The 57,671-nt window shown below is 55.9% G+C and carries 51 protein-coding genes (2 of these 51 only partly in view); 29 read left to right on the forward strand and 22 right to left on the reverse strand.

Annotated features, from left to right (window positions below):
* From RIC29_11580 to RIC29_11590, 3 genes are all read left to right on the forward strand, one after another.
* Window positions 1–1,201: the 3' portion of an NAD(P)-binding protein gene (locus RIC29_11580; protein ID MEQ8735556.1), read on the forward strand. It extends 752 nt beyond the left edge of the window; the window shows 1,201 of its 1,953 coding nt (coding positions 753–1,953); the start codon falls outside the window, past its left edge; its stop codon occupies window positions 1,199–1,201.
* Between the two features lie 114 nt (window positions 1,202–1,315).
* On the forward strand, window positions 1,316–2,263 hold the full coding sequence (locus RIC29_11585; GenBank protein ID MEQ8735557.1) for a formylglycine-generating enzyme family protein: 948 nt from the start codon (window positions 1,316–1,318) through the stop codon (window positions 2,261–2,263).
* A gap of 1 nt (window position 2,264) precedes the next feature.
* Window positions 2,265–3,191, forward strand: coding sequence for a formylglycine-generating enzyme family protein (locus RIC29_11590; protein ID MEQ8735558.1), 927 nt, complete (start codon window positions 2,265–2,267; stop codon window positions 3,189–3,191).
* 85 nt (window positions 3,192–3,276) lie between these two features.
* Here the strand turns inward: RIC29_11590 and RIC29_11595 are convergent, their stop codons facing one another.
* Window positions 3,277–4,113: an alpha/beta fold hydrolase gene (locus RIC29_11595; protein ID MEQ8735559.1), complete on the reverse strand. Its 837-nt coding sequence runs from the start codon at window positions 4,111–4,113 to the stop codon at window positions 3,277–3,279.
* A gap of 249 nt (window positions 4,114–4,362) precedes the next feature.
* Between RIC29_11595 and RIC29_11600 the strand changes: the two genes are divergently transcribed.
* On the forward strand, window positions 4,363–5,154 hold the full coding sequence (locus RIC29_11600; protein ID MEQ8735560.1) for a helix-turn-helix domain-containing protein: 792 nt from the start codon (window positions 4,363–4,365) through the stop codon (window positions 5,152–5,154).
* Between the two features lie 2 nt (window positions 5,155–5,156).
* Here RIC29_11600 and RIC29_11605 read toward each other — a convergent pair whose 3' ends face one another.
* The gene (locus tag RIC29_11605; GenBank protein MEQ8735561.1) at window positions 5,157–6,392 is read right to left on the reverse strand and encodes an MFS transporter; all 1,236 of its coding nucleotides are present in this window, start codon (window positions 6,390–6,392) and stop codon (window positions 5,157–5,159) included.
* A gap of 179 nt (window positions 6,393–6,571) precedes the next feature.
* Here RIC29_11605 and RIC29_11610 point away from each other — a divergent pair, with 179 nt between their 5' ends.
* The 4 genes from RIC29_11610 to RIC29_11625 are packed head-to-tail and all read left to right on the forward strand — an operon-like array spanning window position 6,572 to window position 12,169.
* Window positions 6,572–8,038: an FAD-dependent oxidoreductase gene (locus RIC29_11610; protein MEQ8735562.1), complete on the forward strand. Its 1,467-nt coding sequence runs from the start codon at window positions 6,572–6,574 to the stop codon at window positions 8,036–8,038.
* Between the two features lie 38 nt (window positions 8,039–8,076).
* Window positions 8,077–9,552: an NAD(P)/FAD-dependent oxidoreductase gene (locus RIC29_11615; protein MEQ8735563.1), complete on the forward strand. Its 1,476-nt coding sequence runs from the start codon at window positions 8,077–8,079 to the stop codon at window positions 9,550–9,552.
* 21 nt (window positions 9,553–9,573) lie between these two features.
* Complete coding sequence (locus RIC29_11620) at window positions 9,574–10,860, forward strand: serine hydrolase domain-containing protein (protein ID MEQ8735564.1); 1,287 nt, start codon at window positions 9,574–9,576, stop codon at window positions 10,858–10,860.
* A gap of 4 nt (window positions 10,861–10,864) precedes the next feature.
* Complete coding sequence (locus RIC29_11625) at window positions 10,865–12,169, forward strand: serine hydrolase domain-containing protein (protein ID MEQ8735565.1); 1,305 nt, start codon at window positions 10,865–10,867, stop codon at window positions 12,167–12,169.
* Here the strand turns inward: RIC29_11625 and RIC29_11630 are convergent.
* Together RIC29_11630 and RIC29_11635 are read right to left on the reverse strand one after the other, a co-directional pair.
* Complete coding sequence (locus tag RIC29_11630) at window positions 12,166–13,677, reverse strand: ABC transporter substrate-binding protein (protein ID MEQ8735566.1); 1,512 nt, start codon at window positions 13,675–13,677, stop codon at window positions 12,166–12,168. The two genes, RIC29_11625 and RIC29_11630, sit on opposite strands and share 4 nt — an antisense overlap.
* A complete protein-coding gene (locus RIC29_11635; protein ID MEQ8735567.1) occupies window positions 13,674–15,227 on the reverse strand; it encodes an ABC transporter substrate-binding protein in 1,554 nt (517 codons plus the stop codon). Before RIC29_11635 ends, RIC29_11630 begins: the two co-directional genes overlap by 4 nt.
* A 115-nt stretch (window positions 15,228–15,342) precedes the next feature.
* On the opposite strand from RIC29_11635, the gene RIC29_11640 reads away from it, so the two are divergent.
* Entirely contained in the window at window positions 15,343–16,914 is a 1,572-nt protein-coding gene (locus RIC29_11640) for a peptide ABC transporter substrate-binding protein (protein MEQ8735568.1), read from the forward strand.
* Window positions 16,915–16,917: 3 nt separating this feature from the next.
* Here RIC29_11640 and RIC29_11645 read toward each other — a convergent pair whose 3' ends face one another.
* From RIC29_11645 to RIC29_11685, 9 genes are all read right to left on the reverse strand, one after another.
* Window positions 16,918–18,702, reverse strand: a complete 1,785-nt coding sequence (locus RIC29_11645) for a gamma-glutamyltransferase family protein (GenBank protein ID MEQ8735569.1) — start codon at window positions 18,700–18,702, stop codon at window positions 16,918–16,920.
* A gap of 35 nt (window positions 18,703–18,737) precedes the next feature.
* Window positions 18,738–19,592, reverse strand: a complete 855-nt coding sequence (locus RIC29_11650) for an MBL fold metallo-hydrolase (protein ID MEQ8735570.1) — start codon at window positions 19,590–19,592, stop codon at window positions 18,738–18,740.
* The gene (locus tag RIC29_11655) at window positions 19,579–20,604 is read right to left on the reverse strand and encodes an alpha/beta hydrolase (GenBank protein ID MEQ8735571.1); all 1,026 of its coding nucleotides are present in this window, start codon (window positions 20,602–20,604) and stop codon (window positions 19,579–19,581) included. Before RIC29_11655 ends, RIC29_11650 begins: the two co-directional genes overlap by 14 nt.
* Complete coding sequence (locus tag RIC29_11660) at window positions 20,576–21,373, reverse strand: DUF1499 domain-containing protein (GenBank protein ID MEQ8735572.1); 798 nt, start codon at window positions 21,371–21,373, stop codon at window positions 20,576–20,578. The genes RIC29_11655 and RIC29_11660 overlap by 29 nt, the downstream gene beginning before the upstream one ends.
* A 131-nt stretch (window positions 21,374–21,504) precedes the next feature.
* Window positions 21,505–22,299, reverse strand: a complete 795-nt coding sequence (locus RIC29_11665) for a xanthine dehydrogenase family protein subunit M (protein MEQ8735573.1) — start codon at window positions 22,297–22,299, stop codon at window positions 21,505–21,507.
* On the reverse strand, window positions 22,299–22,787 hold the full coding sequence (locus RIC29_11670) for a (2Fe-2S)-binding protein (protein MEQ8735574.1): 489 nt from the start codon (window positions 22,785–22,787) through the stop codon (window positions 22,299–22,301). Before RIC29_11670 ends, RIC29_11665 begins: the two co-directional genes overlap by 1 nt.
* Window positions 22,788–22,827: 40 nt before the next feature.
* Entirely contained in the window at window positions 22,828–23,502 is a 675-nt protein-coding gene (locus RIC29_11675; GenBank protein ID MEQ8735575.1) for a carbon monoxide dehydrogenase subunit G, read from the reverse strand.
* A 179-nt stretch (window positions 23,503–23,681) separates the two neighbouring features.
* Window positions 23,682–25,454, reverse strand: coding sequence for a sodium:solute symporter family protein (locus RIC29_11680; GenBank protein ID MEQ8735576.1), 1,773 nt, complete (start codon window positions 25,452–25,454; stop codon window positions 23,682–23,684).
* Window positions 25,451–25,876 carry a DUF4212 domain-containing protein gene (locus tag RIC29_11685; protein MEQ8735577.1) on the reverse strand — a complete coding sequence of 142 codons (426 nt, stop codon included), beginning with the start codon at window positions 25,874–25,876 and terminating at the stop codon, window positions 25,451–25,453. Before RIC29_11685 ends, RIC29_11680 begins: the two co-directional genes overlap by 4 nt.
* A 145-nt stretch (window positions 25,877–26,021) precedes the next feature.
* Here RIC29_11685 and RIC29_11690 point away from each other — a divergent pair, with 145 nt between their 5' ends.
* Window positions 26,022–27,044 carry a hypothetical protein gene (locus RIC29_11690; GenBank protein MEQ8735578.1) on the forward strand — a complete coding sequence of 341 codons (1,023 nt, stop codon included), beginning with the start codon at window positions 26,022–26,024 and terminating at the stop codon, window positions 27,042–27,044.
* A gap of 23 nt (window positions 27,045–27,067) precedes the next feature.
* Here the strand turns inward: RIC29_11690 and RIC29_11695 are convergent, their stop codons facing one another.
* Window positions 27,068–28,339, reverse strand: coding sequence for a DNA polymerase IV (locus tag RIC29_11695; GenBank protein MEQ8735579.1), 1,272 nt, complete (start codon window positions 28,337–28,339; stop codon window positions 27,068–27,070).
* Window positions 28,340–28,518: 179 nt separating this feature from the next.
* Between RIC29_11695 and RIC29_11700 the strand changes: the two genes are divergently transcribed.
* Both RIC29_11700 and RIC29_11705 read left to right on the forward strand, forming a co-directional pair.
* Window positions 28,519–30,321 carry an ABC transporter transmembrane domain-containing protein gene (locus tag RIC29_11700; protein MEQ8735580.1) on the forward strand — a complete coding sequence of 601 codons (1,803 nt, stop codon included), beginning with the start codon at window positions 28,519–28,521 and terminating at the stop codon, window positions 30,319–30,321.
* Between the two features lie 154 nt (window positions 30,322–30,475).
* Window positions 30,476–33,199: a PAS domain S-box protein gene (locus RIC29_11705; protein MEQ8735581.1), complete on the forward strand. Its 2,724-nt coding sequence runs from the start codon at window positions 30,476–30,478 to the stop codon at window positions 33,197–33,199.
* A 4-nt stretch (window positions 33,200–33,203) separates the two neighbouring features.
* Here the strand turns inward: RIC29_11705 and arfB are convergent, their stop codons facing one another.
* Window positions 33,204–33,626, reverse strand: a complete 423-nt coding sequence (gene arfB / locus RIC29_11710; protein MEQ8735582.1) for an alternative ribosome rescue aminoacyl-tRNA hydrolase ArfB — start codon at window positions 33,624–33,626, stop codon at window positions 33,204–33,206.
* A gap of 101 nt (window positions 33,627–33,727) precedes the next feature.
* On the opposite strand from arfB, the gene RIC29_11715 reads away from it, so the two are divergent.
* Window positions 33,728–34,168 (forward strand): SufE family protein, encoded by a 441-nt coding sequence (locus tag RIC29_11715; protein MEQ8735583.1) that lies wholly within the window; start codon window positions 33,728–33,730, stop codon window positions 34,166–34,168.
* Window positions 34,169–34,191: 23 nt separating this feature from the next.
* On the opposite strand, the gene RIC29_11720 is transcribed toward RIC29_11715, so the two are convergent.
* The 3 genes from RIC29_11720 to RIC29_11730 all read right to left on the reverse strand — a co-directional run bounded on the left by RIC29_11720 (window position 34,192) and on the right by RIC29_11730 (window position 37,214).
* Window positions 34,192–34,941, reverse strand: a complete 750-nt coding sequence (locus RIC29_11720) for a tetratricopeptide repeat protein (GenBank protein ID MEQ8735584.1) — start codon at window positions 34,939–34,941, stop codon at window positions 34,192–34,194.
* Between the two features lie 14 nt (window positions 34,942–34,955).
* A complete protein-coding gene (locus RIC29_11725; protein ID MEQ8735585.1) occupies window positions 34,956–35,363 on the reverse strand; it encodes a tetratricopeptide repeat protein in 408 nt (135 codons plus the stop codon).
* A gap of 195 nt (window positions 35,364–35,558) precedes the next feature.
* Window positions 35,559–37,214, reverse strand: coding sequence for an EAL domain-containing protein (locus tag RIC29_11730; protein ID MEQ8735586.1), 1,656 nt, complete (start codon window positions 37,212–37,214; stop codon window positions 35,559–35,561).
* Between the two features lie 236 nt (window positions 37,215–37,450).
* Here RIC29_11730 and RIC29_11735 point away from each other — a divergent pair, with 236 nt between their 5' ends.
* Together RIC29_11735 and RIC29_11740 are read left to right on the forward strand one after the other, a co-directional pair.
* On the forward strand, window positions 37,451–38,323 hold the full coding sequence (locus tag RIC29_11735) for a DUF4437 domain-containing protein (protein MEQ8735587.1): 873 nt from the start codon (window positions 37,451–37,453) through the stop codon (window positions 38,321–38,323).
* Window positions 38,324–38,484: 161 nt separating this feature from the next.
* Window positions 38,485–39,078: a VOC family protein gene (locus tag RIC29_11740; protein ID MEQ8735588.1), complete on the forward strand. Its 594-nt coding sequence runs from the start codon at window positions 38,485–38,487 to the stop codon at window positions 39,076–39,078.
* Between the two features lie 56 nt (window positions 39,079–39,134).
* Here RIC29_11740 and RIC29_11745 read toward each other — a convergent pair whose 3' ends face one another.
* The gene (locus tag RIC29_11745) at window positions 39,135–39,926 is read right to left on the reverse strand and encodes a hypothetical protein (GenBank protein MEQ8735589.1); all 792 of its coding nucleotides are present in this window, start codon (window positions 39,924–39,926) and stop codon (window positions 39,135–39,137) included.
* 76 nt (window positions 39,927–40,002) lie between these two features.
* Entirely contained in the window at window positions 40,003–41,778 is a 1,776-nt protein-coding gene (gene ggt, locus RIC29_11750; GenBank protein ID MEQ8735590.1) for a gamma-glutamyltransferase, read from the reverse strand.
* A gap of 191 nt (window positions 41,779–41,969) precedes the next feature.
* Here ggt and RIC29_11755 point away from each other — a divergent pair, with 191 nt between their 5' ends.
* From RIC29_11755 to RIC29_11805, 11 genes are all read left to right on the forward strand, one after another.
* Window positions 41,970–42,848, forward strand: coding sequence for an amidohydrolase family protein (locus tag RIC29_11755; GenBank protein ID MEQ8735591.1), 879 nt, complete (start codon window positions 41,970–41,972; stop codon window positions 42,846–42,848).
* The gene (locus RIC29_11760) at window positions 42,845–44,389 is read left to right on the forward strand and encodes a class I adenylate-forming enzyme family protein (protein ID MEQ8735592.1); all 1,545 of its coding nucleotides are present in this window, start codon (window positions 42,845–42,847) and stop codon (window positions 44,387–44,389) included. Before RIC29_11755 ends, RIC29_11760 begins: the two co-directional genes overlap by 4 nt.
* Window positions 44,390–44,393: 4 nt before the next feature.
* A complete protein-coding gene (locus RIC29_11765; GenBank protein MEQ8735593.1) occupies window positions 44,394–44,789 on the forward strand; it encodes an iron-sulfur cluster assembly protein in 396 nt (131 codons plus the stop codon).
* The gene (locus tag RIC29_11770; GenBank protein MEQ8735594.1) at window positions 44,786–45,976 is read left to right on the forward strand and encodes an amidohydrolase family protein; all 1,191 of its coding nucleotides are present in this window, start codon (window positions 44,786–44,788) and stop codon (window positions 45,974–45,976) included. Before RIC29_11765 ends, RIC29_11770 begins: the two co-directional genes overlap by 4 nt.
* Window positions 45,977–46,012: 36 nt before the next feature.
* The gene (locus RIC29_11775) at window positions 46,013–47,710 is read left to right on the forward strand and encodes an FAD-binding oxidoreductase (protein ID MEQ8735595.1); all 1,698 of its coding nucleotides are present in this window, start codon (window positions 46,013–46,015) and stop codon (window positions 47,708–47,710) included.
* Window positions 47,711–47,944: 234 nt separating this feature from the next.
* Window positions 47,945–48,583: a hypothetical protein gene (locus tag RIC29_11780; protein ID MEQ8735596.1), complete on the forward strand. Its 639-nt coding sequence runs from the start codon at window positions 47,945–47,947 to the stop codon at window positions 48,581–48,583.
* 104 nt (window positions 48,584–48,687) lie between these two features.
* The gene (locus RIC29_11785) at window positions 48,688–49,953 is read left to right on the forward strand and encodes an FAD-dependent monooxygenase (GenBank protein MEQ8735597.1); all 1,266 of its coding nucleotides are present in this window, start codon (window positions 48,688–48,690) and stop codon (window positions 49,951–49,953) included.
* Window positions 49,954–50,229: 276 nt separating this feature from the next.
* The gene (locus tag RIC29_11790; protein ID MEQ8735598.1) at window positions 50,230–51,084 is read left to right on the forward strand and encodes an NAD(P)H-binding protein; all 855 of its coding nucleotides are present in this window, start codon (window positions 50,230–50,232) and stop codon (window positions 51,082–51,084) included.
* Window positions 51,081–52,028: a DUF1838 family protein gene (locus RIC29_11795; GenBank protein MEQ8735599.1), complete on the forward strand. Its 948-nt coding sequence runs from the start codon at window positions 51,081–51,083 to the stop codon at window positions 52,026–52,028. Before RIC29_11790 ends, RIC29_11795 begins: the two co-directional genes overlap by 4 nt.
* Before the next feature lie 112 nt (window positions 52,029–52,140).
* On the forward strand, window positions 52,141–53,208 hold the full coding sequence (gene pyrC / locus RIC29_11800; protein MEQ8735600.1) for a dihydroorotase: 1,068 nt from the start codon (window positions 52,141–52,143) through the stop codon (window positions 53,206–53,208).
* A gap of 47 nt (window positions 53,209–53,255) precedes the next feature.
* A complete protein-coding gene (locus tag RIC29_11805) occupies window positions 53,256–53,786 on the forward strand; it encodes a hypothetical protein (protein MEQ8735601.1) in 531 nt (176 codons plus the stop codon).
* A 32-nt stretch (window positions 53,787–53,818) separates the two neighbouring features.
* On the opposite strand, the gene RIC29_11810 is transcribed toward RIC29_11805, so the two are convergent.
* Window positions 53,819–54,661 carry an alpha/beta hydrolase gene (locus RIC29_11810; GenBank protein MEQ8735602.1) on the reverse strand — a complete coding sequence of 281 codons (843 nt, stop codon included), beginning with the start codon at window positions 54,659–54,661 and terminating at the stop codon, window positions 53,819–53,821.
* A 129-nt stretch (window positions 54,662–54,790) separates the two neighbouring features.
* On the opposite strand from RIC29_11810, the gene RIC29_11815 reads away from it, so the two are divergent.
* Together RIC29_11815 and RIC29_11820 are read left to right on the forward strand one after the other, a co-directional pair.
* Window positions 54,791–55,276, forward strand: coding sequence for a cupin domain-containing protein (locus RIC29_11815; GenBank protein MEQ8735603.1), 486 nt, complete (start codon window positions 54,791–54,793; stop codon window positions 55,274–55,276).
* A 157-nt stretch (window positions 55,277–55,433) separates the two neighbouring features.
* The gene (locus RIC29_11820) at window positions 55,434–55,748 is read left to right on the forward strand and encodes a hypothetical protein (protein MEQ8735604.1); all 315 of its coding nucleotides are present in this window, start codon (window positions 55,434–55,436) and stop codon (window positions 55,746–55,748) included.
* A 29-nt stretch (window positions 55,749–55,777) separates the two neighbouring features.
* Here RIC29_11820 and RIC29_11825 read toward each other — a convergent pair whose 3' ends face one another.
* Window positions 55,778–57,451 carry a carboxylesterase family protein gene (locus RIC29_11825; GenBank protein MEQ8735605.1) on the reverse strand — a complete coding sequence of 558 codons (1,674 nt, stop codon included), beginning with the start codon at window positions 57,449–57,451 and terminating at the stop codon, window positions 55,778–55,780.
* A 159-nt stretch (window positions 57,452–57,610) separates the two neighbouring features.
* Between RIC29_11825 and RIC29_11830 the strand changes: the two genes are divergently transcribed.
* Window positions 57,611–57,671, forward strand: the beginning of a protein-coding gene (locus RIC29_11830) for a LytTR family DNA-binding domain-containing protein (protein MEQ8735606.1). 788 nt of this gene lie beyond the right edge of the window; only the first 61 of its 849 coding nucleotides appear in the window; the start codon lies at window positions 57,611–57,613; its stop codon lies off the right edge, out of view.

Consider the following 57,671-nt stretch of genomic DNA (forward strand, 5'->3'; position numbering starts at 1 on the left):
TGGGATGATTGATTATGTCAGCGTGATGAGCGGGTCGAACGCCAACTTCTCAGAAACCATTGCGCCCATGGCGACACCCTATGCGCACATCGCCGATCAGTCGGCTCAGTTTAAAACGGCGCTCGATGTTCCGGTTATCGTCGCTGGCCGGATCGTGACGCCCGGCGACGCTGAGCAGGTTCTTGCGCAAGACCAGGCGGATTTGGTTGCCGTCGCGCGGGCGTTCATTGCCGATGCAGATTGGATGGTGAAGGCCGAGCGTGGCGAGGCCCATCGTATTCGTCCCTGCACAGGCTGTAATCAGATTTGTCTGGGTTTCGCAGGGCGGGGTTTGCCATCGGGGTGTAATTTCAATGCCGAGGCCGGTCGTGAAGATGAGCTTCTCCCTGTTGCCGCAGCTCAATCCCCAAAACAAATTGCCGTCGTCGGTGGTGGCCCGGCAGGATTGGAATGCGCCCGGGTTGCGGCAGAGCGCGGACACACGGTGTCCTTATATGAAGCCTCTGCTCATTTAGGGGGTGCGTTGCGGCTTGCCGGCAATTGTCCACATCGTGATGAATTTCTGTTACCGCTGAAATGGTGGGCCTCCGAACTTGAAACACTTGGCGTTCACGTTCATCTCAATACGCCCGTTGCAGACGCCGGCGCTCTTACGGCCGATGAAGTTGTGTGGGCAACGGGAGCAGAGTCGGCATCCATGTGGCAGCTCCGGTATCGCCCCAGTTTGCTCAACGGACTCCCCGGCACACAGACCCTGCCTCATAGTCGTGATGTCTTAATGGGTACGGCATCTGTCCAGGGCTCTGTCCTGGTCATTGACGAAGAGGGTGGCTGGCCCGCCCTGAATTTTGTCGAAGCGCTGATCGCCATGGATAGGGTGACGTCTATCACCGTGGCGACCAATAGCCCGTTGCTGGGGATGCCGGATTTGTTCACGACCGGCGAGTTTCCCTTATTTGCCGGTCGCCTCAAGGCGGCTAGTGTGACAGTCCATACGGGCGTTTTTGTCGCTTCGGTCGAGAATCAAACCGCCATAACAACGGGCGGAGATGTTTTTGGTCCCTTTGATTCTCTGGTTTTATCTCTCGGTGCGCGGGCCCGGGCTGTCCCTGAGGGTGTTTTGGCCATCGGAGATTGCGTTGCTCCGCGCGGCATTTGGGCGGCTGTGCAAGAAGGAGCACGTCTGGCCCGGGAGTTGTAGACTCAGGCGTCATTCTCTCTTTCTGTTCATTGGCGGAACATACTGCCGACACCCCTTTCTCTTTGTTCCGTTGCCAGTCATGATCGTGCAATATTTTAATGGGAGTAAACATTCATGTTTCGTTCGATCCTTCTCTTAACGGCTTTTTCAGCGATTGCCTTGTCTACGTCTGTTCGCGCGGCGGATGTCAGTGTCAGCGCCGGTGCTGTATTCAAAGATTGCGCCGATTGTCCGGAAATGGTGGTTATTCCCCCCGGTGACTTTGTTATGGGGTACGATGGCGGCATAGATCTGGATAAGCCGGGACTGCAGCGTCGGTACGAAGGGCCTGTGCGCTCTGTCACCATTGACTACGCCTTTGCGCTGGGCCGCACGGAAGTCACTCAAGCTCAATATGCAGAATTCGTGAATGCCACCGGTCATGTCTCCGGCACGGAATGCGCCATTTGGAATGGCGAAGTTTGGCTCCACACTCCTGGCAAAGATTGGCGTGATCCCGGGTATGGCCGCCCCCCGGCCGACAATGAACCTGTTGCCTGTGTGACCTGGACCGATGTCAAGGCTTATACGGATTGGTTCGCAAAGAAAACCGGGCAACCCTATCGTTTGCCGACAGAAGCAGAGTGGGAGTATGCGGCGCGCGCTGGCACCACCGGTGAGTACACCTGGGGCGATGATCCCGATGGCGGGTGTGGTATTGCCAATATCTATGACCAGTCCGGTATCGATCCTAATCGGCCGTATGAACCAGTGGGTTGCGATGATGGTCATGCCATCGTGGCGCCTGTCGGGTCTCTTCAACCCAATGGGTTTGGTCTCTATGATGTCACCGGCAACGTATGGGAATGGACCGAGGATTGTTACTTCATGCCGGCCCCCCTTGCGCCGACCGACGGAAGTGCAGTGCAGGCGACCGGAACCTGTGAGAACCGCGCCGTTAAAGGAGGCAGTTGGTCTTCATCGGTGTATTGGCAGCGCCCGACTTTTCGGGGGCGTGATCCTGAAGATCGCATCAGCCACATTTTCGGCTTCCGCCTCGCCCGGGATCTGAACGGAGAATAACATGAACTCTCGTGCAGCACAGGCCGCCTTTGGTCTTGGGTGTTTGTTTTTTACGCCTGCCATTGCTGATGATGTGATGGTCGATTTGGCTCCCGGTAGCATCTTTGCGGATTGTGCGGACTGCCCAGAGATGGTTGTCATTCCACCGGGCAGTTTCACCATGGGCTTCGATGGTGGCGTCAGTGAGGATCGGTACGAAGGTCCGCCGCATGAGGTGATCATTGGCTACTCTTTTGCCTTGGGGCTGCTCGAAATTTCGGTCGCGCAATTCAGAGAGTTTGTTGACGACACCGGCCATGTTGCGGGCAAGAACTGCCGGTCTTGGACCGGCACAACGGTTGAGAATATTCCTGGTCGCGATTGGCGTGACCCTGGTTATGGCCGTCCGCCGTTAGATAATAACCCGGTGTCCTGTGTGTCCTGGCTGGATGCCAAAGCTTATGTCGCTTGGCTGAGCGATAAAACAGGTCACGCGTATCGGCTGCCAACGGAAGCTGAGTGGGAATATGTTGGCCGCGACCGTACGTCTACGCCCTACGCCTGGGGAGATGACCCGGAAGCCGGGTGTGGGGTTGCAAACTATTACGATCAGGCCGCGGCAGGTCAGCGTCCCTGGGAGCCCGTGGCGTGCAATGACGGCCATCCCATCGTGGCCCCCGTTGGCACATTGACACCCAATTCTTTCGGTCTGTACGACACCATCGGCAATGTCTGGGAATGGGTCGAAGACTGTCACAGTGTTCCCTATGGGCCACAACCGACAGACGGTTCAGCTTACCAGGTTGAGGGCGCATGCGAAAAACGCGGCGTACGTGGTGGCGCTTGGCACTCTCGGGCGACATGGCAACGCCCGTCTTTCCGTGGGCGTGATCCTGAAGATTTTGTCTCCCAGGTATTCGGCATTCGTGTTGCCCGCGACCTAAAATAGAGCTGCCGTTTAGAACAGCCTGTCAGCTAACAGCCGCGCTGTTTCCAAAGCTGTGTGATGCGCCGGTGGAAGTAGGGTCTGCCGCTTAAGCATCCATGAACTCAGTCATCTGTTTTGCATAAGCCTCAACGTCTTCAGGCTTTGCGGTTAAGGGATCACCGGTCATGGCTGGCTTCCACTCCGTCACATCCGGGATAAGCGCCAGCGCATCTTCGCCGCGTGCCAAGGTTTTGGCTTTGATCAGCGGTAGTTTTTCTTCGATGGGATAACTGTAATAAGCTGCGAAGGCTTTATGCGCTGTTGTGGCCATCTTCACTTGTTCGACAAAGGCAATGTGCATCAGATCAGCCGACGGCAAGGGCGTGTTACGCATATTTTCGGCTGTGCGTTTAAACCAGGGAAAGTAAGTGTATAGATCGCGCAGCCTGCTCCACAGAAAGTGGACATACACACCGCTCTGATCTGGCGTGACGCGCGGCGCATGTTGCGCAGCCATGTCCGTCTGTGCTTGACCGCGCATTATGCGCACTTGTCCAAGCATCAGGCGGCGTACCCGGTCTGGCTGGCTGACGGCTAATTCCATCGCCACCCGGCCGCCCAGTGATGATCCATAGATATCGCACTGGTCGATGCTGAGTGTGTCGAGAAAGCGCGACACTGCATCTGCGTAATAGGCAATATCTGGTGGGGAACTGTCGTCATGAGGCGGCGGTGCGGAGTCGCCCATGCCCATTAAATCAGGTGCAATGACTGTGCGTGATGCGGCAAGCGCCTCAAGCAATGGCACTTGAATGCGCGCAGAGCCCGGACCAGGATGAAGCACCACTACGGGTACTTTGCCTTCCACGCTCCGGCGTGAGGTCCAATAATGAACTTGTCCTTCTTCAAGATCGGCAAAGGCTCGCTTTACGTTATTCATCATCGTAGTTCCTTCTTTGTGCGACTCGCATGTATCAGCGTTTAGCTGCAGATTCCCAGAACAATCAGCGTGCTCGCCTATTAGGGGTGCTCTGCTCGTTCTGCGATCGGTTTCCTCATTCGTTTAGCGAACATCACCGCCTTGTATTGTGCTCTCTAGGTGGTCGCGTCATTGTAGGTGGTCACATAGGAACTGCGTGGACGAGCACGCAGGAAGCAAATCAAAAATAACGTTCTTTGGGGTTAAAAAAACATGGGTCAGCAATCTTCTGTGCGTGCGCTTGAACGCGGTTTAGACATTATTAGTCTTCTCAACCGTCACAATGGCCTCACGGTCACCCAGGTCGGACAGCTCACAGAACTGCCACGTCCGACGGCGTTCCGGTTGCTACGCACTCTGGAGTCTCTTGGCTATCTGTTTCGCGACCCACAGGATAAAAAATACCGTTTAACATTGCAGGTTCGGACCCTGAGTCATGGCTATGATCAGGAAGAATGGATCCCAAAAGTCTCACGGCCAATCATGGTTGAGTTGTGCAAGAAAATCCTTTGGCCGCTCGCCCTTAGTACCATTCGTGGCTCAAGTATGTTGGTGCGCGATACCACCGATGAAATCAGTCCTTTCGCGCTCAGACGTCATCGTGGTGGCTTCCAAATCCCGTTGCTCAGCACAGCGTCAGGGTCGGCCTATCTTGCTTTTTGTGATTCGCACAAACGAGACGAGCTTATTGAGTTTGCGCTGGCCGAGGATCCTGATGCGCTGTCACGTGGCGGCACCAATATTGAATTGTATAGGCGGTCGCTTGATGTTATCCGCGGTGATGGCTATTCCTGCATGCGCGTGGTCGAAGCAAACCACAATGCTCTGGCCGTTCCTGTTCTTGTTGATGATGAAGTGTTCGCAACCGTGTCAGCGCGCTTCTACACCACAGCGATGACTCTGCAACAAGCGGTCGAGCGCTATGCAGAGGATATTCGAGTCGCCGCTAAAAAGATGGGTGTGGATATTAGCACCTGGAAGGCGCAGCTTCCTGACGCAGTATAAAGTTAAGCCGCTGCAGTTTTTTCAACATCTTGCGGAAACGGAAAGCGATAGGTCAGCGCTAAAAATACCAAAGATAACGCCCCGGCAAGAATCATGCTGGTTTGTGGGCTGGTCACAGAAGCAATTACGCCCCAAAGCGGGCTTCCAAGCGCATAGCCCATCATCAAAGTCATATTCAGAATGGCAATGCCGCGTCCACGCACGGTGTTTGGGAGAATCAACTGGGCCGAGATTTGCAGCGCTGACATTACGAAAAACCACGCGGTTCCGGCAATCAACAACAATGGCCCCATTATCAGTGGGTTTGAGGTCAAGCCCAGCGCCATCAACATACTGGCATGAATAATGATGGCCCCTAGAACAATAGTGTTCCTTGAATACCGTCGCGAAAGGCCCCCGTAGTTTAAGGCCCCAACAATCGCGCCAAGACCAAAACAGCCAAAGACCAAACCATAGTCTTCAGAATTTGGCACCAGCATGGGCATCATCGCCAAGATGATTGAGGTGATGGCAAAGAACAGTCCACCGCGCAGTAAGACGGTTCTGAATTGCTCAGACCCCCGCGCAAAGTCGATGCCTGTTTTAATGGCTTTCAAAAAGCTGCCGCCTGAGGTGTCGGCGGCCTGTGGTTTCCGCCGCCACCACACCAGCACGGCCAGCAAAAAAATGTAGGTTGCCGCGTTCAGTCCAATGACGGCTGCTCCACCGATGACTGGAAGCAGGACACCTGCCAGTCCTGGTCCGAGTACACGCGCGCCATTGTTTGCAATGCTATACAGGCTCACGGCAAACGGCACGTTCTGAAGACCCACGAGCTCTGGCACCACAGCAGATTGTGTTGGCTGGTTCAGGGAGAAGCCGATGGCCAGCAGAGCCGAGAGGGCCAGCAGCATCTTCGGATCTTGACTGCCCATAAGTATCAGAACGGCCAGGGCGGCGGCGGCCACCATCATCCATGTGTTGGCAACAATCAAAAGCCGTCTGCGGTCGAATGTATCCGCCAAAGTGCCAGCGGCAACAATCAGCAATACGGTCGGCAAGAAATAAGCCGTTTGCACCAGCGATACCAAAAGAGGGTCGCCATTGGTCCATTCTTTCATCAGCCAGGCTGCCGTGATGGTTTGCATCCAATAACCTAGGTTCGACAGGCAAATACCAAGCCAAACCGCGCGAAACAGGGGCATGCGTAACAGCGGCCAGATGCTGGTAACGGCTTCAGAGGAGGTAGTGTTGGTCAAAAGTGCGGACCTTACATTTCAAAACTTTGCTTAATGCACCAAATAGCGCCCCCCTATTTCAACCAACCTGCTTCTGCATATCGATCGCAGGGTGAGCGATTTTCTTATACTCCCTATTGTCAGACCCCCAGACACGAAAGCATGATCAGTTTGGGGACTAACAAACAATAGAGTGTGCCATGCCAAAACCTGCCTTAAAACCATCCCGTCGCCGCCTCCTGCAAGCGGCGAGCGGTTTGGCTGTTGGATCATTGATCTCACCGCGATTGCGCGCGGCAGAAAAAAGTGATGTCATTGTCATCGGCGCGGGCTTCGCGGGTTTGAACACCGCCATCATGCTGGCCGATGAAGGATTCAGCGTGACGGTTTTAGAAGCCAATTCTCGGGTTGGCGGACGCGCGTTTACGGCGGATCATATCTATGGAAAACCGGAGTTAGGGGCGAATCAGGTCGGTCCTTACTATGCGCGCGTGCGAGACATGGCCCACCGGCTCAATATCGAATTGGCACCCGGGGCCAATATCAATGCGCCCTTTACCTTTGCCATCGGCGACACTCTGGTGCGTAAAGAAGACTGGGAAAGCCACAAACTCAATAAAACGGTGGGCGAAGAACGCTCAGTCATGCCCTCTGCTATGCAGGGCTACTATATGAAGAAATATAATCCCTTTGAAGGCTTTGATGATTGGCTGGAGCCAGAAGCGGCGCGGTTCGATATTTCATTGGCCGAGTGGTTGATCGAAAAAGGGATTTCTCAAGAAGGCATGCGTCTCGTCAACGAAGGTTTGATCGCCCCTGATGCGTGGAACGTTTCTCTGTTGACACTGCTCCAAGAGGATACACGGGCGCGCCTGATGTCGGGTGAGGGTGGGGCAAGCGATAAGGACAGATTTGAGCTCGCGGCGTTGAGCAGTTCGCATGTTGTCGGCGGCACCTCTCGCCTTCCCGAAGCGATGGCGCGCGAACTTGGAGACTCTGTGCTGCTCAATAAAATTGTGACCACCATCGATATGTCTGGGCCGGGCGTCGATGTGAGCTGTCTTGATGGCACGCGCTATCAGTCAGACTTTGTTGTCTCCGCCATTCCGTTTGGGCCGCTCCGGCGGATCACTATTCTGCCCACACTTATGGGCGAGCAGGCGGCAGCGGTGCGCCACATGCCCTATGCCAATAACACCCAGGTTCACTTGCGCATCACAGGGGAGCCGTACTGGGAACAAGACGACATGGATGCCTCGCTGTGGACGGATGGTCCGCTAAACATGGTGCGTCAATCGATCGGCTACGACGGCACGCGGGATCGTTTGACGACCGTATGCGTGGGCAAAAAAGGTGAACGCCTCGATCAGTTGCCGCCCAAAGAACGTGGTGAGTTTGTGGTTAAAGAAATTGAACGCTTACGTCCATCGACCAAAGGTAAAATTGAAGTCACGGGAGTCCACTCCTGGCCCCAGTACAATTTTGTGTCTGGGTGTCGTCATTCTTACGGGCCTGGTCAGGTGATCCGGTTTGCCCATGATATGATAAAACCACACGGTCGCATGCACTTTGCGGGCGAGCACACGCGCCGTATGGAAATTGGAATGGAATCCGCAATGGAGTCTGGTGAACGCGCGGCCTTCGAAATTCTCGAACGCACAGCATAACGAAAAGCATAACAATACGTTTTTATAGGAACGAACTGATGATACGATCAAAGATTTTTTCTGGTCCATTAAGCCGCCGGAGTTTCACAGCAGCAGCGGCTGGCACAGCGTCTGCCGCCCTTCTAGGGCGTCGCGCTCATGCGTTTGAGTCTGCGGACGTGATTGTGATTGGCGCCGGCCTTGCTGGCCTGAACGCGGCGCTCAATCTGGAATCGGAAGGCTTGAGCGTGATTGTGCTGGAAGCGGCCGGTTATCTGGGAGGGCGCACCCGCACCTTCGATCTGCCGATTGGCCCAACCAACGCGGGCGGTCAAACAATCGGGCCATACTATGCCCGTGTGCGTGATCTCGCGACGCGGCTCAAAGTACCGTTGATTCCCAATCCTAGCCGCATCCCGATGGGCAACTATGTCAACGAGACATTGGTCGCCTCGGCGGACTGGCCGAATGCCGAAGCCAATAAAACCGTTGGACCAGAGCGCAATGTTCAACCAGGTGCGCTTGAATTTTTCTATTTGTCAGGCAAAAACCCGCTGCCCGATGTGGAAAGCTGGACTGAGGCTGAGCAGGCCCAGTTTGATATTCCGTTGGAAAACTTCCTGCGCAACAACGGCGCGTCAGATGAAGCGCGGCGGCTGATCAATCAAAGCATCAATGTGTTCGATTTATCTTCTGGCTCAGCTCTGGCGTATTTGCGCGACATCAAGCGTCTGCAATGGGGCATGGGAGATGCAGATGATAGAACACGAACCACCTATGGCGGCGGTACAGACGCTGAGCTTGTGTTTAATGAAATCGCCGGTGGCACGCAGCGCTTGCCAGAAGCTATGGCTGCGGCCCTCAGCGGTCCTGTTCATCTCAACACAACGGTACGCTCTATCGATATGACGGGCACAGATGTTGAAGTCAAAACCATTGATGGCGGTCGCTACGTTGGCAAGTATGTTATTTCCGCCGTGCCGTTTACGGCACTTCGCAATGTTGATATTTATCCAAACTTTGTTGGCATGCAGTTTGACGCTATCCGTTACTCTGCGCATGGCAACACCTTGCGTGTGTTCATGGAGTTCTCCTCACCCTTCTGGGATGACATTGGTGACCCGGGCCTGTTTACCGATACGGCGATTGAGAGGGTCTTTGCGCGCACCAACGAAGAGGGTGAAATTTTTGGGCTCGACTGCTGGATCAATGGCAATGCGGCCTACCGGTTAGATCAGCTACCAGAAGAAGAGGTCGGCAAATTTGTCGTCGATACCCTGGCCCGCATCCGGCCCGCAACAAAAGGTAAGGTCAAGGTGGTCCAGATCCATTCCTGGGCCAAACATTCACCGTCGGGGTGTTGCCGCCACGTCTTTAACGCCGGGCAGGTTGGTCTGTGGGCGGGCGTCATGGCGACGCCGCATGAACGTTTGCACCTTGCTGGGGAGCAAACCCGCAGCATTGAAAACGGTATGGAAGCCGCTGCCGAATCCGGCGAGCGGGCGGCGTTCGAGATTATGGAACGCGCCCTTTAAAGTAACGCCAAGGAGGCATTGATGTCTTTCAAACGGATTTGCGCTGCCACATCGATTCTCGTTGTGATGGCTACAGCTGTGGTGGCGAAAGGTCCGTTGCCTACAGCCGCCCCTGAAGAGGTTGGCATGACCGCTGCCGGCTTGGATCGCCTGGCTGCTCAAATGCGTGGCCTAGTCGATGAGGGGTTGCGCGCCGGTGTAGTGTGGGGCGTTGTCAAAGACGGCAAGCTCGTTCAGCTGGAAGCCTACGGTCAGCGAGATATTGACGCTGATTTGCCGATGGAAACAGACACGGTTTTTCGTTTGTATTCGCAATCCCGCGCGGTCACCGCCGCCGCAATCTTAACGCTGGTCGACGAGGGTAAGCTGGGTCTGGACGACCCGGTCGCCAACTACCTGCCTGAAATTGGCCGTATGCAGGTGATCTCAGAGCTTCATCGCGACGAGGTTATCAAAACCGTTCCACAAGACCCACCGATGACCGTGCGGCACTTGTTTAATTATACCTCCGGTCTCGGCTATGCGCGGGATTGGCCTGCGGGAGTCGGAATGGAACGGCGAGATATTCTCGGTCTTGAAGGTGATTTGGATGATATGGTGCAAGAATTCGCTAAATATCCTCTGTTGACTCAGCCGGGCGAGCGTTGGATTTACGGCTTTCATTCCGATCTGCTGGGGGCTGTCGCCGAAGTGGCCTCCGGACGAAAGTTCAATGATTTTCTCGACCGCCGTTTGCTCAAGCGTCTGGGTATGGACGACACGGGCTTTTGGGTCCGTCGCGGCTCCAATGATCGCTTGGCAACGGTGTATAGTCCGGGTGAGTCGGGGGCTTTGACGGTAAGTTCTGGACCTGCGTCAGGGCCGTACACCCAGCCGGGAACAATGTTCTCTGCCGGTGGCGGGCTTGTCTCAACGGTGCCGGACTACCTGCGTTTCGGTCAGATGATCCTTAATGGTGGCGAATTGGACGGTGAGCGTGTGCTTAAAGCGGGCACGGTTGCGGTTATGGCTACAAACGCCTTAACACCAGATCAGGGCCGCCTGTCTTTCGGTGACAGTTTCAATCCGTCACATCCATTCACCGGCTATGGCTGGGGCCTGGCCATTGGGGTGCGTTTGCCAAACACGGCGCATACGGTTCCCGGTTCTCCGGGCGATCTGGTTTGGGGCGGCCTTGCCAACACCACGTACTTTTTTGATCCGGTCGAAAACATTGTCGCTGTTGCTATGACCCAATACTTGGGTCCCAATGCAGAAGAGTTAACTTTTCGGCTCAGAGAAGGCGTTTACGGCGCACTGGCAAAATAGGGCCATGCGCTGCACGCTTAAAACCCTCGGGGTGTTATGCGTTGTTTTGGCGACGCTGCCGGTTGTTGCGATGGACGAGTCACCCCCGTTGGATGTCGGCCTGTCACCCTATGCCATTGATCACTTAGATGCCGCGATGTCGGCGCTGGTTGAAACGGGACGCCGGTCAGGCATCGTTTGGGCGGTGGCAAAAAACGGCAAAGTGGTCACCCATAAAGCAGCAGGACTCCGCGATATTGAAGCAGATCTCCCCATGCAGACCGATAGCGTCTTTCGTCTGCACTCCATGACCCGCGCGGTTACCGGCGTCGCTGTGATGATGATGTATGAAACGGGTAAGTTTGATCTCGATGACCCGGTTTCTAAATACATCCCGGCGTTTGCAAACACGCCCGTTCTTAAAAATCGCAAAGGCGATCCCACAGAGACAGAGCCACAAGCCTCACCGCTGACAATTCGGCATCTCCTCACCTACACATCGGGTCTTGGTTATCCCTTCGATTATGATTCTGTTCTCGACGTGAGTTTTGAGAATGTGTTCCCACGTGGCCAAACCATTGAGCAGGGCGTTAATTATTTGGCCAGTCGGCCCCTATTGTTTCAACCGGGCGCGCGTTGGTACTACGGGTTTTCCGGCGATGTGCTTGGGCGTCTGGTCGAGATCTGGTCAGGCCAGCCTTACGATGCGTTCTTGCGTGAGCAAATTTTTACGCCGCTTGGTCTTAATGATATGGGGTTTCAACTCCCAGACGGCCAGCAGCACCGCCTGGCGAAAGTCTATGCCCCAGATGACTCTGGCGCTCTACAGGACGCGGCGGCGCGGATGCCACCCATCGATTTCTATAGTGCAGGAGATACCATTTTCTCTGGCGGTGGCGGCTTGCTTGGCACAGCTATCGATTACCTGCGCTTTTCTCAAATGTTACTGAATGGGGGTGTATTAGAGGGCGTGCGCCTGCTTCAGCCTGAAACTGTTGCCTTAATGACCCGCAATCATCTCTCGCCAAAACAAGGTCCACTGAACTGGTACGCCCGAGGTCGTTTCTCCGAAAATGATCCTTGGGCCAAGGCGAATGGCTATGGCTGGGGTCTTAGCATCGGTGTTCGTTTGAACGACCAGCCGCATACTGTTGTAGGAGGTCGTGGTGAATTCAGATGGGACGGTTTTGCCAACACGACGTTCTTCATTGATCCTGAAAACCAAATCGTTGCGGTGGCCATGACCCAATATCTCGGTCCGGAAGCGGACGATTTAGAAAATGCCTTGCGCACGTCTCTTTATGGCAGCGTGCTTCAACAGCCCAACTAGTTTTGCAAACGCAGTTGATCGACGGCCAGTTGTTTGTGACGAAAGGGCAGCTCACCGAGCCGGTCACTCACCGCAATCACATCGACGATATAAACCAGAAACAAAGCAGGTGCGAGGTCGTGCATGGTCTTAGACAGGTCTTGAAGTGTCTCATCGCGTTCTTGTTTATCAAACATGCCGTGTGAGGCGGCGATAACCGGCATCACACTCTCGTCGCAGAAAAAAGCGCCCGGTTTATTGCACGAAAATATTTCAATAGCGCGGACAACATCCCAGTAAGACGCACCGTTCCAGGTGGCGGAAATAGAATCTGCACCGCTCCAGTCGCCGCTGAAATATTTGCGAATCCATTCCTGCCCTTGAACCGCATTGAATTCGACGTCAACGCCAACAGCGGCCAGGTCTTGCGCAACCTTCTGGTAGGTTGTTGCGGCCTCCAGCAGGCCGCCGGCCACCAAAACGTCAGCCCGGAACGACAAGCCATCGCTATATCCAGCGGCGTTCAGTAAAGCCTTTGCCCGCGCTGGGTCATAGGGATACGGCGCAACGTCCGGGTTGTATCCGGTCATGCCCTGGTATCCGGGCTGGCCTGCAGGTTCAGTTGTGCCCATCATAATAATGTCGGCGATGGCTTGTTTGTCCACCGCATAGTTTAGGGCCTGACGCACACGTTGATCGGTAAAGGGAGACTCTGGATCGGTGTTCGACAAGGCGAGAGACGCGGTCTGTCCCCCGGGCCGGGCGATGATCTTAAAGCCTTGGCTGCGCAGAAGATCAATCTCAACCACACCGAAGTTGTAGCCGATGTCGACCTGTTCTGAGAGTAGCGCCTGCACCTGCGTTGGGGCATCTTTAACCAGGCGAATATCAACCGCATCAATTTCCATCGGGGGCCGCCAGCTCTCCCAGTTGGCTTTTAGCAGCGGGCGCTGGGCTTCTAAACGCCAGTCTTCCACCACGTATGACCCCGTACCGATTGGCGCCTGACTAAACGCATCCGGGCCAAGTTCTTCGTATAGCCAAGGCTCTGGCATCGGTATGGTGCCGAAGCGGCGTGGCAGCAGCACATCGGGTTGATGGGTTTCAACTTCTAACGTGAGATCATCAATGGCCCGTGCGGATTTTATGGTCGAGGTTTCAGCCGACAGCACATACCGTCCGGCTTCAGCGCTTTGCAAATAGGTGATGGTTTTGACAACCGCTTCGGCGGTGAATGCGCGCCCGTTTGAATATTTCACATCTGGGCGCAGCTTTATATTCCAAGTGGTGGATGAGGTTGGTTCGGCGCTCAGGGCAAGCCCAGGTTCTAAAGTGCCATCTGTGGAGACATAAAACAGCATGTCATGGATCATGGCGTGGGGGTTGATGATGCCCTGGACCATAGATGAAAACGGGTTCAGCAAAGTTGAAACGTTCCCCGTTGCCGCAGCCCGCAGGGTTTCTGCGTTGGCCGGCAAGCCCAAGAAGCTGGCGCTTGCCAGGACAAGGAGCATTGTTACTTTTTTCATGGCTCAACGGTCTCCCGCACACGCATCTGTTCAAACACAAAGCCGCCCCCGCCCATCACCACGTTCTCCACCCTTGGGTGACGCGAAATGATAAGCGATTGATTGTACAAGAAGATCGACGGTGCCAGATCATGCATCTGCGCCATAATGTTTTTCAATAAACGCTCACGCTCTGGTGTCTCGAAGGCCCGGTTGCTTTGTTGAATCTGTGGGGTCAGGCTGGGCTCGCAAAAGAACACACCGGGTTTGGCACAGGAAAATGTTTCAATGCCGCGTATGGTGTCCGCATAGGCACTGGCATTCCAGGTGACTGAAAGCGCGTCTGCACTGCCCCAGTCGCCGGAAAAATATTTCCTGATCCATTCCTGGCCGATCAACGGTCGTACGTTCATCGTCACACCGACGCGCGCAAGGTCCTGTGCCACTTGAATGTACACCGTGTCGTCTGTGGGTGATCCGCCCCGCAAAACTTCCGTGTTGAGTGTAAAGCCTGCCGCGTAGCCCGCGTCTTTCAGCAGCCCGCGGGCCCGGTCCGGGTCATAAGGGTAGGGTTTGAGGTCTGGGTTATAACCAAAACTTTCTGGGATCGCGCCTTGCCCAACAGGCTGTGTCGTTCCGCCCATAATAATATCGGTGATCACCTCTTTGTTCACGGCGTAGTTGAGGGCGCGACGCACACGCACATCTTGAAGTGGAGAGTCGGGATTTCCCATATTCGGAAGCCCAATAGATTGAATGATCCCGATGGGTTTTACAGTGTTGATAAACCCTTCCGCTGCAATCAAAGCTTGTTCATCCACATTGATGTTGAGGGTGATGTCGACCTGACCAGAGCGCAGCGCTTGCAAGCGCACAACCGCCTCCCGCAGTGGGGCTCTGATCTCAACCCGGTCAATTTGCTCAGGGGCACGCCAACTGGTTGGGTTGGCCGTGAGAATCGTAAGTCCAGACTGGGTCCCCCAATCTTCCAATACGTAACTGCCCGAGCCGATGGGGGCTTGGGCAAACGCTGACAGCCCCATCTCGGCGAACGCCTTCGGTGGGACAATCATCGCCAGGCTGAGGCGCTTCGGCAGAATGGCATCTGGGTAAGAGGTGGTGATTACGATGGTCTCGGCATCTATCACGTCGGCCCGCGCAATAGCGCGGGCCTCTTGCGCGATCAGATAGCGTGCGGAGTCAGGTCCGGTCAGAAAATCCAGCGTCGCTTTTACGGCTGCGGCATCAACAGGCTCGCCGTTGGAAAAAAAGGTGTCGGGCCGCAGCTTAAATTCCCATGTCAGATCAGATGTGGACGTCCAACGCAAAGCCAGAGCGGGCTCGAACTGGCCAGATCCGTCTTGTCGCAACAAAGCATCCAGAATAGCGGCCCGGCTATGGCTTGATCCTGTCGCAATCGATTCATATGGATTGCCCAAGCCTGGTGGCCGGTCAGAAGCGCCAACCCGCAGTGTTGTGGCCGTGACTGAGTCTGATTGGATCAGGCCGAGGACACCGATCATCATCCAGGTTAAATTAAGTTTCAGCAGTCTCTTGCGTCGGGCAGTCATGAAACTGTCACCCTTTTTCTAAACAGATAGGCTTGAACTTGAGTGAAATTCTACACCATGTATCTACCGTCCTGTCATGGAAGTGCGCTCCCAAACATGTAGAACGGCCTTTAAGATGTTGAAACACCTCACGCTTTTTCTTGTTTTCGTTTTTTCACTCAGTGCCGTCGCGCAGGCCGAATCGGTGATTCATCGTGGCAATCGGGGTGAGCCCGATACCCTTGACCCCCACAAAACGGCCAATGGTTGGGAAGTCAGCATCACCACAGAGTTGTTTATGGGCCTAACGGCTGCCGGGCCATCCAGTGAGGTGTTGCCCGGCATTGCGAAGTCCTGGACGGTGTCAGAAGACGGCATGACCTACACCTGGACCCTGCACGAAGGGCTAACCTGGTCCGATGGCGAAGCGCTGACCGCCGCTGATATCGTTTATTCCTATCAACGTCTATTTGATCCTGCCACGGCGTCCTCTTTTGCGTCGCTGCTCTATGCCATCAGGGGCTCAGAAGCTGTGAACACCGGCAAGGCTGAACCTTCAACCCTTGGCGTTCGCGCCGAGGATGATCTCACCGTCATTATGGAACTGGAACACCCGGCCCCCTATCTGCCGCAGATTCTCATGCATCGTGGCTTGCCGGTGCCGCGCCATGTTGTTGAGAACGTTGGCCCCCGCTGGGCCCGCCCAGAAACGTTTGTCGGCAATGGTGCGTTTACTTTGGCCGAATGGGTGCCGCAATCTCATGTGCGTCTGGAAAAGAACAACCGGTTTTTTGATGCTGACGCCGTTGCACTCGACGCGCTGTATTTCCATCCCACCGAAAACCTGAATGCGGGCTTGACGCAATTCCGTGCCGGTGAACTGGATGTCTTGCCGTCGCTTCCTTCAGATCGCTTGGAGTGGGCGAAAGAGAACGTGCCAGAGGCGTTGCGCGTCAGCCCTTCGCTCGGTGTCGAGTATCTGGTGTTCAATTTGGATGAGCCACCGTTTGATGATGTGCGCGTGCGCCAAGCACTGTCGATGACTGTCACCCGATTGGTGCTGGCCAGCAGCTTCCTTAAAGGTGGCGAGAAAGATGCATATTCCATTGTTCATCCCGATGTCATGGGTGAGCAGGGTTTCTTCCGCCCGCCGGTGTTGCAGGGCAGCGGTGCGGCCCGTCTCAAACGGGCGCAGGCCCTGTTGCGCGAGGCCGGGTATGACTGGGAGAAACCCATCACGGTGACACTGCGGTATAATAATCAGGACATCGTCGCCGCGACCATGGATGTGGTGGCCCGGATGTGGAGCCGGTTGTTCATTGAAGTCGAACTGGTCGGGTCCGATACACCCACGCTGTATTCGGATATGCGCAACGGCAATTTTCAGGTGGCGCGTGCGGCCTGGTACCCGGAAGCGGTGGATCCCTCCAGCTATCTATATTTGTTGAAATCAAACTCCGGGCCGATGAACCAATCCGGCTATGCCAATCCCGATTTTGATGCCCTGCTCAATCAGGCGGACCGCACAACTGATCCTACTGCGCGGCTGGCGCTTTATCGCCAAGCCGAAGAAATTATTGGCGAAGATCAACCGGTCGCGCCGTTGTTTTACTATGCCTATCGGATGCTGGTGTCGCCAAAGATTGGCGGCTGGGTCGATTATAATCGCAACATTCATCCTGGCCGGTTCTTGTCGATCCGCGACTAGGGGTTATCGCCCGGCGGCATAGCCCTGCATGCCGCGTGGGTTTGCGGCGGCACGTAATAGACCGTTGTCTTGCGCGCAGGCCGACAGCCGACCCTCAGACCAGTCTGGCCCAACCACCACCGCATGCCCGCGTAGGGTGAGCTCGTCGCAGGTGGTGCGGGAGAAATTTCCCTCGACCACCACTCGTCCTGGGTTCGCCAGTCTTGGATAAAACGAATTGGGCCAATGCTCGCTGTGGAAGTTCGGCGCATCAATGGCTTGTTGCAAGCTCAGGCCGTGGTGAACGTGCCGCAGGAAGAACGTCAAAGACCATTGATCCTGTTGATCTCCCCCGGGTGTACCAAAGGCCATGTAAGGCTTGCCCTCACGCAACACCAATGACGGTGTCAGCGTGGTGCGTGGGCGCTTGCCGGGAGCCAAGGCATTCGGTGAGCGTGCATCCAGCCAGAACATTTGTGCGCGGGTGTTGAGGCAAAACCCCAGACCGGGAATTGCCGGTGAGCCTTGCAGCCAGCCGCCGCTGGGGGTCGCAGACACCATGTTGCCGTGCCGGTCAATGACATCCAGATGGCAGGTATCGCCATGCGTTGCGCCAGTTTTAGCAACGGTCGGTTCCCCGGCGCCAAACTCGCCTAAATCTTGTGTGCCCGTTGCGGCAATATCACCCTGGCCAATGGGGCCGCCATACCCGTCGATCTTACCCGGTCGCAGCTCATGGGACGCTTCAGTGCTAATCAGTTGCCGGCGTTTGTCCGCATAGTCTGCACTGAGCAGAATCTCCAAGGGCACGTCCGTAAAGTGCGGATCGCCGTAAAACGCTTCCCGATCAGCAAAGGCCAGCTTGGCGCATTCCACAACCGTATGCACAAACTCAGGGCCGTCCGGGTCCATAGCGGCAAGGTCAAACCCGCTCAGTAAGGTGAGCTGTTGCAGAAACACCGGTCCTTGTCCCCAGGCACCAGTTTTGCACACCGTATAGCCGTTGTACGCCAACGTTGCCGGAGCTTCGTAGCTGGCCGACCAGGCGGCCATATCGTTCCCGGTCAGCAGGCCTTTATGGCGTGCGCCCGAGGTATCCATGGCTTCAGTGGTGTTGCAAAAGGCATCAACAGCGGTCGCAATAAAACCTTCCCGCCACAGTGCCCGGGCAGAGTCAATTTCTGCTTCGCGTGACAGTCCTTGGCCTGACGCATCTTGTGCAATTCTGGTGTAGGTCTCAGCCAAAACCGGATTGCGGAATAAAGCACCGGCTTTAGGGGCGTGACCGTTATTCAGGTAAACCGCCGCAGAGGTTGTCCACTCGGTTTTAAACAGCTGCGCTACCCGTCTAATCACGTCAGCTGTTGTCGGCAGCAGAGGTTGGCCCTGTTCTGCGTAATAAATGGCCGGTTCTAAAATATCAGACAGTGACCAGGTGCCATGATCGCGCAGCAACAGCATCCAGGCATCAAACGCGCCGGGCACAACCGCCGCCAGCAACCCTGTGCCGGGCACCATGTTGAGCCCCAAGTTATTATAGGTCTCAACGGTTGCGCGACGCGGCGCGACACCTTGGCCGCACAACACGGTCGCTTCATTTTGTCCGGCCTTGGAAAAGAGTATCGGGACCTCGCCCCCTGGTCCGTTGAGGTGCGGTTCAACAATTTGCAACGTAAATCCCGCTGCCACCGCCGCATCAAAGGCATTGCCGCCGCGTTCCAACACGCTCATGGCAACGCCGGTCGCAATCCAATGGGTGGAAGCTGCGACGCCAAAAGTGCCAGTGATGTCAGGACGGGTCGTAAACATGTTCACCACTTCGTCTCGGGGTGGCAGTAGGCCGGCTACCAGCCGATGGCATACTGCCAAACCACGCGTTCCACATGCAACTTAAACCAGCGGTCGTAATTGGCCCAAGATTTGTATTGAGGCAACTCGTGGGTTTCGATGATCTCAAACACGGGCATGCCGGAATCGACCTTCGCTTTGACCGAGGTTAACAGGTCAGACCAATAGGTCGTTGTGCTGTTTAATACGTCGCGGCCCACCACCGCATCCAAATGTCCCCGGGCAATCCGGTCGAAATCCAAGGCTTGAATTTCTTGCAAGGTGCGTAGGGTGTCGCTGGGATAAAAGTCGGGCAGACTGCCAAAGGGTAGACGGTTATCTGTGAGCAAGTCGACAATGAAAAGCAGGCGCTCGTTGGGGAAGTTGGCCACCACCAGGCAGTCGCCGTGATTGCGGCCAAAGTAAAGCAACTCGATTTTTGGTCCGCCCAGATCAAGTGTGTAGTTGCCGGGAAAGGTGATTGTGGGTTTCACCACGTCCGGGTCTGGCACATAGTCGAAGGTGTCCAGGCATTTTTCGTGAGAGATAATCGCCGCGCCTTCATCAGCAAAAATTTGGCCACCCCGAATGTGATCGTAATGTTCGTGACTGTAGATCACGTGACTCACCGGCTTTGGCGTAACGCTTGTGATGTGTTCACGCAGAAGGGCTGCCGCTTTCACGCTTATGGGGTCGAACACCACCACGCTGTCCGGCATTTCAATCCACAGCGTACGCGTGCCAGCGTAGCGGAAGGAATGAATGTTCTCGGCAATCTCAACGGAGTCAGACCCGGTTGGGATTTGCGCGGTCACGTCCGCCGCGAACCCGATCACAGCCAACAGACCAATCAGTGTTCTAACCAGTTGCATCCAGCACCTTCCGGGTTTCCTCAGCAATAATGGAACTGCCAACCGAGAATACCCCATGACTCAATTGCGGCAGGTCAATCAAAGTCGCGCTCGGGACAGCCTTCGCGGCGGCTAGCGTTTCCTCATACAACACACCATGCGGGTTCAGCAGCGCCATGGGTTGAGTGACCAGTGGAAACCGCTCCGCGCTGGGGTAAGTGAACACAGACTCATAGGCCCACCATTCTGTGTCGCCGCTCCGCATCCGTTCCTGAAAAATCTTGATCGCTTGCTCAAGGGTCACACCCTCGGCGCGGCGCTTCACGGTGTTGTTCCACATCTCGAACACCCGCGTTCCGTCTTCCGTGTAAGGCGCGCGGTTTTGCCGGTTGAGCATCTTTTGTTGCTGCGCTTGCGTGTCATAATACGGCACCGCCACCAGGCACAGTTTGCGCACCAAGTCAGGTCGTCCAATCGCCAGATCAACCGCAATCAGGCAGCCGGTGTGATAGCCCAGCAAATCAACCTTCGCGTAAGTCTTGTCGCCCCCATACTCCAATGCCTCCAGGGCATCGGCCATAGCACCGGAATAGCCAGACATTTCTGGTACTTCGGGCGGGCGGTCAGACTCGCCATACCCAGGCGTATCCACCGCTATGGCAATGCGATCCCGGCCCAGATCGGCGATCAGGTCCCGGTAATACCAGCCGCTCGCCGGACTGGGATGAAAACACATAATGGGGTTTTGTGTTTGCCGCACCGGGTTCAAGGGCCGGGCGATATGCATATGCAGTTGCCCATAGCGACAGGTCACATAGCGTCGCTCGATAACAACACCCCCCCGGACCTCACGCGCTGTTGCCGCACGCCAGGGCGCAACGCCACCAAGCACTAAGGCTGTCGCTCCCCCTAAAACCTTACGGCGTGACGTCTGAACCGTGGTCGTCGTCGCGGTCGTCGTCACGGCCGTCATCTGTGACGTCATCGCGGCCTTGGTGCGCCGGTCAGCCTGAGACTTTCTGTAAATACGCACGCACCCGCTTCGCGTTTGCGCCAATATCACCAAAGCCAACACGTGACTTGGAGCGGATATCAAGTTCATAGGCCATAGGCTGCGCTTCAATGCGAATCACAACGTCATCAATAAAGCCGAACCACGCAGTTGTGTCATAGGCTTCAATGCGCCCCAAAACCGGACTTTCAGACACCAAGGTCCAGCCCATATCCTTCACGCCTTGCAACGCCTTGGCGTAGACCGCTTCGTAATTTGTGCCGGCAAACTGCACCGGTTGAATGTCTGGGTAATGGTCTTTTTGCTCCGCGACGACATCCACGGTTCGTCCAAACCCTTCGACGACAGGGACATATTCAGGTGGGTTTCTGGCTTCTGTCGCAATGCGCAGGGGCACAATATCAATGAAAGCGGGTGGATTATCGAAGTCAGTCGTGATCTCGTGGATTGGGGGGAAGTCACCATTTTGAACGCTATACGGCACGTAAACGACGATGCCGGCGATGATGAGACCGATCACGCCCGTGATCGATTTTCCCAAAAAGGCTCCTTTGTAAGCCATCAAAGCAAGAATAAGACCGATCAGGCACAGCACAGCGCCCGCCGCCAACCCGTACTGGATTGATGCGCGCAGAACACCAAACGCTTGCATCAAACCAAGCGTACCCGCTTGATACAGCGGTCCAGAGAGGGCGGCAGCCAGCCCTGATAAAATGACGACGATCAGTCCAAGTGTGCAGGCTTTTCCAGAGAATTTTTCTGAAAAGCTTGCTCCAGATGTGTCAGCCATAGTTTTTCCCCTTGAAGGTGAGGCGCGTCGCGCACCCCATCGTTATACTCCGATCATAGCGCTCGCGCGCCCATGATCCAAGCATTAGGCTATATCATCAGATTATAGGCGAGGCCGTCAGGTTGGAAAGGCTACACGCAGTCCGCAATCGCCCGCTTCGCCATAACACTGATCAGATGTGCGCGATATTCAGCCGTGGCGTGTAAGTCAGAGTTCAAATCGTCTGCGGGCACACTGATATCTGCAATAGCGCCCGGTGTGAATGAGGTGTTCAGAGCGGCTTCCATCTCGGGTACGCGAAAAACGGTTGGTCCTGCGCCGGTAATGGCTACACGCACACCATCTTTGGTTTTGGCCACAAAGGCCCCGACCACGGCATAGCGCGAGGCCGGGTTGGGGAATTTGCGATAAGACGCGACTTCTGGCACCGGGAAGGTGACCTTTGTGACCAATTCGCCGTCTTCCAGCGCGGTTTCAAACATGCCCGTGAAAAAGTCATCCGCCGAGATTTCGCGTGTGGTGGTGTGCACGGTGGCCCCCAGTCCAACCAACGCGCCCGGGTAATCCGCTGCAGGATCATTGTTGGCGATGGAGCCGCCGATGGTGCCGCGATTGCGCACCTGCGGATCACCAATCAACGAGGCCAGATAAGCCAGCGCCGGAATAGCGTTTTTAACGTCGGTTGAGGCCGCCACTTCGGCATGGCAGGTCATTGCGCCAATGCTCACCGTATCGCCGTCAACGAAAATACCACGCAGGTCTTCAATGCCGCCCAGATCAATCACGTCGGACGGCATGGCCAAGCGTTGCTTCAAGGTTGGGATCAGCGTCATGCCACCGGCCATGAAGGTGCCGTCATCGGCACTGTCGAAGGCGCTTTTTGCATCTTCCAAAGAGAACGCTTTTTTGTACTCAAAGGCGTACATCAGGCACCTCCCTGCGAGGCTTGCATGGCTTTTGCCCCGGCGGCGATGGCTTTGACAATACCATGATAGCCGGTGCACCGGCACAAGTTGCCTTCCAGTTCTTCCCGAATAGTCTTTTCATCCAGGTCTTCACCCTTGTGGCGCTCGACCATGGCCAGGGCCGACATAATCATCCCGGGTGTGCAGAAGCCGCATTGCAGGCCGTGATTTTCTCGAAAGGCTTCCTGCATCGGGTGCAGTTCTGTGGCTGATGGTGCAACACCTTCGATGGTGGTCAAATCTTGACCATCCGCTTGCGCCGCCAACAGGGTGCAGGCTTTGATAGATTTACCATTCATATGAATGGTGCAGGCCCCGCACTGGCTGGTGTCACAGCCCACATGAGTGCCGGTGAGCCCGAGTTGGTAACGAAGAAATTCAACAAGCAATGTGCGTGGTTCAACGTCGCCGCTGTGTTGTTTGCCATTAATCGTAAGCGAAATCTGCATGAATGATGTGCGTCCGTTTATGTGCGGTGAAACTAAATCTTTAACCGAGGATAAGCCATAACGACAGGAAGGCGAAGAGGCCAATAACTGTCGTCAGCCAAATCTCGAAGGTAATCGGTTTGAACGTGTTTAAGGGGTCCGGTTTTTGAGCCGCATGAACTGGAGAAACGGCACGCGCTGCATCTGGTGTTGCCGCATCTGGTGTCACGTGGGCTGAAATCGGGGCTGAAATCTTAGCGGCAGCAGGTGCCGGGGCTGGATCTAGGGCGGCCGCTTTCGCTGCTGCTTCTTCACTCAATTTTGAGAAAAACTGATCGGCCATTTTTTTGGCCGTCGAGTCAATCAAACGGCTGCCAATTTGAGCCAGTTTTCCACCCACGTTGGCATTGACCACGTAACTCAGTTGCGTGCCAGTGTCGATTTCCACAAGGCTAACGTGCGCGCCGCCCTTGGCAAATCCAGCCGCCCCGCCCTTACCCTGGCCAGAAATCGTATAACCATTGGGGGGATCCATATCCGACAACGTGACCGCGCCGGTAAACTTGGCTTTCACCGGCCCAACCTTGGCGGACACCGTGGCTTCCAGCTCGGTGTCAGAATGCTTGGTGATGGTTTCGCACCCCGGAATACAGGCTTTCAGGACCTCCACATCATTCAGGGCGTTCCACACAGCTTCCCGGGGGGCGGCGATGTCATATGAGCCTTTCATATCCATGATGTTGATCTCCTGCGTAAAAGGTGTTCAGGGTTTGCCCCGGTCGCACGAAAAATGCAACCAGATCAGCGCCGATGTTCATTCCGTGTCGGGGATTTCAGTCAACGCGGGCGATTAGGGCGTAGGATTACTGCGCAGGGTCAATGCGCTGGGTCAAGGCGCTGGGTCAAGGCGCTGGGTCAATGATCATGGGCAACTCCCGCCCCCGAAGGCAGGCGAATGTCATCAATCAGGTCTTGAACTGTCTGCGGTGGCGGGGCTGTGGCGCGCGCCACAGCTGCGGCGACTGTAAAATTCAGGAGCGCCCCAATAAAGCCGATTCCTTCCGGGGAAATACCAAACAACCAATAGTCAGCCGTATTACTGCCCGGACTGATGAACTTGAAGTAAACGATGTAGCCAAAGGTAAACACCAAGCCGACGAGCATGCCGGCAATCGCGCCTTCCTTATTCATCCGCTTTGAAAATACGCCCATGAGAATAGCGGGAAACAACGAAGCAGCGGCTAATCCAAAGGCAAAGGCCACCACTTGGGCGACGAAGGCTGGAGGGTAAATGCCAAACAGGCAGGCCAGAGCCAGTGAGGCTGCGATAGCGATGCGGGCATACAGTAACTCCTGTTTGCCGCTCAGATTTGGCGAAAAGGTTTTCTTGAGTAAGTCATGAGACACCGCCGCAGAAATCACCAGCAGCAAACCCGCCGCCGTTGATAAAGCCGCCGCCAAACTGCCCGCTGCCACCAGGGCAATCACCCAATCCGGCAGGGCCGCGATCTCTGGATTGGCCAGCACAATAATATCGCGGTCGACATACACCTCGTTGCCGTTCGGGGTGAGTGTGTTGTTCAAAATACGCTCGCCGGCTGCGCCACGGTTGTCGGTAAAGTCGGGTATTCCTTCAAAGGGCGCGCCAGCGCGGTATTGCAACCGACCATCTTCGTTTTTGTCGGTCCAGGCGGTCAGGCCAATGTCTTCCCAATTGCGAAACCATCCGGGGGTTTCCGCATAGGATTTCTCATTCACGGACTCTACAAAGTTTAGCCGCGCAAAAACGGCCACAGCCGGGGCCGTGGTGTAGAGTATCGCGATAAACACCAACGCCCACCCCGCAGACCGGCGCGCATCGGAGACTTTAGGCACCGTAAAGAAGCGCACAATCACATGAGGCAGACCTGCCGTACCAATCATCAGCGCGGCCGTAATCGCAAACACGTCAATGGTCGATTTCGCCCCACTGGTGTAGGCGTCAAACCCAAGATCCATCAAAACCCCGTCGAGGGTGTCCAACACCGCACGCCCGGAGCCATCCGCCAACGTGCCGCCAAAGCCAAGCTGTGGAATCGGTGAGCCAGAGACGAGAATCGAGATAAAGAACGCGGGTACCATATAGGCAAAGATCAACACGCAGTATTGCGCCGCCTGGGTGTAGGTGATGCCTTTCATGCCGCCGAGCGCAGCATATATAAAGACGATGCACGCGCCAATGATTACGCCTGTTGCAATCTCCACTTCCAGAAACCGCGAAAACACGATGCCGACGCCGCGCATTTGTCCGGCGATGTAGGTGAAGGAAATAAAGATCAGGCAGACCACGGCCACCACCCGCGCCGTCTTCGAATAATACCGCTCGCCGATAAAATCAGGCACGGTGAATTGCCCGAATTTCCGAAGATACGGCGCCAGCAATAACGCCAGCAACACATAGCCGCCGGTCCAGCCCAATAGGTACACAGAACCGTCGCGGCCCATGAAGGCGATGATTCCGGCCATGGATATAAATGACGCGGCGCTCATCCAGTCTGCTGCGGTGGCCATGCCGTTGACCACCGGGTTGACGCCGCCAGCGGCCACATAAAAGTCATTGGTGGATTTGGCCCGCGACCAAATGGCAATGGCAATATACAACCCGAAGCTCAGGCCGACAAAAACATAGGTCAACGTTTGAACACTCATGACGGGTCTCCCGTCACGGTCGGGGTTTCGTCGTCGTCCAGGACGCCAAGGGACTCGTTGTCCTCGACGCCAAACGCCTTATCAAGGCGCTGCATGCCGATGACATAGACAAAAATCAAAACCACAAAGACGTAAATCGCGCCTTGCTGGGCAAACCAGAATCCCAGCGGAAAGCCTAAAAAGCTGTAGGCATCCAGAGCGTCGGCAAAAATGATTCCCGCTCCGAAGGAGACGGCAAACCAGATCACCAGCAGCACGCCCAAGAACTTCAAGTTGGCATGCCAGTAGGCCGCCATGCGAGATTCAGAAAGCACGTCAGCGTCGTGACTGGAGTGCCCGACGGGATTGTCCTGATCGTCGTGGTGGTAGACCTTTTGACCCGGTTTATCGTGTTGTTCCGGTGTATGTTGCGCTCCGGTCATGCTTTCCCCTCTGTTTCTATGCAATCTTATCGGCGCTGCCCGTGCCCGTTTCGGGATGCCCCATCCTTGCCCCATTTGTGCACAACAGTAGACTAACCCGCTATGATCAACGATCAAACCAGCTTTAATGAGTTTGTGTATTCATATGTCATTCACCGAAACGCCAGCCCCTCCGCCCGTTCCGGCATTACCTGAAAACGTCATCGCCGATATTTTGGACCAGGCGGTCAGCCGTTATGCGGAAAGTCGTCGCCAGCAGATTCCAGATTTTGTTTCCCGCACCTATGGTTGGAGGGGCGCGTTCGGCATTCACCGCAAGGCGCTGGGTTGGGATCTGTTGCGCGCCCCCGCCAATCTGGTCTTGTCTGGGGCCACCGGCGTCGCCCGCCTTGGGGGTGTTGCCGCACGGAGCGTTGGGGCGCGCCAAATTGGCGACCGTCTGGGCCGTTTTCAAATGCTTCTTGATACAGATGTCGGCCGCGAAGTGGCCTGGCGCGTTCATTCCGATCTGTTGATGATTCCCTATCAACAGCCCGGTCGCTCAACCCTGGCCGATGCTCTGTTTGATGAAATCACCCAAGATACTAGGGTCACAGCGCACCTAGATAAAGTCGTTGCCGCCATTGCGGCGGAAACAGACAAGCGGGCCTATCAGGCGCGTCTGGATCGCGTCTTGTCAGAATACATCGGCCAACGCGCACCGGCGACCGATATCGCGGCTGCGTTGATGACAGCCTCGCTGGGGTATGCGGCCTATCATAAAGTGACGCCGGGACTGATCTCTCTCAGTTCAACTGTCGCGGGGTCCTTGGCGCAGACCATCGCTGTGTCCAGTTTTTGGGCAGGGCCAACGGCGGGCAGTGTGTACTACGCCGTGGCAGGGGTGCCCGCCGCATCGACGCTTCTTACTGCAGGTGTGTTTGCAGGTCTCACGGTTCCAGCAGTAGCCCTCACGGCCCTTGCAGGTTTAGTGGCTGATCCCATTCAAGCCTCTACCGGTCTGCACCACCGGCGGCTTCATCGGCTGATTGATACGCTCGAGCATAATCTTAAGTCTGATCACGAGCGCCGCTTGCCTCTGCGCTCACATTATACGGCGCGTCTGGTTGATCTATGGGATTGGACGACCGTGGCCTACAATCTCACGGCCAATGGGGGTGTGAAGTAGGGCGTTATGAAATAAAAGACTCTCTACCTGTCGATCCGGCCTTTACGAATGGCGCTTTTGCCAAACTTTGCCCGCACCGCGTCCATGGCCTGCTCAATGCCTTTCACCTGATGTAAGTCACCAGACACCAGGTCGGGTAAATCAGCGACCGCAGACTCCGTCAACGCCCCCGCGCCGATGCCAATCAAGCGAAACGGTCCCCGTTTGATCTCGCGCTCCAGCATGGGCTTGGTGGCGCGATATAAAATCTCCGCCAGTTGCGTCGGCGACGACAGGGTTAAAGTGCGGGTCAGCGTGCGGAACCGCGCGGTCTTCAGTTTTAAGGTCACCGTTCCGCCTGCCAGGGCTTTTGCTTTCAGCCGTCCGGAAACGTCCTCGCACAAAGGCCAGAGACGTTTCAGCAAGACCGCATTGTCGCCAATATCGTGATCAAATGTGCGTTCCGCCGAGATGCTCTTCGCCGCCCGGTTGGTGGTGATTCTGCGGGAGTCTTCCCCTCGGGAGAGTTTTGCGAGATGTCGTCCGGTGTCGCCATAACGGCCTTCTAAATCGCGCGCGGAACAGGCTTGCAGATCGCCAATCCTAAAAAAGCCATCGACCTTTAAACGATTGGACAGCGATGGTCCCACGCCCGGAATGGCGGCAATCGGTTGGTCATGTAAATAACTCACGGCATCGGTGCGACCGATTACGGCAAAGCCATCCGGTTTGTCGCGTTCCGAGGCCATCTTGGAGAGAAACTTGTTGTAGCTCAGTCCAATCGAAATCTGAATGCCAACCTCGCGCCACACATCGCGGGCAATGGCGGCCAAGGTGACGGCAGGCACCCGGTTATGTAAACGCGCAGTCCCGGATAAATCCAAGTAGGCTTCGTCCAGGGAAACCGGCTCGACCACCGGCGTGGCCCGCTCAAAAATGTCGCGCACGTGACGGCCCGCAATCCGATATTTTTCCATATTGGGCTTCATAACAATCGCGTCTGGGCACATCTTCAGCGCTTTATACATCGGCATGGCCGAGCGCGGACCGTATTGCCGCGCGATGTAACAGGCGGTAGAGACCACGCCGCGCTTGCCGCCACCAATCAATAATGGCTTGTCCCGTAGGCTCGGGTCGTCGCGCTTTTCGATAGCGGCATAAAACGCATCGCAGTCAATATGTGCCGTGCTCAGGCGGGACAACTCTTCATGAACCACTACCCGCGCGGAGCCACACTGCGGGCACGCCGTGAAGGGCGTGTCATCCGTATTTAAGCAGTCACGGCAGAGCGTGGTGAGAGAAACTGTGGAGTCCATGGTTTAAAAGTAGGTGTGTCAATTCAGAACGGGGGAGCCCTTGGGTCAGCTTTGCTCTTGACGCTTTTGCCCCAAGGCTCCACACCCCCTTACACTACCACGTTACACGCCTGGTCGCTGCCTGTTTCCCATCTCGTCGATGCAGCCGGTGCGGCTGGTGCGGAAAAAGGAAGTTGAAGATGAGTGACCAACGGGGCGCCGCCCGCCTGGCAATGTTAGACCGCCCAAAAGGCCAAAACCCACGCTATCTCTATCGCATGTTCGGCTTCATGAAGCCCTATAGCGTGGCGTTGTCTTTGGCGGCGGTTGCCCTGGTGCTGACCGCTGGCGCAACGCTCTCCATTGGCCTGGGGGTCAAGTTTCTAATTGATAACGGCCTCAGCGCCGGTGACATGGGGTTTCTTAACCAGGGGCTTTACGTCTTGATGGGCATTGTCCTGGTCATTTCTGTCGGCACCTATTTCCGGTTTTATTTTGTCTCCTGGGTGGGCGAGCGTGTGGTCGCCGATATGCGCCAAGCGGTTTATGCGCAAGTGCTCAAACTCAGCCCCGGCTTTTTTGAAGTTACCAAAACCGGTGAAATTCTCTCACGCCTCACGGCGGATACATCGTTGCTACAAACCGTCATCGGCTCATCGCTGTCTATTGCCTTGCGCAATGCGTTGACCCTGATCGGCGGTATTGCTTTGCTGATTTACACCAATGCCAAACTGGCCGGGCTTGTGGCGTTGGTTATTCCCGCCGTCGTGGTGCCGATCATCTGGTATGGCCGCAAGGTGCGGAAGCTGTCGCGGGACAGCCAAGACCGGGTTGCTGATGTCGGTTCCTACGCCGAGGAAAGCCTCAACGCCATCCGCACCGTCCAGGCTTACAGTCATGAAGCGGTTGATGAATTACGCTTCAGAACCGAAGTTGAGGGTGCCTTTGCCACGGCCATCCGCCGTATCTCGGCGCGCGCCATGCTCGGTGGCGTCGTTATTCTGCTGGTGTTCGGGGCGATCAGTTTTATTCTCTGGGCGGGCGGGCGTGATGTCATCACCGGCGAGATTACCGCCGGTGAACTGACCTCCTTTGTGTTTTATGCCGTATTGGTGGCGGGCGCGACCGGGGCCTTAACAGAAGTCATTGGTGACCTGCAGCGCGCCGCCGGTGCCACCGAACGCCTGATTGAACTGCTGGAAACGGAACCGGATATCCGCCCCCCAGCGGTCCCGGTTCCCATGCCGACTCCCGCCCGTGGCGCTGTACGGTTTGAAGATGTGACGTTTCATTATCCCTCGCGTCCCGATGTTGCCGCTTTGAATGGCCTCAGTCTTGAAGTGACGCCCGGGGAAACCGTTGCGTTGGTCGGGCCGTCCGGTGCCGGCAAAAGCACGGTTTTTCAACTGCTGCTGCGCTTTTATGACCCGCAACGCGGTGCCATCTTTGTCGATGACGTGGATCTCACCCAGGCCGATCCCGTTGCCGCGCGCGGTCGTATTGGCTTGGTGTCTCAAGATCAGGTGATTTTCGCGGCGAACGCCTGGGAAAACATCCGCTATGGCCGCCCCGATGCCACAGATGATGAAGTCCGCGCAGCGGCTGAAGCAGCCATCGCCACGGAATTTCTGGATCGCCTGCCCGAGGGCATGAACACCTTTCTCGGTGAAAAAGGCATGCGGTTGTCCGGCGGTCAGAAACAACGTATTTCTATAGCGCGGGCCATTCTGCGCGATCCGGCTGTGCTGTTGCTCGACGAAGCCACCAGCGCTCTGGATGCGGAAAACGAAAAACTCGTTCAAACAGCCCTAGAACGTGTGATGGACGGTCGCACCACCATGGCCATTGCCCACCGCTTGGCCACGGTGGTGAACGCGGATCGAATTGCTGTGATTGACGATGGCCGCTTGATTGCCACCGGCAGTCATGCTGCGCTGCTGTCCTCCAGCCCCCTGTATGCCCGCTTGGCTAAATTACAATTTTCAGCCGATTCAGGCGCGTAAAGGCACCACTGAAACCCCAGCTTAAGTCCCATTTTAAAGTCTCGCGCCAACAGCAAATCCCTGGTCATCAATAATTTTCGAGTCTAAACTAATGCCTTGATGTTTATTTCCCAGCTGATTTTTCTACTTGTAAGAGCGGCGTCGGAAAGATGAGGTGGCCTTGCGAAACGGCAAGCAACAAGCAGCGGCAAACGTTCACAATTTGCGTCAAACGGCGCCGTTTTCTGAATCTGAGTTGCTTGCCCGCATCCTTGATTTGGGCAAGCAGAGTTACTTTGTTCTGGATGTAGAGACAAACACCTTAACCTGGCCGGACTCCACCTATGAGCTGTGGGGGCGCAGTTCTATCTCTGGCGAGCCCATAACTTTGGGCTGGGTGTTTTCAACCCTGCATCAGGACGATCATGACCGTACAGTTGCGGCGTTCCTTGATCCGGATTGGAATGATTTGGATGAAGAATTCCGTATTCAATGTCCAGATGGGTCTTCCCGTTCCATCCGAACCCAGGCCCGCCGAGATCGAGGTGATAACGGACGTGTCATCCGGGTTTTTGGCTTGCTTCAGGACGTCACAGAAGAGCGCCGTCTTGCGAGCGAACTCTCGACCAATCGCACCTTTCTGACTCTTGCCCTGCGGGTTGCCCCGCTTGCGATTTGGGAAATCAACCTTGAGACGGGCCACATCAGTGGCAATAACCAAGTCACTAAAATTCTTGGGTATGACCCTGGAGAATTAACAATGTCTTTGGACATGTTGGAGACGCTCTGTCATCCCGATGACCGCGCCGCGCGACAGGCCGCCATGCAAGAGCATCTCTCTGGGCAGAGCCCAAGCTATGCACATGAACACCGAATCAAAGGAAAGCATGGCGATTGGATTTGGATACTGGTCAACGGTCAAATTGTTGAACGGCACTCCGATGGTTCCCCACGGCGCATGGTTGGCACCACCCTGGATATCACCGCTCGCAAGGCCGCTGAGCAAGATATCGGCGCCGAGAACACGCTGCTGTCTCTGGCATTACGCATGGGTGAGTTGGGTTACTTCCATCGCGATGCCAAAAGCGGCGTGGTGATATGGGGGCCGGAGACTTACGAGATTTGGGGCGTAGATCCCATCGCCGGCGGACCAACGTCTGAATGGCTCAGGGCGACAATTCATCCGGAAGATCAAGACAGTGTGATCATGCGGTTGCAAGATCAGTCCTGGACCGAATGCGAGCACGATTTTCGCATCATTCGTCCCGATGGAATAACCCGGTACATTCGGTCGCGCTCCATTCGGCAGCGGGACGAACAGGGTCAGGTTGTTTCCAGTTATGGCATTTATCAGGACATCACCCGCAACCGGGAGATGGAGAATGCCCTGCTTGAAAGTGAAGCGCGGTTCCGCTCGGTGTTTGAAACCTCGGGCGCGGGCATTGTCATCACCGACGATTTTGGCGATGTGCGTTACGTCAATAAAGCGTTTGCCGGTTTGCTCGGCTATGCTCCGGAAACGCTGATCGGACGCAGCCTGGTTTCTTTCAGTCCCGTGGGCGAAGACGACCCCGTTGTGGAATACGCCGAAAAACTGCGCAGCCGGACGCTGCCCAGTTTGAGCATGGAAAAGCGCTATCGCCATGTGCGCGGGCACACCGTTTGGGTCAAAATCAATATCAATGTTGCCGACAGTCTCAGGCTGGGCGAGCGCATGTTTATCGGCGTCGCGCAAGACATCACGGAGCGCAAGGAAGCCGAGCAAACCTTGGCTGAAAGCCGCCGCCTTTTGGAAGAGGCCCAGCGTCTCGGCAATATTGGTCATTGGAGCTGGACGCCGGACACCAATGCGGTTGAATGGTCGAGCCAAATGTATCGCATCCTCGGCCTTGATCCGGCTCAGCCGCCCGAAGACCAGCCGCCGTTCCGCGCGTTTGTGCACCCGGATGATCGGTCCATCTGGGATCAAACCATAGAAAAAATTCTCACGGCCGGCGTCAGCTTGTCGGTGGAATACCGCCTGGTCCGGGCCGATGGCACCCTGCGCCATGTGCTTGGCCGCGCTGAGCAAGACAACCTGCCCTCGGGCGCCCGGCGGGTGATCGGCACCGTGCAAGATCTCACCGGCCACAAGCGCAACGAAGAAGTATTGCAACGGGCCATAGATACGGCGGAGGCGGCCAACCGCGCCAAGTCAAAATTCCTGGCCAGTATGAGCCATGAGCTGCGCACGCCGCTGAATGCTATTTTAGGTTTTGCCCAATTGCTGTCCCTTAAGACCCGTGGGTCGTTGAACCCCGACCAGCAAGGCTATGTCGACAATATCGTGCACGGCGGAGAACACCTCCTAGGTCTGATTAACGATGTTCTTGATCTCGCCCGCATCGACTCCGGTCAGTTTGCGGTCAACATCACCAGCGTGGATCTTGTCGAGACGACACAGCGGGTCATTCAGAACTTTAAGCAACTGGCGGATTCGCGCGCCGTCGTTATGTCTTTTGCACCGGACGCTTTGCCGCTTTTAGATGTCCGCGCCGATCAGATGCGCCTCATCCAAGTTATCGTCAACCTCACGTCCAATGCCATTAAGTACAATCGTTCCGGTGGGCAGGTCATCTTCACAATCAGTAAAACCGATGACGGGTATGGCCGCATTGGCGTTCAAGATACGGGGCAGGGAATTCCCAAAGAGCGTGCCCATGAGGTGTTTCAGAGTTTTAATCGTTTGGGGGCCGAGGCCAGCGGCCAGGAGGGCACAGGCATCGGGCTCGCACTTTCAAAAAGCCTGGTCGAGCGCATGAACGGTCGGATTGGGTTTGAAACCGAAGCCTCAGTTGGCAGCCTTTTTTGGGTCGATTTGCCCCTGCCGGATAAAGACGTGATCAGTCCAAAGGCTTAGGCGGTTAGTCATCTTGGCCGGGGTCACGCCGCAACTTTTTTAGTGTTCCCCGCTGTTTTTTTGTCGCCTGATGCCGTTTGACGGAAGCCCGTGAGGGTTTACTCTTGCGGCGCGGCGGGTCTACATGAGTCGCGGATGATATCAGCGCGACGAGCCGTTCTATGGCGTCTTCACGATTGCGCGTCTGGTGGCGATAGCGTTTTGCCTCAATCACAATAACGCCGTGCTGATTGGCCCGCGTTCCCGCCAGGGCAAGGAGTCGGTGGCGAACGCTTGGCGGCAGGCATTTAGAGTGCAGGGCATCAAACCGCAATTGCACCGCGCTTGAAACCTTGTTGACGTTTTGACCGCCCGGCCCGGAAGCCCGGATAAACGAAATTTCGAGTTCGCTTGGGTCAAGTTGTATGTGGTCGGTGACATAAATCATGACGTCTTTGGTATAAGGTATTAAGCCCTGTCCTGCACTGTGATATCCAGACTGTGATATCCAAACAACCGCTATTCCCTCAACTCTCAGGAGGTCCTCACGTGTCCACCGCTGATATACCGATGATTGATCCCGGCGTGACATTTGAGGATCTGGCTGAAAACTTTGACCTGTTTGATGATTGGGAAGATCGTTACCGTTACATCATTGATCTGGGTAAAAAATTACCGGCCTTGCCGGAAGCGCTCCATAACGATGCCTACAAGGTGCGGGGCTGCATGAGCCAGGTGTGGATCGTCCCCGGACATGTGCCGGACGACGCCACCAAATTTGCCTTCGCGGCCGACAGTGATGCCCATATCATCAAGGGCCTCATTTATATTCTGGCGACTCTCTACACGGGCGCAAAAATTTCCGATCTGGCAGAGATTGATGCAGAATCGGCTTTTGAGAAAATAGGCTTGGACCAGCACCTCAGTCCCAGCCGCCGCAACGGCCTCGTGTCCATGGTCAGTCGCATTCGGGCCTCGGCGTCAGCATAAGCCCTCATTACGTTAGCGGATCGCTAAGGCGCGCCAACTTTCTTATCCTCGAGTTTTTTCAGAACACTCAGAGCGATGGGATTTTCCGGAGCGGCAGCCAGGCATTCAGTCAGCAGGGTGCGTGCTTCGTTTGTCTTTTCAAGCTGCAACAGCACGTCGGCGAGGCTGGCTTTGATGGAGACGTTTTTTGGATCAAGCCCAGCTGCATTTCTCAGAGCGTTCAAGGCTGATGTGAACGCTCTTTTACCCATATACACGACGCCCGTTTGGTGAAAAATACTGGCGTCTTGCGGGGCGATGGTTGCGGCGCGGGTCAAAGATGCCAGCGCGTCATCCCAGCGCTGCCGCTGGGTCGCAATCCGCGCCAGCCCCACAAAAGCCTGGTGCAGCTTTGGCTCAATTTCCACAGCTTTCAGGTAATAGGTCTCGGCTTGGGCCAAGTTGCCGTAGCGCTCATGCAGGTTGCCAAGGTTGCCATAGGCCGAGGCAGAGCGCGGATTGAGCATGAGGGTGGTTTGAAAGGACGCGATTGCGCTGTGTGGGCGCCCCCATTTTCTTAACACTGCGCCCAGATTGTTATGCGCATCGGCATAGTCAGGACGGAGCGCGATGGCCCGCCGGAAGCAATTGCCCGCGGCCGCTAAGCGTCCTTCATTGAAATATGCCGTGCCGCGTTCTTTAAGGGACTCTGCTGTTTCGTTGGATACGGGAGGGCGCGGTGCCAACCCAGAAGTCAGCCGTTTTACCAGCGCGTCCGCCGCTGCTCTTACCATGATGTGTCGTCAGTCTAGCGGTTGAAGCCGAACCAGCGCGCAAAGGCCGAGCGGATTTTTTTCCAACCCAGGCCGCGGTTCAAACTCATGGCGATTTTAAAGGCCGCAATGGCTTTGTCTTTTTGTCCCAGGAATTGATAGGCTTCCCCCATATTGTAATGGGCGTCTGCATGGGACGGGTCTAGCTGTGTTGCGCGGCGCAGCGGAATAAGCGCTTCTTCGTTTCGGCCCAGCGCCATCAAAATGACGCCGGCGTCGGCTTGATAGATGGCACTGTTCGGCTCGGCGCGAATGGCCGCGTTGATATGAGGCAGCGCCGCGTCATGATCACCGGCCCGATAACAGTCCACAGCTTTGGCATGTTCAGCCTGATGATCGACAGAACTTCCCTTGCCCAGGGTGTTGGATTGCTTGCGTTTCACAGATCGCTCCGTTGTTCACTCTCGTGCAGCATAGACGGCCATGCGCCTCTTTCCAGAGAGGTTTTACCCGACCGTGCCGGGAAATCAAACCGCTCAGAGGGCGCTGACCTTTTGCGCCGCTTCAGTCCGCTTGAACCCAAGCTCCTTACGTCCGTTTGGACTCAAGCTCTTTAGGTTCGTTTGGACCCAAGCTCTTTAGGTTCGTTTGGACCCAAACAGGCGCCGGTCAAGCTTGGTTACAAATTGCCAGGGGTCGGGGTCTGGCTTTCCAAACAGGAAGCCTTGGGCATATTCAACACCGCAGTCTCGCACAAACTCTAAGGTCTCTTTGGTGTCGATCATTTCGGCAATGGTTTCCACGTCCATGGTTTTACACAAGGTGGTTAGGGCGCGCAGGAAGGCCCGGCCCTTTGGCGCTGTTTGCGCGTTTTTCACCGCACTGCCATCAAGCTTCACCACATCAACTTCAAGCACGCTTAGATATTGGAAGCTGGCCGCGCCAGCACCAAAGTCATCCAGGCAGACATGGAAGCCCTTACGCCGCACCGATTGCACAAAGGTATTGGCTTTCTGAAGATCAACCACGCGGGCTGATTCTGTGATTTCAAACAGCAGGTGTTCGTTCAGCCACGGGTCTTTGTCGATCAGCGCATGCAGTTTCTCGACGTAAACTTTATCGTCCACGGAAATGCCCGAGATGTTCACGGCCACCGACACTTTTTCTTTACGGTGCGCTTTGATCCAGTCGACGCATTTTTGCGCCATGGCGATATCAAATTCGCTGATCAGGCCGGTTTCTTCAGCAAAGGTGATGTACTTGTAAGGCGATTCTTCAAAATTGCCGCCAAAGCGCACCAGGGCTTCATAGTGATGAAATGCGCCGGTGTTGACATCAAGAATGGGGTGGAAGGCGACTTCAAAATTACTGCCATCGACCACATCGCGAAACTTGTTCAACGAAGACACCGCTTCTTTCACCAGCGAGTCCATGTTTTGGGCAATGTCTTTGACATTGAAATCCGCGCCCGATTGTTCGCGGAAGTGATTGATCGTGTACACGAGGCCCTTGGTAAGATCTTCCTCGTTAATGTCGTCCATGTCGACGTCGATGGTGCCCGCTTGCACTTCAACGCCCTTTCCTGTGGGGTCAAACACACGCGTGGCTTCGGCCAGTTTTGCCTCTAATTCTGCGACGTCCAATGCAGAGTCGTGCAAAATACCAAACTTGCCTTCGCCTATTTCACCAGCGGACTCTCCACCGATTGAATTGGCCCGCAGTGTGGTGCCGACCGTGTTCATCAATACACTTTGGTCGTCTTCCGACAGGCTTTCGTAAAAACTGTCAAAGCCGGGCAGATTGACCAAGGTTAATTCCGTGTTGCCGCCAGCTTTATGAGATTCTTTCAGTTTTTCTGCGGCCAACCCTGAGAAGGAATCCCCGGCCAACAAACCAGTGCTGCGGTCCCGTTCTCCGGCGTCTTCGTATTCACCGTCTTGCCCCACATGACTGACCGTGCGCAGCGCCAGGAAAAAGTTGTTGCCCAGGTCCGGCATCAGGTAGCCCGCAAAACTCAGCGGCGGCGTTGGGCCTTTCGTGCCTTGCAAATGAATAGTGGTGTCATCAATGCGGCCTTTCTTGGCGGCCACAGCCAGCAACTGCTCGACCAGCAGTTTGTCACGGGGGGCGATATAATCCCGCAAACTCGTGCCAATCATCTGCTCGACGCTTTTGCCAAACACGGGCTGTGTCGCGCCGGCAGCAAACACAATGTTTCTGGCCTGGTCGACCTCGATCAGGATGTCAGCCCAGCAGAAGGCAAAGGCGACGAATTTTTCGCGAGCAGTAGACATGTTTGTATGTGGTCCCGGTTTGCTTAATTTTTGCAGCCTTCTGGCTGTTCTCTCTCTCGATAACGTCTTTATAAATCACGTTATAACGCTATAGCGCTTAACATCCCATAGTTGTGGGCCGCAATAAAATGTTTGAATCGCATCATTTTGTAACATAGCCCCTCAAAACCCCCATAGAGCGGTCGCCGTAAAATATGTCAGGGTGGGGAAGTTCTTTATTTGGCTGGAGATAAGCGATGGCGCGTCCCCATATTGAATTTGTTCAATCCCAGGTGTTGCCGTTTCAGCAAGGTTTGCCGGGAGGTGCGCGCACCGATGTGGCATGTCGGATTCTGTCGATCGATGACACAGCGGGCGACTCCTCCACCCAATTGCGCTATTCGGCGGGCTGGCGCGCCGCAGACCCGCATTATCTGACGGTCGATGAAGAGCTCTTTGTTCTCGAAGGGGCGCTTGAAATCAACGGGCGAAGTTATGGCAAGCACGACTACGCCCATCTGCCGGCCGGATATCACCGCGCCTCCATGTCCAGCGACGCCGGGGCCGTGGTGCTGACGTTTTTTTCCGGGGAGGTGCGCAGTATTACGTCTGATCGGAGCGGCTCTATGTATGATGACGCCCTGTTGGTCGAACACCTCAACACACGCCAGATGGACGGCCAGACCGGCCAACGCAAACATATGAATACCGGCGACTGGGACCCCTCCGGCACCCTCCACAAGCCGTTGTTTCATAATCCCCATACGGGCGAGCGCTCGTGGCTCATTGGCCTGATGCCTTATTGGTCTTCGTCGCGCACAGAGACCCATCCGGTGGTCGAGGAAGAGTTCGCGATTCTTGGGGATATCTGTTTCCCCATGGGTGTCATGCGCGACGGCGGTTATTTCTGGCGTCCCCCGGGGGTCGAGCACGGCCCCTTCGCCACCTGGGGCGGCACGCTGCACCTGTGCCGGTGCAAAGGCGGTCCCTTTGCGACAGAGTGGAACGACTCTCCTGGTCCGGATTGGGCGGCCACGTATAAGCCGATCTTGCCGGCGGCGTATCAGGCCCATGTGGATGCGGCCCATGTGGATGCTGCCCATGATTATGACCGCGAACCGAATTATTAAGCTGTTCGGTCAAAGCTTGCGCTCTTCTAAGTGTTCACTAGAGAATGAGCACTCACTAGAGTAAAACACACAAAGCCGTAACATCGACACGGCGTAAACGCCGCAAACCTAGGCGGCGTAAACGCCGCAAAATCTAATCGGCGCACAAAAGGATATGAGTGATGGCGTTATATTTTGAACGGCTCAAACAGACATGCGGCAGTTTCGTTACGGGGGTCGCGATTCTTATTGTGCTCACGTCTGGGTATGCCGCCGCGCAAGGAACAGCCGTCCGCCGCACCACGTTATTGGTGGAAGATATCGGTCGCTCCATCGATTTTTATCAGCGCCTTGGCCTCACGCCGTGGTTTGAGCGCTCCTCCACTGATACGGACGAAGGCGGTGTGATCGGCGCACTTGATTTGCCGCTGACGTCTGATCCCAAGATTGGTCGCATCGTCATTATGCGCGGTAACGATGATCGTATCGGTATGATTGGTCTGCTCGGCTATCAGCGTCCGCCTCTGGCCAGCGCCCGTGGCAACCTCATGGGTCTCGGGGTCGGCGATATCATCATTATGATCGAAACCGACGATATTAATTTCGTCTACAACCGGCTTCAGGAAACCGGGGCCCGGTTCCACACAGCGCCCGAGAGGTTTGAAGTCACCAACGCGGACGGTTCCGTGCGCGACACCGGCTACCGCATGTTTGTCTATGATCCGGATGGGCACCTGATTGAAGTGTCCGAGCCTGAAACCCGGGACCCCGGGTAAACAACACAGTTGAAAAATTAATGTGCAGGCTGGGCTTTCTCTTGCGGTGTTTCAACTCAACTTAGCACCAAAATTATGGTAAATGGTAGCAATCCAGAAACAAGCAATGGGCCAAGAAGGCGTGCTGCCAGCGCTCGTTCTAAGCTACTACGATCACGAGTACGAGAATTAAGAAACCGCAGCCATAGTGCCGAGTCAATCGCAACTAAGGGCAACCCTAAACTTAGTAATACAAAACTTGTGACCAAAAAGGTTTTGGCTTGTGGTTGGCCTGTGGCGACAACGTAAAAAACTGCAGCTACCATAGAAAAAAACCATACTGCCGCACAGGCAAGAGTCTTAAGCATTGTGCTGTCTGATGAAATAAAGACACTTAAGGTGAGCAGTAAAAGGATTGAGTATGAGAAGAGTGTGGACGGAAAAAGAAAGCTACCTGCTTCACCGGCCCATAATTCTGGGCTCCAGATGGCATGTGTAAATAATACCGCTGCAGCTGTGTAAGTTACCGTCGTAAGTTTGATGATTAAGAAAAGCGAGCGTGAGTAATGTTGCCAGAGAAGGCTGCCAATAAACACAACACTCGTAGCTAGCCCGACATTGTCGTTATTTGTCCAATCTGGTCTGCCCCCAAGTAAAAAGAATCCAATGCATAAAATACAGATCACTAGGATTAAGTATGTTTGTCTACCCCGGGTTTGGCGCTCGATTTCAATCCTGCTTACTGGACTGTCTCTTGATACTATTTCAAACGACTGGGCTAGGTAGGTTGATAGCATTTTCGTTGAACCAATGATGAAATTTGGTAATCGAGGTTCGTGATTAACTTTAGGAAGCAGTTCCGCTAGCATACTATCGGTTAGGAATGTGACGCTAATATAAAATTATTCATTCTTGGTTTTTACCCGGCGCAGAACTCAAATCCTCTTAGTCGCCCATCACCGTGCCTTCGCGCCGTGGGTCAGCCCCGCCCCAAATCATGCCGCCTTGAACGGCCAGGGCATGCACCCCGCTGGGGAAGTTGCCAACGCGCACCCGGTGGCCCAGGGCTTCTAAAGCCGCTTTGTGTGCTTCCAGCGCGGTGCCGCCTTCTAAAAAAACGGTCGGTCCAAACAGCAGAATATTTGGAAGGTTGGTGGCCTCTTGGGGGGTCATCTTCCAGTCGAGCATGGCAATCAGTGTTTTCACCACCAGCGGCACAATGGCCATACCGCCGGGTGAGCCGGACACCGCAACAATTTGGTTGTTCTCATCAAAGACGATAATCGGGGCCATGGAACTGCGGGGGCGTTTGCCGCCTTCCACCCGGTTGGCCACCGTGCGTCCTTGAGCCACAGCGTCGTAAGAAAAATCTGTCAGCTGGTTGTTCAGCAGGAAGCCCCCAGCCATCAGGTGTGAGCCAAAGGCCCCCTCGATGGAACTGGTCATGGACACGGCGTTGCCCTGATCATCAATGACAGAAATATGGGTGGTGGAGGGGCGTTCAAAGTCGCGGCCTGGGCCGTAGTTAAACGTGCCCTTCTGCGGCGGCTTGCCGGCCTCGACCTTGCTCATACGGCGGGCAGGATCAATCAGCGCCGCACGGTCTGAGATATAGCCCCTGTCAATCAGGCCGTCTTGTGGCACCGGCGAAAAGTCTGGATCGGCGATATAGGTGGCGCGGTCGGCGTACACCAGCCGGCTGGCCTCGACAAACAAATGCGCTGCCTCTACCGACCAAGGTTCCATGTTTGGCAGGTCGAATTTTTCCAGCAACCCAAGAGTCTGAATCACGCCAATGCCGCCGGAGGTGGGCGCGGGCATGCCGCAAATTTTGTAGATCCGGTAGGGCGCGCACAATGGAGTGCGCTCGACCGCCCGGTAATTTGCCAAGTCGTCCAGCGTTATATCAGCCGGGTTGCGTGTGGTTTCCTTCACGCGCATGACAATCCGCTCCGCCACGTCGCCGTGATAAAACCCGCGTCGTCCTTCGGTGGCAATGGTTTTTAAGGTTATGGCCATGCGGGGGTTGGTCAGAACCGTCCCTATGGGCTTTGGTGTAAGGTCAGCCTGATAGTACAGCTCGGCCGGCAACCTGATTTTCCGCAACTCTTCGTCAACGTCGAGCAGGCGGAACAGCCGCGGGGAAATTTCAAATCCTTCCTCAGCAACTTTGATGGCCGGGTCAAACAGCGTCGCCCACTTCAAGGCACCATGACGCTGGTGCGCCAGCTCCATCACGGCGACCAGGCCGGGCACCCCAACCGATTTTCCACCGATGACAGCGCGCTGCCGCAGCATCGCTTTGCCGTCTGCGGTCAGGAAACGCTTTTCGGTGGCGGTCGCCGGCGCGGTTTCGCGCCCGTCATAGGCATAGAGTTCTTGTGCTGAATTATCCCAGTATAGAATGAACGCACCGCCGCCGATGCCCGAGGACTGTGGTTCCACCAAATTCAAAACCAGTTGTACGGCCAGCGCGGCGTCGAGGGCATTGCCCCCCGCTTTGATGGCGTCGTAGCCGGCCTGTACAGCAATAGGATTGGCCGCAGCGACCATAAACTTGGAGGCTGTATCGCCTTTTTGTTCTACCAGTCCACTCGACGCTTCCGGGAAGTTTACATCCTGGGCGTGTATCGCCGTCGAAGTTAAAAACCCTAAGCTCATCGCGACAGCGAACACCTGGCGGCGGCTTATTAAACGGTCGAAAAATGAGAAGAGGAGCATGGGGCGTCCTAAGCAAAAGCCGGTATTATATCGCATCCATATCACACCGCTTTGATGGGGTCAGCTTTAGGTTTTAAGTATCCTCTGGCGCGCTATGCGATCACGCCTGAGCAAACTCCACTGTAATTCAGCTTAAGACCCTTTAGTGTGCAAATATATATGTGTTTCCTTCAGGGAAGAGGATGACGATCATGAGCGGTTACATCGATATCGTATGCAATCCCTTTACCCCCTGGGTGGTGGAACAGGGTCTGATGGGCGTCGACGAAGATTTCAAGACGCAGGTCCGCATGGCGGGTGACGCCAAGGCCGGTGTGGACATCGACGACTATCTGAAAATGATGGACACGGCGGGCATCGAACGCTCATTGCTTATCGCGCATCGCTGTGGCGATCTGAATGTCAAAGGGTCCCATCACATTCCCTATGAGTACGTCCGCGATATTTGCCAGAAGTATCCGGACCGCTTTTCCGGTTTGGCGGGAATCGATACCACCAAGGGCATGGCGCAACTGCGCGAGTTGGAGGTCGCCATCAACGATTACGGCTTTGTCGGTGCCCATTGGTATCCGCACTGGTTTGCCATTCCCCCCGACGCGCCACAGATTTACCCCATCTATGCCAAGTGCTGTGAGCTTGACATCCCCATCATGATGCAGGTCGGCCAGAACCTGGTGTATTCCAAAGAACGCCGCTTGCCCTCGGTCGCCAAGCCGATCCTGTTGGATCAGGTGGCCATCGATTTTCCCGAACTGGTGCTCATTGGCATTCACATCGGGGTGCCGTGGACCGATGAAATGATCGCCATGTGCTGGAAGCACGAGAACGTTTATACGGCCGGTGATGCCTACGCCCCCAAGCACTGGCCGAAGCAATTGGTTCATTATGCCAATTCCTATGGCCGCCATAAGGTGATGTTTGGTACGGACTGGCCAGTGATTGATCCCGAGCGCGCCGTGCGTGAGGTGGGCGAATTTGGCATGCGGCCCGAGGCCCACCAAATGCTGATGCGCGACAATGCGCTGCGTCTGTTCAAGCGGATCAATTCAACAATATCATCAGCTTCATGAAGTCTTTTAATCCCAAAACGGTTTCAATCCCCCATTCGTTTCAGTCTATGACCATGGCGAAAGCCTTGCGGGCGACCACCCGGCGCAATCCAGGTAAAACGGCGATCACCCACAATGACAAAAGCCGCACCTATCAGGAGCTGTCCACCCGCACAGACCGCCTGACCGCCGCCGCCATTTCTGATCTCAAAATCAACCCCGGCGATAACGTCGCCATCGTGGCCAAGAACAGCATTGAATATGTCGAAGTGGTGTGCGGCCTGCCCGAGGCGGGGGCCGCTGTCGCAACGGTCAATCCAAAGCTGACCACCGCGGAAATTGAAGGCATTTGCAACGATGCCGGCGCGCGCGTTGTGTTTGTCGATGAGGCGTCCGCCGACGCCGTTGGCAACGCGACGTTTGAAACCGTCGAACGCGTGGTCCATCTTGGCAAAGACTACGAAGCTTTGCTCAGCGCCGCTCAAACCCCAGACGCTTATCCCGTAATTCATGAATGGGATACGTGGTGCATTCCCTATACTTCGGGGACAACCGGAAAACCAAAAGGCGTGTGCCTGTCGCACCGCTCGCGCTTGCTGGCGTTTTATCAGCAGGCGCTGGAGTTCGGCTGCTATTCACCCGATGATCGCTTTCTCGGCACCACGCCGATGAATCATGGCGCGGGCATTGCCTTTCCGCTGGCGGCCATCATGTTCGGCGGGTTCACGGAAATTCTGGATCATTTTGATCCTGAACTGCTGTTGAAGAAACTCAAAGAGGGCAATTTCGCCGGCGTGTTCACCGTGCCCACTCAGCACCATGCGATTTTTGAACTCGAACAGGCCGTGCTTGATAAATATCGCAATGCACCTCTTAAAGCGGTGATCTCAAATGCCTCAGCTTTGCCGCAACATCTCAAACACGAGATCGTCGCGTATTTCGGCGAGGGTCTGTTGCACGAAACTTATGGCTCGACTGAGGCCGGCTTTGTCACCAATCTGCGCCCCTCCTATCAACTGCAAAAAGAACGCTGCGTCGGCACGCCCTTCGCCCACACCTTTGTTAAGCTCACCGATGAGGACTTCACCGAGGTCGGCCCCGAAGAGCCCGGCGAGCTGTGGGTCAAGTCACCCTCAGCCTTTAACGGCTACTGGAACCGCCCGCAAGAAACCGACGCCGCCTTTCATGACGGTTGGATCACTGTGGGCGATGTGGCCAAACGGGATGAAGACGGTTTCGTCTATATCGTCGACCGCAAGACAGACATGGTCATCACCGGTGGCGTGAATGTCTATCCGCGCGAGATCGAAGCGCTGCTGTTCACCCATCCGGCCATCGCTGATGCGGCTGTCGTTGGTGTGCCCGACGATAAATGGGGCGAACGTCTGAAGGCTTTTGTGGTGCTCAAGGCCGGGAAAATTCTTGAGACCCCAGATTTAGTGGAGTTTTGCACAGGTCAGTTGGCCAGCTACAAAATCCCGAAGGAGATGGCGGTGATCGATGCTCTGCCGCGCAACGCCAACGGCAAGGTGCTCAAGACGGAACTACGTAAGAAGGGGTGATCACATGACCATGTGCGGTGCTGATGAGTTAGACTCTGCAATTGCCGCGGTTTGGTCTTTACTCAAGTGCGTGCCTGACCCGTGCCACGCTCTGTCTGGCCATGACTTAAGTATCGTTGATCTCGGTTTGGTCAATGATGTTGTCCGCGAGGGCGACGCGCTGCGCATCAGCGTGACCTTTACCGATCCCAGTTGCGTTTTTTCCTATCAAATCATCATGGACCTGGAAGACCTCGCGGAAACCCTAGACGGCGTCTCGGAGATTACGGTGACGTCCGACCCCTATCCTCTGTGGACGGAAGACCGTCTCAGCGACAAAGCCCGCAAGGTGTTTGCTGACAAGCGCCAACGTTTCGGTGTTGCAGAGGTCACTCAGCCAAACCAGGAGCGTCACCAATGACAGACTCACCCTCCGGCGTTGATCGCCGCGCCGCTTTAAAAACCCTTGGTGGTGTTGGGGCTGGGGCGGTCGCCGCCTCCCGTGGCGTTGCGCCTGCGGTCGCAGGGGCGGGCTGGTCGCCCGATCCCCATCCCATGGCTGAGAAGATGTTCGTCATTGATGGGGTCGCGCATTGCTACAATCACGCGCCGTACAACCGCCGCATCAAACGCGCCAGTGTCAATAGCATCAACACCACCCACCGCTATCATGAAGCCTGCACCCCAGAGGCTTATCGTCTGACCTATGCGCAATGGGCGCGCGACTGGCAGCCCGATGAAGTCATGGATCTGATGTTTCTGGAAAGCCACACAGACATGATGATCATGCATTCAGTGCCAATGTATGATCTTCATTATGATGGTCTGGTGTCCAACGAGAAGGGCGCTTACCTCAAAGGCAATTTTCCAGATCGTGTGCTGTGGTACGGTGCGCTGGATCTGTTTGATCCCTACGACTCGGTCCTCGCAAAAGCCGATCAGCTTATTGATCAAGGCGCTGACGGGATCAAATTCTATCCCACCCGCATCAATTTTGAGACCCGCGCTCCGGAGTCCTGGTTAATGGACGACGAAAAATTGGCCTTCCCCGTGTTCGACCGCCTGCAAAGCAAAGGTGTGAAACACCTCGCTGTCCATAAGTTGGTTGGGCATGTTGGCCCGGCTACGGCGGCCTTGGGTGTGGACGATCTCTACAAAGCGGCAGAAGCGTTTCCCGATCTCACGTTTCATCTTGTCCACGCGGGCTGGCAAAACTTCGAGGAGACCGCAGCCCTGATGAAAGCACGGGAGAACGTTACGGCGGTGATGGAGGGGCCGATGCTGTTTCCCCTTTTTGATATGAGCACCTTTATAAAGATGATGAATGTGTTCATGACACAAGTGGATTTAGACCGGTTGATCTATGCGTCGACTGCGGCTAATCAGCATCCCTATTGGATCATCAACGCCTTTTTCGACTTTCAGCCACCGGAGGGTGCGCCTTACGCATTGACCGATGAGACAAAAGCAAAAATCCTCGGTGCAAATCTGGCGCGCTATCATGGCATCGATATTCCGGCCCAGCGACAAAAGATCGCCGGTGATAAGTGGTCCCAGTACAAACGCAGGAATGGCCTGCGCGAACCCTATATTATGCAGCGGTCTTAGCGACTAAGGTGCATCGCCCGACAGAAGGAAGAGTTCATGACGCACCCCAATAAGAGTGACGACGCCAAAGCTCAACACGCAAATGCTCAACAAGCTTTGGGCATGTTCCAAAGCCTGCTTGGTTCTGAGGGTGTGATCACCGACGCCGCAGAGCTGACGTATTATTCCACCGACATTTCCGGCGAGGGCGAGGTCAAGCCCCTGTGTGTGTTGCGGCCCATCGCGGTCGATCAATTGTGCCAGGCTGTCACCATTGCCGGCGGATTGGGTCTGCCCCTGATTCCCCGCGGCGCGGGCATGTCCTACACCAAGGGGTACCTGCCGGAAGCCGAGAACACCGTGATGATCGATCTCAGCCAGTTGACCGAGATCGAAGAAATCAACGAGAAAGACATGGTCGTCACCGTGCAGGCGGGGTGCACCTGGGGCGCGTTGTACGAAGCGCTAAAAAAGCGCGGTCTTCGCACGCCTTACTTTGGGCCGCTGTCCGGTCTCACCTCCACCGTCGGCGGCGCCGCCAGCAACAATGCCACCTTTTTCGGCTCTGGCGCTCATGGGGCCATGGCCGATAACGTGATTGGTCTGGATGTGGTCCTGGCCGATGGCTCCTTGCTCGAAACCGGCTCGTCCAGCGCCGACGGTCGCCTGCCCTTTATGCGCCACTTTGGACCCGACCTCACGGGATTGTTTCTCGGCGATTGCGGGGCCTTTGGCATCAAAGCGCGCATCACCATGCCACTGATCGCCATGCCCGCGGCGGAAGAACATCTGTCCTTCGCCTTTGAAAACATCGAAGACATTGCCCTGGCACATACCGCGCTCGCCCGTGAAAACGTTGTGGCCGAGCAATGGGGCATCGATCCGGTCGGCAACCAGCATCTCGCTGCCAGAGGCTTTGATTTTCTTGAGGGGCTTGGGTTTGTAAAAGATGTGGCCGCGGCTTCAGAAAAACTTGCCGGGGCGGTGACCAATGTCACCAAGCTGTTGATTCAAGGTCAGCGCTTTGCAGATCGAACGGGTTATGCCTTGCATGTGGTGGTGGAGGGGATTGATGCCCGCGACGCCGAAGCCAAAGCCGATCGCGTGCGCCGCATCTGTTTGCCGATGGCGCTGAAAGAACTGCCCAACACTATTCCAAAAGTCACCCGCTCAAAGCCCTTCCGTCCCATCAAAGCCTTGCTCGGTCCGGAGGGCGAAAACTGGTTGCCGGTTCACGGCATGTTCCCGCTGTCCAGCGCGGCGGAAGTGTCGGCCATCACCGATGAATATTTCTCCCGCCATGCGGAATTGATGGATCAACACAGCATCACATTTTCCTATCTCACCTCCGCCACGGCCACGTCCTATTTGATCGAGCCCATGTTCTATTGGAAAGACCGGCTGCACGCGTTTCATCAGCGTCATGTGACGCCCGAGCAAAAAAAGACCTATGGCAAAACCAAGCCCGATCCCGAAACCCGCGAAGTGGTAATGAAACTGCGGCGCGATCTCGCCGGCCTGTGGGATGCCTTTGGGGCCAGTCACCATCAGTTAGGCCGGCAATACCCGTATGCCAGTCAGTTGTCGTCCGCGGCTCTGGCTGTGGCGGTGTCCATCAAAGCGGCGCTTGATCCCAAGGGTATTATGAACCCGGGCGTGCTAGAGCTCACCGGTAAAGGCCAGGGCGTCAAAAAGATGACCAAGTTCCCCGAATTCCCTCAGGACTTGCTCAAGGAAGAATGGAAAGTGCGTTAGCACTAAAAAAAGTGCGTTAGCACTAAAACAAAAGGTGCGGTGACTTTTTCTGCCGTCACCCTCGGACGTGTTCCGGGGGTCCAGAGTAAAAAAGCGCTGACCGAACATTTTGCTCTGGATGCTCGGACTAAATCCGAGCATGGCATATCAATAGGCCAGTAAAACTGTAGGACGTGGCTCGTGCAAAACAAAGAGTGCGTTAGACCGGTCAAAAGTAAGTGTGTAAATAGGGTCATGTCTTTTTTAAATCAGCAGTCGTCCGGTATCACAACCGCGGTCGACGCACACATTAATCAACCCACATTCGCTATTAATTTTATCGCGCAGCCTGACGGTGCGTTCCGCCAATCTCTTGCGCGGATGCAACAGGCGTTGGCCGCTGATATGCCACCCGGTGTGTTTACCTGCCCCTTGGGCTCGCTTCATTTAACGGTGGTGCCGCTCATCTGGGCGCGTGGAACCTATGCCTTTGATGTGCGTCAGTGGTGGTCTGATCATCTGGTTACAAGCGTCGATTTTCTCGAGGGCCTTTGCGACAAATCTTCGGCCGTGACGATGATCTGCGCCGGCCTCGAGGTTTACCCCAGTGCAATCGTGTTGCGCTTCGAGCCATCGCCCGCGCTTATCGCCCTGCGGCAGCAGATATTTAACAGCGGCAAATTCGACGCTGTGATTTTGGAAAAGCCAAACTTCTTTCATATCACTCTGTTCAGGTTTGAGGTCGCCATGCCGCTGTCAGACATCGCCGGTATCGTTGACCGGCACACCCAGATGCCGCCCAATTGGACCATTGATCAATTGCAGCTCTGTCAGGAAGACGTGTATCCGTCTTTGCAGACCAAAGAGATTGCGTCATTTCAACTGGCGCGCTGACAAGACGCCTACGAGCGCAACGCGCGCTGACCGAACACACGCGCCAGAGGGCTCGGCATTACGCAACGCATGGCGTATCAATAAGCATATTGAGAGGGAGCGTTATGCAAGACCGAGCCAGCATAGATCAAAACCGCGTTATCATCGTCGGCGGCGGGCCAGTGGGCATGATCACCGCCTTACGTTTGGCCCAGCTGGATATTCCCGTGGTGGTGCTGGATGCCGAGGCGGAAACGCCCACGGCCCATCGGGCCGCCACCACCCATTCCTCTACACTCGATCTGTTGGACACGGTGGGTTTAACCGATGAAATCATCGCGCAAGGGTTAACGGCGCGCTACTTTCAATACCGCTACCGCACCACCAATGAGGTCTTCGCCGAGTTTGATTTTGGCCGCTTGGCCGATGAAAGCAATCACCCCTACGCCGTCCAGCTCGAGCAACATAAAACCGTCGCCATTGCCCTGGCCGCCGCTGAAAAGTTTCCGCACTTCGCATTTCATCGCGAGCATGAGGTGGTCGAGGTCATCAATGCAGAAGATCACGCTGGTGTGGTCACGCAAACGCCGGCCCAAGGGAATCAAAAGAGCGAGCGGCAAGCCTGGCGCAGCCGCTATGTTATCGGCTGCGACGGTGGCCGCTCCACTGTGCGCAAATCGCAAGACATCAATTTCCCCGGCTTCACCTGGGAAGAACGCTTCATCATCGTCGCCTCGTACTTTGATTACGAAGCCGCCGACAACTACTGCTATCGCAACTATCTGGCCGATCCAGAACAATGGTGTTCGGTGTTTAAAATTCCAGGGCCGGATGAGGACGCCAACACCAACGGCATGTGGCGCAATCTGTTCCCGGTGATCACCGATGATCCCGACGAGGTGGTCACCTCCGAGCCCTACATCCGCAACATGATCAACACCTGTTTTCCCTATGCCAAAAACCTCGAGATCGTGCACAGCAATCTCTACACCGTGCATCAGCGTGTGGCCGAGAGCTTCCACAAAAACCGCATCATGCTGGCCGGCGATTCCGGGCACATCAACAACCCCCTCGGTGGCATGGGCATGAACTCGGGCATTGCCGATGGTCTGAACCTCGCTGAAAAAATCGGCCAGGTGTGGCGCGGCGAGGTGACAGACGCTCAGGCCCTGTTCGCCCAATACGACCGTCAACGCCGCCCGCTCGCGCAAAAATATGTCCAGGCCCAATCCATCCAAAATAAAGAGACCCTCCAGGCCAAAGACCCAGCGAAAGCCAACGCCCGTTTTGAAGAGATGCGCAAAACTGCCGACGACCCCAAACGCCACAAGGCGTTTCTGATGAACGCGTCGCTCATCAACATGGTCCGCGAAGCGGCGGCGATCGCGTGAACGCGAGAAAATAAATAAAGTAGGGCGGCACACACCCAACCTGTCACCCTCGGGCTTGACCCCCCACCCAACCTGTCACCCTCGGGCTTGACCCCCCACCTAACCGGACACCCGTGGATTTAGTCCGAGGGTCCAGGGCCACCGGCGCAAATCTTTCAGGTGCGGCTATCCACACGGTGCGCACAGTCGCCCCAGTGCCGTAATCTCGCTCATTCACATTTGACCTGCCACACTTCTGCCGCTCTACTTCCCTCCTTCATGTGAGGAGTGCGCGCCATGTCTAGACTTCTGTTGATCCCCCTGCGATCCATCGTGGCCCTTACCGTGCTGTTGGCGCTGTCGCTGGCGGGCGCGAGCCTTTCAGCCAAAGAAAATGTGCTGATCATCGGCGGCGCGGGCAACACGGGCGCGGCCCTCGCCAAGCTGCTCATCGCGCGCGGCGATTCCGTCACCGCCTTCGTCCGCCCCTCTACAGATCGCTTCCGCCTGGACGGCGTCCCGGTCGACTACGTGGTCGGCGATGCCATGGTGGCAGAAGATGTTGCAGCCGCGCTCGCGGGCAAGCAGTTCTCGGTCATCATCGATACCATCCAGATTCTCGATGTCACCGATCAGGTTAGTTATACGCGGCTGTACGCGAACTTTGTGCCGGTGGCGAAACGCATGGGCGTCAAACAGTTTCTCATTCTGGGCGGCGGCTGCAGTGACCGCCCGCGCGAAGACTGCCCCTTGAGTCCGCCGCTCTACACAGTGGCCAGCAATATGACCATCGCCGAGTATATTTTGCGCGGCTCTGGCGTGCCCTATACCATCCTCCGTATTGGCGCGTTGATGCCCGGCGGACCGGATGATCCGGATGCTGAATTGCGCACCGGCACGTCCTATTTCACGACGGATCTCACCAAATTCGGAGGCATCTGGCGGGGGGATCTGAACGATCAAATCGTCGCCTGTACTGGCAACGCTGACTGCATCAACAAGATTTTCGTCATTGATGATCCCACCATGAAACCGCAGCTCGATCACTGGTTGTGCAAGCGCAGTTACGAAACCGACACCATCAACTTTTATGACGCCCGTTGTGGCGATATGCCGCCGCTTGCGGTAAAGAAAGCGGAGATGAACCAATGACCGACCTCTCGCGCCGAAATATTCTTGCCGCCGCAGCGACGGTCGCAGCGTCTCCCGCTCTGCTGGCGACCCGCGATGCCCGCGCTCAAACGCAAGACGCTGACCTGCCGCTGTTGACTTACACAACACCGGCGGAACACGTCCGCGCCTTTCTTAAACTCCACGCCAGTCTGGAGACGGAAACCGTCTACTACACTTACGCCGGCACACTCGAGGCGATGGTGCCGGGCCAAAATATCGTCAATCTGTGTTCCACCACCACGCTCATTCGCCGCGATGTCGAGGTGCGCCCGGAAGGCCATCGCATCCGCATTTGGGAAGGCACCGTCTATCACCGGCCCGGAGAAACCGTGGCGCTGGAGGAATTCGAGAATCCCTTGAACAATCGCCTGGTGCGTCCCTTTCATCAGCGCGAAGGGCGTGGCGAAGCGCTGTGGACAGACACCGGCCCAAGTTTTATCCGTCACGATGGCGAGCGGGTGTCCCGCTATGGCCCCGGCAATCCGTTCAAACTGGAGTGGCATCAGTCCGGCGAACGCCTCTGGATGTCGCGCTATTCGTCCGGCGTCTATGCCAAGCACCCCCTGAATGCAGAAGAGTGGCCGCTGGAGTTTGTCGGGCCCGACCTGATTTATTCCGAGAAAACCACCAACAACGGCCTGATCCGTGAAATGGCTGATCCCGCAATTGTTAATGCCTCGTCCACCTATTCCATGAGCGTCGTGATGTTGTGGTGGCCGTGGCTGCTGATGGGCCAAACGCCGGGCCATCTGCTGTGGAACACGCAAGGCGTGAAGCTGTCGTCGCTGGACACCATTCCCAGCGCCACCCGCCAGATGCTTGAGTCGGTTCATCCCGCCCTGTTTGAAACAGGTGTGCCGTGGGAGGGGCGGCATAGTCTGTGGACGGATTATCCGAAAATGCGCACACCCGTGAAGGTGTAGAAGCGAAGGTGTGGTCGGGTCACACTTGTAACGCTTGGGCTTCCTCTTGGGCTTCCTCTTGGGCTTAAGGCGCGCCTGCGCTATACCGGGGCAAATCACATGAGTTCTGTTTATGCCCAGCTCTGACTCCACACCTGATCGCCTTATCATCCGTCGGCCCGACGATTGGCATGTTCATCTGCGCGATGGGGCCATGTTGGAAGCCGCCGTGGGTTATACGGCCCGTCAGTTTGCCCGCGCCATCGTCATGCCCAATCTCAACCCGCCGGTCACCACCGTGGCGGCGGCGACGGCTTATCGCGACCGCATTCTCGCAGCTCTGCCAGGGGATGTGGATTTTACGCCGCTGATGACCGCCTATCTCACCGATGACATCGATCCCGCCGAAGTCGAACGTGGCTTTACCGAAGGCGTGTTCACAGCCGCCAAGCTCTATCCCGCCAACGCCACCACCAATTCCTCTTTTGGCGTCACCGATTTTCAGAAACTCTATCCGGTGTTTGCGGCGATGGAGCGCATCGGCATGCCCTTGCTGTTGCACGGTGAGGTCACCGAAAAACATGTCGATATTTTTGATCGCGAGGCCGCGTTTATTGAACGCACCCTCAGCAAACTCATCGTCGATTTCCCGGCGCTCAAAATTGTGTTCGAGCACATCACCACGGCCGATGCGGTGAGCTTTGTCCAAGACGCCGGGCCAAACCTGGGCGCGACCATCACACCCCATCATCTCATCATCAACCGCAACGCCATCTTCGACGGCGGCATCCGCCCGCACTTTTATTGTCTGCCCATTGCCAAGCGTGAAAAGCACCGTCTGGCGTTGCGCAAAGCCGCCACCTCGGGCACCGCGAAATTCTTTTTGGGCACCGACTCCGCCCCCCACGCCATCGGCGATAAAGAATCCGCCTGTGGCTGTGCCGGCATTTTCAACGCCCCGGTGGCGCTGGAATCCTACGCCGCTGTGTTCGAAGAAGAAGACGCGCTGGATAAATTCGAAGCCTTCGCGTCCGAGAACGGCCCCCGTTTTTACGGCCTGCCGCTGAATACCGGCACGGTCACCCTAGAGCGCACCGCCTGGCAGGTCGACGACAGCCTCCCCGCAGCGGACACCCAGGTGGTGCCCTTCCAGGCGGGTCAGCACATCAAATGGACGTTTTTTGGTACTGCGAACACGTAGCGGTACGCACTGAACATGAGTGAAACAGAGGTTAAGGAGTCACAGGGATGACCCGGTCCTTTGAAGACAGGCTCACCGGCGGGCATCCAAACTCTTTGGGCAACACTGTTCAAGTTGTTGAAACGGTGCTGAAGAACCCAAAACGGTTTGACGAATTGTTCAGCTGTTACAGAAGTGACAACCCCATTGTCCGCCTGCGTACGTCCAATGCCATGAAGCGGGTCGAGGCCGAACACCACGCTCTTTTGGTGCCGTACATTGATCGTTTTATTACTGAAATTGGTGCCCTTGATCAGGCCTCAGCGCAATGGACGCTTGCTCAATTGTTTCAACGGCTCGCCGATGACATGAGCCCATCGCAACGCACCGGCGCGCTCAAGATCATGAAACGAAACCTCGCCAAACATGAGGATTGGATTGTCCTGAACACCACCCTGGAGACCCTTAGCCTTTGGGCGTGCGACACACCGCCTCTGAAAAAATGGCTGGTGCCGCATCTGGAACGCCTGTCGTCAGACAGCCGGAAGTCGGTTTCTAAAAAGGCGACCAAACACCTGCAAAGCTTTAATGGTACGTGAGGGGCGGGACGCCGGGCGTTGGGGGGGGGAATTTATTTTTCAAAACTCAGCACAAACGCGGCCACGGCTTCCACCCACTCCTGCGGTTTTTCATCCACAATATCAATCGTGCCGCCTTCGATTTCCGCATAGGCAAAGTCGGGGCGCAGTTTCATCGTGTCTTGGGCCTTGTCGTAAATGCTGTCGCCCGTGTTGGTCAGCACCAGGGTGGGATGGGTGATCAGCGGGATGGTCTTGGCCTGGTCATACTGAAACGCGGCATGATGGCCGTACCAGAATGGCCCGCGCCCAATCACTTGCTCGGCGATATAGCGCGTCGCCAAACGCCAATCGGTTTCGTCGTGGCCATAAGCCATGCGGTTTTTAAACAGGTCCAGCAGATGTGTGCCATCGGCGCGCGGCGTGTAGCCTTTTTCGTGCTCCTCCACATAGGCCAGGCCCGCGTCCCGCTCTGCGGCGGTCATCGGCAAGGGTCCGTTGAGAATCACACCGCGCACCCGGTCTGGAAATTGCAGCGCCACTTCGGTCGCCACCTGGGCGCCGGTGTGATGCCCCAGCACAAAGGCGCTGTCGATCTTCAAATGGTCCAGCACCGCCGGCACAACCCGGGCGTAGTCTTCAATGGTCGGCACAAAATCCGTTGCGTCCGAGCCACCAAAACCCGGCAGATCAAAGCCAATGGCGCGGATGCCTTTTTCCGCCAGCAGCTCATACACGCTGTCAAACTGGCGCAGCGACATGGGGGCCTGGTGGCACAACACCAGAGGGATGCCGTTTTGCGATCCGGGTGTCCCGGTGTTCTGAAAGCCGGGTGTCCCGGTGTCTTGAAAGTGCACCTGGCCGTAGGGGCCATTCGCGTAGTCGCGATACGTCATCAGCGTGTTCCTCAAATTTCTCTTTGTCCCAAACGCTAACACGTTTCAACTTTTTGATCTTCGGTTCTTGTCCCCAGGGCTGCAGATTGCGAGACTCTCCCCTAGGGCGCGCGCGCATAAGGAGACGACATGCCGGAAGAAAAGTACGTTTTAAAGAAGGCGGAGATTGAGGCATTTGAAGGCACGGCCAAGCAGCACTTCCTTAATGAAAACGCCCGGCGCACCAACAAGTCGCTGGGCGATCTCACCGGCCTGACCGGCTTCGGCTTTCATCTCATCGAGGTGCCGCCCGGCTGTGAGTCGACTGAGTTTCATGTCCACTATCACGAAGATGAATGCACCTACGTGCTCTCGGGCTCAGGGACCGTCACGATTGGTGAGGAGACCCACGACATTGCAGACGGCGACTTCATCGGCTATCGCGCCGGGGGTCTGCCCCACACCATGAAAAACACCGGCGAGGTGCCGCTGCGCTGTATCGTCGTCGGGCAACGGCTCGCCCATGATGTCGGCGATTATCCAAACAAGGGGAAACGCATTTATCGCAACGCCGGGCAGCCGTGGAATCTGGTTGATCTGGCCAATATCGAAAATCCGGTGGCCGGCAAGAAGTAGCCGGTGCCAGCTCTATGCCGTGCCCGGTATAGGTGGGTTTCCTTGGATTGAGGGCTGTATTCAAAACTTAAAGAGTCCAGACTTTTGCATGGTGTGAGCCTGTGGAAACGTGACACCATTCTCAAAATCTAATCCGTCAAAAAATGAGGAGCTGAAAATGCCAGAATATCTTTTTGTCTATCACGGTGGCGGTATGCCCGAGACGGAAGAAGAAGGCCAAAAAGCGTTGGCGGCGTGGGACGCCTGGTTCACCTCAATAGGTGACAACATTGTCGATGCGGGCAAGGCGGCGGGCGCGTCTAGCACCGTGCTGAGTGATGGCAGCGTCGAGGCAAACGGCGGCGCAAATCCGGTCAGTGGCTATGGTCTTTTTAAAGCGCCTGATCTCGAGGCCGCCCTCAAAATGGCCCGGGGCTGTCCGATCTTATCGGACGGCGGGTCTGTTGAAGTGGCCGAGACGTTTGAGCCGTAAGGGCTGCGTCTGGGTTTTGGAATTCTCCATCAATTAGGCTCACGGATACTTTTCCGCTGATAACGCTGCCTGAATACATAACGCACAGCCAATATTGATCCGGCGATCACCCCCGTACTCACGATCAACGCGCCCGCCAGCAAGGCGACCCAATATTCCAAAAAGAAGCGTCCGAATGCATAGACGCGGTCGATCCTCTGCAAGTCGTCCAAGCCCGGAATGGGGATCATGCTTGGATCATGGTTGAGCGCCATAACCTGTTGCCTAGCAGGTGAATACGCCGGCCACGCGGGAAGCCCTGGCCCGTTGGGGTCGCCTGTTTTGGCAAAGTTTGTCCAATAGGTTGTCACCAGGGCCGTTATGTCACGCTCTCGTGACGTGGGCGGAATGCCGAACGGCTCAAGGGTGCCAAACACGAAAGGCATCTCAACACTGTGCGGTATGCCGTGGCCGGCATACGGATGGTCAGGCGTAAATACCGGTTGATGCGAGAACTGATAGAAAAAAGCCTTCCGTGTTCCGGCGTGTGACGCCAGGGTGGCCCACGTCCACATATTCCAGCGGAACCGCAAGTCACCTTCAAACCGCACCGCTGAAGCACGCGCCTCATCGCCGGTCAATCCCGGGTTCGGGCGCATCACCCAAACCACTGGGGGTGAAAAGTGATCTGCGAGAATATCTTCGAAATTTTCCAGCGAGATATCTTCGTCCATGAGAAACACCGCGCCCTCGTCCGCGTTGGTCCCGACCAGGATGTCAATGTCGTTATGCAGGCCCGCTTGGTAGGCGTCGTAAGGGGCGCGTGGCAAAGCGTATCCGTCGATGACCAAATGAGGATTAAACAGAGTGGTCATAAGCGCATTGGGAGTCTTATGCCGCAGGTGTTCAATAGAGGCGGCACCCGTGCGGTCCAGCCAGTCTTCTCCTTCTTTTTCCGCACCGGGCAATTTGAAATTTGGAAACAGGTCAACCGGTTCAAACAGACCGCCGCTCTGTCCAATGGCGCGTTGAAATAACCCTTCGGCGAGGGGGGAGGTTACCAGTGCACTGATGGAGATGGACCCGGACGACTGACCAAACACTGTAACGTTTTCTGGGTCACCGCCGAACGCCGCAATGTTGCGCTGAACCCACTGTAAGGCCGCGATTTGGTCGAGCAGGCCATAGTTCCCAGATGTGCCCGTGGCCGACTCCTGACTTAGGGACGGGTGCGCCAAGAACCCCAAGACTCCTATGCGGTAGTTAAAGGTGACGACGATAACGTCGTGCTTGACCAGTTTGTCTCCGGCATACAAGGGCGTCGAACCTGAGCCGTTCGTTAGTGCGCCGCCATAAATCCAAACCATGACGGGCAGGGCCGTAGAGGGCGGGTTCGCAGGGGTCCAGATATTCAAATACAGACAATCTTCGCTCATAGGTTCTGACGGTGCGTCTGGTGGATACAGGCCCTGTTGCGGGCAGATCGGGGAAAAGCGGTCAGCGGTTTTCACACCGGTCCACGTGTTCACGGCCTGTGGCGCGCGCCACCGCAGATCACCGACAGGCGGGGCAGCGAAAGGAACGCCTTTGAAAACGCGTGCCATGCCTTCATCGAGCCCTGACACGTAACCGGTGTCTGTCATGACGGGATGAGACTGCGCCCCAGCGCACAACACCATCAGCGTAAGCAGCGTAAGCAACGTAAGTATGCGAAGCGCGATCACGGTTAACGTGGTCCTTTAGCTCTCTTTGAGGTGCGCTAAGATCGTATCGAAAGGCAGTGCAAACCGCATAGGGCTCGGACCGTCGGTTCATCCCGTCAGCGGTGCGGTTCATCACAAAAAGGGCTTGGCAAGGTCGTAGCTGCGCTTTCACAATGGGTTATGAACAAAATCCCCTCGTTTTTCTCAAACTGCGGCGCCTCACTGTCGCACTGCTCAACCC

This window comes from Rhodospirillaceae bacterium, assembly GCA_040219235.1.
Lineage (GTDB): Bacteria > Pseudomonadota > Alphaproteobacteria > Rhodospirillales > Rhodospirillaceae > WLXB01.

Coding starts and splice junctions, on each gene's coding strand:
- RIC29_11585 (MEQ8735557.1), top strand. CDS start 1,316: ATGTTTCGTTCGATCCTTCTCTTAACGGCTTTTTCAGCGATTGCCTTG.
- RIC29_11590 (MEQ8735558.1), top strand. CDS start 2,265: ATGAACTCTCGTGCAGCACAGGCCGCCTTTGGTCTTGGGTGTTTGTTT.
- RIC29_11595 (MEQ8735559.1), bottom strand. CDS start 4,113: ATGATGAATAACGTAAAGCGAGCCTTTGCCGATCTTGAAGAAGGACAA.
- RIC29_11600 (MEQ8735560.1), top strand. CDS start 4,363: ATGGGTCAGCAATCTTCTGTGCGTGCGCTTGAACGCGGTTTAGACATT.
- RIC29_11610 (MEQ8735562.1), top strand. CDS start 6,572: ATGCCAAAACCTGCCTTAAAACCATCCCGTCGCCGCCTCCTGCAAGCG.
- RIC29_11615 (MEQ8735563.1), top strand. CDS start 8,077: ATGATACGATCAAAGATTTTTTCTGGTCCATTAAGCCGCCGGAGTTTC.
- RIC29_11620 (MEQ8735564.1), top strand. CDS start 9,574: ATGTCTTTCAAACGGATTTGCGCTGCCACATCGATTCTCGTTGTGATG.
- RIC29_11625 (MEQ8735565.1), top strand. CDS start 10,865: ATGCGCTGCACGCTTAAAACCCTCGGGGTGTTATGCGTTGTTTTGGCG.
- RIC29_11630 (MEQ8735566.1), bottom strand. CDS start 13,677: ATGAAAAAAGTAACAATGCTCCTTGTCCTGGCAAGCGCCAGCTTCTTG.
- RIC29_11635 (MEQ8735567.1), bottom strand. CDS start 15,227: ATGACTGCCCGACGCAAGAGACTGCTGAAACTTAATTTAACCTGGATG.
- RIC29_11640 (MEQ8735568.1), top strand. CDS start 15,343: ATGTTGAAACACCTCACGCTTTTTCTTGTTTTCGTTTTTTCACTCAGT.
- RIC29_11645 (MEQ8735569.1), bottom strand. CDS start 18,702: ATGTTTACGACCCGTCCTGACATCACTGGCACTTTTGGCGTCGCAGCT.
- RIC29_11650 (MEQ8735570.1), bottom strand. CDS start 19,592: ATGCAACTGGTTAGAACACTGATTGGTCTGTTGGCTGTGATCGGGTTC.
- RIC29_11660 (MEQ8735572.1), bottom strand. CDS start 21,373: ATGGCTGACACATCTGGAGCAAGCTTTTCAGAAAAATTCTCTGGAAAA.
- RIC29_11665 (MEQ8735573.1), bottom strand. CDS start 22,299: ATGTACGCCTTTGAGTACAAAAAAGCGTTCTCTTTGGAAGATGCAAAA.
- RIC29_11670 (MEQ8735574.1), bottom strand. CDS start 22,787: ATGCAGATTTCGCTTACGATTAATGGCAAACAACACAGCGGCGACGTT.
- RIC29_11675 (MEQ8735575.1), bottom strand. CDS start 23,502: ATGGATATGAAAGGCTCATATGACATCGCCGCCCCCCGGGAAGCTGTG.
- RIC29_11680 (MEQ8735576.1), bottom strand. CDS start 25,454: ATGAGTGTTCAAACGTTGACCTATGTTTTTGTCGGCCTGAGCTTCGGG.
- RIC29_11685 (MEQ8735577.1), bottom strand. CDS start 25,876: ATGACCGGAGCGCAACATACACCGGAACAACACGATAAACCGGGTCAA.
- RIC29_11690 (MEQ8735578.1), top strand. CDS start 26,022: ATGTCATTCACCGAAACGCCAGCCCCTCCGCCCGTTCCGGCATTACCT.
- RIC29_11695 (MEQ8735579.1), bottom strand. CDS start 28,339: ATGGACTCCACAGTTTCTCTCACCACGCTCTGCCGTGACTGCTTAAAT.
- RIC29_11700 (MEQ8735580.1), top strand. CDS start 28,519: ATGAGTGACCAACGGGGCGCCGCCCGCCTGGCAATGTTAGACCGCCCA.
- arfB (MEQ8735582.1), bottom strand. CDS start 33,626: ATGATTTATGTCACCGACCACATACAACTTGACCCAAGCGAACTCGAA.
- RIC29_11720 (MEQ8735584.1), bottom strand. CDS start 34,941: ATGGTAAGAGCAGCGGCGGACGCGCTGGTAAAACGGCTGACTTCTGGG.
- RIC29_11730 (MEQ8735586.1), bottom strand. CDS start 37,214: ATGTCTACTGCTCGCGAAAAATTCGTCGCCTTTGCCTTCTGCTGGGCT.
- RIC29_11735 (MEQ8735587.1), top strand. CDS start 37,451: ATGGCGCGTCCCCATATTGAATTTGTTCAATCCCAGGTGTTGCCGTTT.
- RIC29_11740 (MEQ8735588.1), top strand. CDS start 38,485: ATGGCGTTATATTTTGAACGGCTCAAACAGACATGCGGCAGTTTCGTT.
- RIC29_11745 (MEQ8735589.1), bottom strand. CDS start 39,926: ATGCTAGCGGAACTGCTTCCTAAAGTTAATCACGAACCTCGATTACCA.
- ggt (MEQ8735590.1), bottom strand. CDS start 41,778: ATGCTCCTCTTCTCATTTTTCGACCGTTTAATAAGCCGCCGCCAGGTG.
- RIC29_11755 (MEQ8735591.1), top strand. CDS start 41,970: ATGAGCGGTTACATCGATATCGTATGCAATCCCTTTACCCCCTGGGTG.
- RIC29_11760 (MEQ8735592.1), top strand. CDS start 42,845: ATGAAGTCTTTTAATCCCAAAACGGTTTCAATCCCCCATTCGTTTCAG.
- RIC29_11765 (MEQ8735593.1), top strand. CDS start 44,394: ATGACCATGTGCGGTGCTGATGAGTTAGACTCTGCAATTGCCGCGGTT.
- RIC29_11770 (MEQ8735594.1), top strand. CDS start 44,786: ATGACAGACTCACCCTCCGGCGTTGATCGCCGCGCCGCTTTAAAAACC.
- RIC29_11775 (MEQ8735595.1), top strand. CDS start 46,013: ATGACGCACCCCAATAAGAGTGACGACGCCAAAGCTCAACACGCAAAT.
- RIC29_11780 (MEQ8735596.1), top strand. CDS start 47,945: ATGTCTTTTTTAAATCAGCAGTCGTCCGGTATCACAACCGCGGTCGAC.
- RIC29_11785 (MEQ8735597.1), top strand. CDS start 48,688: ATGCAAGACCGAGCCAGCATAGATCAAAACCGCGTTATCATCGTCGGC.
- RIC29_11790 (MEQ8735598.1), top strand. CDS start 50,230: ATGTCTAGACTTCTGTTGATCCCCCTGCGATCCATCGTGGCCCTTACC.
- RIC29_11795 (MEQ8735599.1), top strand. CDS start 51,081: ATGACCGACCTCTCGCGCCGAAATATTCTTGCCGCCGCAGCGACGGTC.
- pyrC (MEQ8735600.1), top strand. CDS start 52,141: ATGCCCAGCTCTGACTCCACACCTGATCGCCTTATCATCCGTCGGCCC.
- RIC29_11805 (MEQ8735601.1), top strand. CDS start 53,256: ATGACCCGGTCCTTTGAAGACAGGCTCACCGGCGGGCATCCAAACTCT.
- RIC29_11810 (MEQ8735602.1), bottom strand. CDS start 54,661: ATGACGTATCGCGACTACGCGAATGGCCCCTACGGCCAGGTGCACTTT.
- RIC29_11815 (MEQ8735603.1), top strand. CDS start 54,791: ATGCCGGAAGAAAAGTACGTTTTAAAGAAGGCGGAGATTGAGGCATTT.
- RIC29_11820 (MEQ8735604.1), top strand. CDS start 55,434: ATGCCAGAATATCTTTTTGTCTATCACGGTGGCGGTATGCCCGAGACG.